We start from the raw sequence: 53,473 nt of genomic DNA, 5'->3' as shown, positions 1-53,473 counted from the left end.
TGGATCTGCCGGGCGTGGACCCCGAGACGATCGACCTGGACGTCGAGCGGAACGTGCTGACCGTGAAGGCCGAGCGCCGCTCCCGCGCGGGAGAGGACGCGGAGGTCCTGATCGCGGAACGGCCGACGGGTTCCTTCAGCCGCCAGCTCTTCCTCGGCGAGACGCTGGACACCGAGCGGATCGACGCGTCGTACGACGCCGGAGTGCTGCGCCTGACCATTCCCGTCGCGGAACAGGCCAAGCCGCGCAAGATCTCGATCTCCGGGGGCAGCGGCCCCAAGCAGATCAACGGCTGACTCCGCCGGGGGCGGGACCCGCGGACCCGGTCCCGCCCCCACAGCCCGTTGTGGGCGGGCGTTGCACCGCGATCACGAGCACGTACGAGGAGGGCCGACGGCATGGTGATGATGTGGGACGCGTTCCTGTCCGCCGTGCAGGAACGGGGCCAGTACCCCTCACGGCAGGAAGCCGAACGGGCGACACGCGTGGTGATCGCCCTCCTCGGCGCGCATGTGGTGGGCTCCGAGCGGTCCGAACTGGCCGCCCGGCTTCCGGAAGGCTGTGCGCTCCTGTTGCTCAATCCGCTGCCGGCCGCCGAGCCGCTCGGGCCGCAGAGGTTCGTACGGGCGACGGCCGCGTGGATCGAGGGTGCCACGGAGGAGACGGCGAAGTGGGACGTCAGCGCCGTCCTCAGCGTCGTCGCCGACGCGGCCGACGACGAGCTGATGCGTCGGGTCCTGCTCCAGCTGCCCCCCGGCTACGACGTCCTCTTCGGCCGCCCCCAGACGACGTGAGCTGTGGGGCGTTCGGCGGAGTCGGCACGGCGACCGCGCGGGCCCGCGCATAAGGTGCTGCCTCCCCGAAGAGGGGGCATGCTGATTCTGGACATCACGCAAAACCCCGCACAAGTAACACATGCAGTACAAGCGTCATCAAGAAACACACCGGACATGTCCGGACAACAGGAAAACAGCAGAGAGGCAGGTAGCCACAGTGATGCGGTGGAACGAACTCGTACAGCAGGTCCGCGCCTCAGGGCAGTACGCCACCGACGCCGAGGCGGAGCGCGTCCTGCGCACCGTACTGACTGTGCTGGGCACACATACCAGTGGTGAAGAGCGCCGCGAACTGGTGCGCCTGCTGCCTGTGGAGGCGGCCGTCATCCTCGCCCGTCAGACCCCCGCCGCCCGGGCCCTGACCGCACCGGAGTTCGTCGAAGCCGTCGCCGCCAGACTCGGCGGGCTCACGCACCCGGCCGCGCGCTGGGGAGTGAGTTCCGTGCTCGGCGTGGTGGCCGACTGCGTGGGCGACGACCTCACCCGCCGCATCACCGCCGGCCTGCCCAGGGGCTACGCCCTCCTCTTCGGCCGGGCGGAGCTGTCCCCGGCAGCCGCCTGAGCCGGTCCGCCGCCTGCCGCACAGGGGGAACGCCCACTGGGCGTTCCCCCTTCCGCATGCCTCTTCGCCGCGTCCGCTGCGCTTCGGTGCATACGGTCGTACGCTAGCCGTATGGCGGACAAGGAGCGCGTGACGATCACGATCCCGGCGGAGAGCGCGGCCGCGCTGCGCAGGCTCGCCAAGGAGAAGCGCATCGAGTCCGTGTCGGCGTACGTGACCGAGGCGGTCGAGGAGCGCCTCGGCCGCGAGGAGCGCGCCCAGCGCATCATCGAGGGCTGGGCCGCGGAGGTCGAACGGGCCGGCGTCGAGGAGTGGGCCGCGGCGGTGGAATGGGCGCGCGCCTCCGACCGGCGGGGAGACGACGCAGGGGGCGCTGCCGCGTGATCGGCGGGTACATCCTCGACGCCGGCGCGATAAGGCAACTCGTTCTCGGCCGCCCCTTCATGGTGGCCCGGGTGGTCGTCTCGGTCGAGCAGATCCAGGTCCTGTACGTACCCACCACGGCTCTGGCCGCCGGCCTGATCGGCCACGACATCTCACCCCGCCGGCGGGAACAGGTCGACACCGCCCTCGCCGCGCCGGTCTTCGAGTTCCACAGTCTCGACCGCCCGGCCGCCCTGGCGGTCGCCGAACTCGCCACGATGGCCCAGGTCGACCTGGCCACCGCCCACACCGGCCACCTGGCCCTGCGGCGACCGGGCTGGCCGGTCATCACCGACCGTCCGGCCGAGCTGCACAAGATGAACCCGGGCATCGAGACGGTCGACCTGCCGTAGCGGGCCGATCGCCCCGGCCGTCAGGCATCCTCCGCGCGCGCCGCCGCCTCCTCGGCGCGGCGGCGGGCCGCGCGGGCCTCGGCGGCGGCCTCCCGGGCACGGCCGCGCGCCTCCCCGACCTCCTCACGGGCGGCGCGGTGCCGCTCCTTCGCCGCCCGCAGCCGCTCGGCCAGCTCGGCCTCCTCGTCCGCCGCCTCCCGCAGCCGGCCCTCCGCCCGGGCGAGTTCGTCCTCCCGCTGCCCGGCCCGCTCCCGCGCGGCGTTCGCGTCCTTCTCGGCCCGGACGCTCCGCGCCCGAGCCTCCTCCCGCGCCTTCCTCGCCCGCTCAGCCTCCTTCTTCTCCCGTTCCGCCTCCTTCTTCCGCCCGCCGTCGGCGGCAGCGGGCCGGGAAGCGGGACGGGAAGCCCTGCGCGCCACCGTTTCCGCGGTTTCCGCGGTCGTGACGGCGGCGAAGCCGACCGGCGGGCTGAGGGGCCTGGTCAGGCAGCCCGCGGCCCACTCCCGCGCGGCCTCGGGGTCGGCGAGGACGGCGTGCAGTGTGGTCTCGACCTCGTGCCGTACGTCGTCCCCGACCGGCTGCCCGGCCTCGGCGGCCAGCGCCGTCGCCTGCCGGGCCAGTGCGCCGACCAGGTCGTGCTGCCGGCGCCCCAGCTCCCGCAACTGCTCGCCGTCGAGGTCCCGGTGGGCCTGGCGCATGCCTTCGCCGAGGCTGATCAGGGGCTGCACCTGCTCGGGCAGACGGCGTACGAGCAGGTTGCTCGCCCACGCGGACAGCGTCGGGCGGCGCAGCGCCTGGATGTCCCGCGCCAGCTCACGGTCGCCCGCCGTACGGGCCGCCGCCACACGCTGGTTCCTGGTGGCGGTGAAGTCGGACGGGGGCAGCCCGTACAGCTCGGCGGTGACGCTCTCCAGGTCCACGGCTCTTCTCCCTCGTCCCTCGTCCCGCCGGCGCCCGGCACCGGTCGGCGCCCGGCGGGAAGGCCGGGCGGCCTCCGGGCTGCGGCCGGCGTGCCCGCGGGGCCGGAGCGGGCGCGCGGGACGCCTGCCGCGGGCCGGGTCGGGCGGGCGGGACGACTACTTCGGGCCGGGCTCCTGTGCGCCCTGCTCGTCGTTGTCGTCCCGCTCTCCCTCCGCCTGGGACGGCGTCGTCTGCCGTGAGTCCTCGTGCGTCTCGCCCTCGCGCTCGCCCTCTGCCTGGGAAGGGGACTGCTCGCTCATCGTGTGTCCTCACTGCTGGAAGCCGTGGACGGCCGGCCGCCGTGAACGGGGCACGGCCCTGCCTACGCCATTTTCGGCGGTGAGCGCCTTTCCTGCGATCCGGCGGGCCCGCCCCGGGCCTTGCGCGTGCTGATCGTGGCGGCGGACGGCTTCACACGGTGGGCTTGCGCAGTTCCTCGTTGAGACGCAGGGCTTCTTCGAGCTGGTCTTCCAGGATGACGATGCGGCAGGCCGCCTCGATCGGCGTACCGCTGTCGACGAGTTCGCGTGCGCGGGCCGCGATGCGCAACTGGTAGCGGGAGTAGCGGCGGTGGCCGCCGTCGGACCGCAGCGGCGTGATGAGCCGTGCCTCGCCGATGGCCCGCAGGAAACCGGGCGTGGCGCCGATCATCTCGGCGGCGCGGCCCATGGTGTACGCGGGGTAGTCGTCGTCGTCGAGCCGGTCGGTGGTGGGTCTTCTGGTGGCGTGCGGATGGGTTTCTTGCGTCATTTGCACCTCTTCTGGGACGCGTCGAGGGGCCCCGGCGCCGTATGGCACCGGGGCCCCGAGGGGGTACAACACGATCCGCCGGCTCCAACTGCACCGGCTGCTGCTTCCGATTCGCTGAACTTCTCGCTGACTTCGTTGGCTACGCCAGGAACCTTAGCCGCGCGGTGCGTGGATGTCTACCGCAGCCGCAACAGATTTTCGGGCGTGCCGCGCGCGGGATCAGCCGGCGCCCCCGCCGTCGACGCGCAGCCGCACCTGTCGTTCCAGTCGCTCCAGGCTGTCGTCGAGCGCGGCGTGCACGGCCTCCTCGCCCGGGTCGTGGTCCTGGTCGAAGAAGGACAGGTGCACGGTCACCTCGGTGGCGCCGCTGCCGAGACCGGCCACCTGGAGCCATCCGGTGTAGCTGCCCTGGTCCCTGGTGCCCCACTCCAGCCGCATCTGGTCCTTCTGGGCCCGCAGCAGCGCCGAGGTGTCCTTGTCCGTGCGGTCCTCGTGGACGGTGACGGCCGGCAGCTCCCCGGCCCGCACATGGAGTGCCGTCGGCATCCACTGGTCCAACTGGTCGACGTTGGCCGCCTGGTCGAAGACATGCTCCGGCAGTGCGGGCATTGTGCGAGAACGCTCGTATTCGGTCATCACCACACCATTCCTCGGCCCGGAACCGTACGACGCACGCTTGCCCGGCGAGCCGGACACGAAGCCGTACGCCGGCCGAACAACCACCCGTTCGCAGGAGACCGCCACGGCCCGGAGATCACCGGCCGGTCGCCGCGCCGATCAGCCGGTGCATCACGGCCTCGGGAATCGCCGGGTTGGCCGCGGCGTCCCCGGCGGTCCCGCAGTCGTGCAGCAGGCGTGTGATCACCCGGGCGGGGAGCCGGGGGTCGCGTGCCGCGAAGGACCGGACGGCGCTACTGGAGTCGTCGAGCAGCCTGATCACCGAGGCGGGCGAAAGCCGGGGATCCCGAAGGGCGCGCAGCCTGACCTCGGGGTGCGGGTCCCTGCTGTGCCGTTCCACCAGCTCCGACGTCGCCTCCGGGTCCCGCAGGGCCGCCTGACGCATCCTCGGGTGCGGGTCGTCCGCGAAGCGCAGCAGGTCCCGGCGCGGGAAGTTGGGGTGGTCGAAGGGGCTGCGCCCGCTGAGGCTGCCGGCCCACTCCCGGAAGAGCTCCAGGAGCATGGGGCCCGGCGCGTCGTCCGCGTTCTCGTTCAGGAAGATCCGTACGACCCGGTGCTCGTCGCGGGCGAGCAGTTCGACCACGTCCGGGGGAAGCCCGGGGACACAGGCCACGCTGCCGCGCACCAGCAGATGCGCGGAGGACGCGCAGCGGCGCAGCAGTTCCGGGTCGTCCCCCGCGGCGAGGACCCAGTCCAGGGGGTGCAGCATCGCGCCGGGGTCGATGTCCACGGGGATCGAGGCGCGCTGCCGCTCGGAGAGGACCGGGTGCGTGGAGAGCGTCAGGCGCAGGCGCTCGTCGGCGTCCTCGGCCAGGGCGAGGACCAGGTCCGGCGGGAGGTGCGGGTTCTCGGCGAGCGCGGCGCGGCGGTCCGCCGTGTCACGCCCGCTGGAAGGGTCGCCCGTGGCCCGGGCCGTCCCGCCCGGGTCGCGCCCGGCGAGGTGCTCGGCCAGTTCGCGGGTGGGGACGCACTGCCGGGTGGCCCGGTCGCGGTCCGCCTCCGACGGCAGGGCGGCGAAGACGGAGCGCGGCATGGGCACGCTCCGGTGGTGGGCGAGCAGCGCCTCCGTACGCACCGACGTGTCCGGGTCGTCCAGGAGCCGGGCGCGTGTCCCGGGGGTGAGGCGCTGCCAGAGCGGGCCGCAGACCGCGCTCCGTACGGTGGGGGCGGGGTCCCGTGCCAGTACGGCCGCGACGTCGGCCTCCGGGTCGTGGCGGGCGGCCACCGCCCGGCGCACCGAGGCGGCCGGGTCCGCGGCGAGTTCGCGCAGGGTCGCGGCGGGCAGGGGCCGCCGGTGCTCGACGAGGAGTGCGCGCAGCGCCGACGGGAACCCGGTGATGAGCCGGGCGCGCTGCTCGGGGGTGAGATCGCGGTGCTGTGCCAGGTCCCGCCTGACCTCGCGGTCGGGGTGGGAGATCCAGTGCTCGATCAGCTCCGGCGGGAGGGAGCGGTGGCGGAACAGGCCGGACTCGACCGCCAGGAGCCGGGAGAAGACCGGCAGGGTGAGGGCGGCCGGATTGCGGGCGAGCCCTTCGATCCAGGCCCCGCCGATCCGGCTCATGGTCCGCCCGGCCACCGGTCGTAGCAGGCCGCCCGGCCCTGTGAAGGGCACCGAGTCCCAGACCGCGTCGCGCTCCTCGGGCGTCGTCTCCCGCGCCAGGGCGCGCGCCGCCGCCTCGCGCCGCTCCCGCACCCCGGTCTCGACGACCAGCCAGACCGTGTACTCCTCGCCCGTCACGCCGATCAGGGTGTCTCCGTCCAGGGAGAGCGTCACGAATTCGTGGCCGGTGGTGCCCGCGAGGTCCCAGCGGTCGATGAGGCGCACCTTCGACCAGTAGTCGTGGCTGAAGATCTGGACGAGGAAGGCGCCGTCCGGGCCGATGAGCCCGTGCTCGGTCGCCAGCCGGTACCACTGGGCGTCGACCTCGGCCGCCAGGGACGGATGGTCGAGGCGGACCTCGGTGGTGGGCTCGACCTCCTGCCCGATCATGGCACGCCAGGCGGCCCGAGGCGCGAGGACGTCGCCCTCCGCGCCCGCCCCGAAGTCCACCAGCTCCAGCCCGGCGCGGTCGACCACGTCGTGCAGCGTCTCTCTGCCCCCACCCGTCATGCACCCATCATGGCTGGCGCCGAACGGGGCCACCACCACCGCCCTTTGACGCTGTGGGTCCGTACGGCTCGCACGCTGTGCCGACGCCGGCGAGTACGGCGGTCCGTACCGGCGGCGGGCGAGCGGCAGGCGGGCGAGCGGAAAGACGCCGTCGCCCATCCGCATGCCGAGACGCCCAGACAACCGCCCGCGCGATCCCTTGACGCGTTCCACTGGTCCTCACATACTGGCGGCCAAATCGATTTGGCCGAGTCGATGTGGCCCCCGTCCCGGGCCGGATCACGGTCGAAACCGGAGCGAGCCGAACGGAGCTCGAACGTGCCCAGTCCCCGCCCCGCTTCCCTTCACCCCGAGCCGCCCCAGCCCGGACCGATCCACCCCGTGGACGAATCCCGCCCGATCGGCAGAATCCTGCTCTTCGGCATCCAGCACGTACTCGTCATGGCCGCGACCCCCATCTCGGCCATCTTCCTGATGAGCGCGACCCTGCAACTGGACCCCGGCCTGACCGTCGACCTGCTCTCGGCGGCCTTCCTGCTGTCCGGGGCCGGCAGCCTCATCCAGTCGCTCGGGCCGTGGAAGTTCGGACCCAGACTGCCCTTCGTCATGCTGCCCGGAGGCGCCCCCCTCATCCTCTTCCTCGCCATCGCCGAACAGCACGGACTGCCGACCGCGACCGGCGCGGTGATCATCACCGCCGCCTTCTACTTCGTCGTACTGCCCGTCTTCTCCCGGCTCCTCGCCTTCTTCCCCGCCCTCGTCATCGGCACGATGATCGTCATCGTCGGCGTGAACCTGGTGAAGGTCGGCGCGCTGCTCGTCACGGGCCGTCCCGGCCAACCGGGCTTCGCCGACACCACCAACCTCCTCCTGGGCCTGGCGACCATCGGCTTCACCGTCGCCTTCTACTGGCTGTTCACCGGCGTACTGCGGCAACTGGCCGTCATGCTCGGCCTGGTGGCCGGTACGGCCCTCGCCTTCGCCCTCGGGTCCGTCGACGCCGGACGGGCGGCCGAGGGCGGCCTGCTGAGCGTCCCGCAGCTCCTGCCGTTCGGGTCGCCCGAGTTCAACCTGCTGGCCGCCCTGCCGCTGATGCTCTACAGCCTCGCCTCCATGGCCGAGGCGACCGGGCAGACCGTCATCAACGCGGAGGCCGTCGGCAAGGAGATCGACAAGCGTTCGGACGTGCCCAAGACCATCCGCGGCGACGCGCTCACGTCCCTGTTCGGCGGCTTCTTCGGCCTGCCGCTCATGGTGACCAGCGGCGAGAACATCGGCATCGTCCGCGTCACGGGCGTCCGCAGCCGGTACGTCACGGCCGCCGCCGGCGTCGTGCTCATCGCCATCGGGTTCCTCGCACCGGTCACCCGCGCGATCAGCGTCGTCCCGTCGGCCGTCGTCGGCGGCACCGCCATGGTCGTCTTCGCCGTCATCACGGTGCTCGGCGTGCAGATGCTGGGCCGCGCCGACCTCGACCGGCACACCAACACCTTCGTCTGCGCCGTCGCCATCGCGCTGGGCCTGCTGCCGATCCTCGTCCCCGGCGTGTACGGGGGCTTCCCGTCCGGCGTCCGCATCCTGCTCGAAAGCGGCGTGGCCGTCGGGGCGTTCGTCGCCGCCGTCCTCAACATCCTCTTCCACCACGTACGGCCGCGGCTCACGCGCGGCGCGCCGCTCCCGGCCCCCGCTCCGGCGCAGACCGGTGAGCCCGCCCCGGCCCAGAAGTCCTGACCACCCCACCGGAATGAGCACGATGACCTTCCTGCCCGACCCGCCCGACCAGCCCGGCCTCCACGGCCCGGCCCCCGACCGGCTGCGCGCCGACGGCGAACCCCTGCTCCTCGCCCCCGACGCGGTGCTGACGCCCGACGGGCCGATGGACCACTACGCGGTCGTCGTCGACGGCGGCACCTTCCTCGCCGTCGGACCCGCCGAGCGACTGGAGCGGACGTACGCGCACCTGACGCCCGTACGGCTGCGGGGACACGTCCTGATGCCCGGCTTCGTCGACGCGCACCACCACCTCACACAGACCTTCGGCGCCGCCCTGGCCTTCGGAGAACCCTCAGAGATCTTCCGCCGGCTCTGGGTGCCCCTGGAGGGCGCTCTGGACGAGGAGGCGGTGTACGTCGCCGCCAAACTCGCCGCGCTGGAGTCGCTGCGCGGTGGGTTCACCACCGTCGCCGAGGCGGGCACCCGCGCCGCCGTGGACGTGGAGCTGATCGCGGCGGCCGCCCGGGACGCGGGGATCCGGTGCGTCCTCGGCCTCGTGTGCAACGACGCCGACGGCGGCGCCGACACCTCGACGACCCTCGCCAAGGCCGAGAAGCACCTCGTCAGGTACTGCACCGAGGAGCTGATCCACCCCTCCCTCGCCGTTTCCGTGCCGGAGGCCGCCACGGAACACACCCTGCGCGACACCGCGCGGCTTGCCGCCGCCGCGGGCGCCGTGGTCCAGATCCACGTCAACGAACACCTCGCGGCCGTGGAGCGCTCCCTCGTCCAGCACGGGCTGCGCCCACTGGAGTACCTGCACGAAGTGGGCGCGCTCGGCCCGCAGTTGCTCGCCGCGCACGCCACCCTGCTCACCCCGCGGGAACTGACACTGCTCGCCGACTCGGGCGCCGCGGTGAGTTACAACCCCGTCGCCAGCGCCTGGAAGGGCAACGCGGTGGCCCCGGCCACCACCATGGCCGAACGCGGGATCCGGTTCGGCCTCGGCACCGACGGCACCCGGGGCGACGCCTTCCGGCTGACCGAGGCCGCCGAGTTCGCCCAGCGGCTCGCGTACGGCCTGTCCACCGGCGACTCCTCATGCGGCGCCGGCTGGACCTGGCTGGACCACGCGGGCCGGGGAGGCGCGGACGCCGTCGGGCTCGGCACGCGTACCGGCCGCACGGAGGTGGGAGCCGCCGCCGACTTCCTGCTCGTCGATGTGAGCGGCCCCGAGATGCGGCTGTCGTGGGACCTCCCGTGGGAGCTCGTACGGCGGGGCAACCGCGACCAGATCACCGCCGTCTTCGTCGCCGGCCGCCTGCGTCTGTGGCGCGGCATGCCGCTGGACTGGGACGGTCCGGCGCTGGTGCGGCGGGCCGCCGAACTGAGCCGGGACGTCGTGCTGCGGGCCCCCGTGACCCGGGTCCACCCCACGTCGACGGCCGCGCGGCGCGCCGGGGCGGAGCGGAGCACAGCACGGTGAGCGCGCAGACGCTGGCGGTCCTCGCGGCGACGGTCGCCGTCGCCGCGTTCGTCCAGGGCAGCAGCGGCCTGGGCTTCGCGCTGATCGTCGCGCCGGTGGCGGGGCTCCTCGATCCGGCGCTGGTCCCGGTCTTCGTGCTCGCGTCGATGATCCCGCTCAACCTGTACGTCGCGTGGCGCGAACGGGACTCCCTCGATCTGCGCGGCGCGGGCTGGATCACCGCAGCGCGGCTGGCGGCCACACCCGGCGGGCTGGTGCTGCTGTGGGTCGTCCCGGACCACCGCCTCGGCCTGTTCGTCGGGGCGGCGACCGTCCTGGCGGCGGTGGTGAGCCTGGCGGCCCCGGCGTTCACGCCCGGGCGCGGGGCCTACGTCGCCGCCGGGGCCGTCACCGGCCTCACGGAGACGGCGACAGGAGTCGGCGGGCCGCCTCTCGCCCTGGTCTACCAGCACCGGCCGCCCGCCGAGCTGCGCTCGACGGTGGCGGTGTGCTTCCTGGTGGGCGAAGTCGCCTCGCTAACCCTGCTGTTCGCGACCGGGCAGGGGAGTCCCGTGCAACTGGGCTGGGCGGCCCTGTTGCTGCCCGCGCTGGCGGCGGGGGCCTGGTTGAGCCGTCTGGTGCACCACCGCTTCGACGCCCGGCGGATGCGCCTGTTCGTGCTGGTCTTCGCCCTCGTCTCCGGGGCGGTGCTCATGCTGGCGCCGTGACGCGCAGGGACGAGGCACGGGGGACGACGCGGGGCTCGGGCGCCGTCGCGACCGCCGGGGCGGCCGCGTCCGCCGGTTGCGGCGCGCCGCCCAGCCGGGCGAGCAGCAGCTCCACCGCGTCCGCGGCGGCCCGGTCGAGGTGCAGCTCGACGGCGGTCAGCGGCGGTTCGCAGGTCCGGGCCCGCAGACCGTCGTACCGCGTCACGACCATGACGTCCTCGGGGATCCGCCGGCCGCTGTCCCGGATCGCCCGTACCGCGCCCACCGCGAAGGCGTCCACCAGCGCGCAGACCGCGTCGGTCTCGGGGTGCTCGGCCAGCAGGGCGGCGCAGCGGTCGTAACCCGCCTGCTCGCCGCCCTCCTCCGGGGCCGTCGCGACGAGCGGGGTCCACCCCTGCCCGGCGGCGGCGCGCTCGTACGCGGCGCGGGCGTCGACCGCGGAATGGCGGGAGCCGGCGCCGATGATCAGGGCCGGCCGGCGCGCCCCCTGCTCCCGCAGGTGCGCCAGGAGCAGATCGACGACGAGGCCGCCGCGCAGATCGACGTACGGGGCGTCGTCGCCGGGCGCCACGGGGCGGCCGAGCGCCACGTACGGCAGGTGCCGCTCCCGCAACTGGGCCACGGCCATGTCGTCCGCGTCGGGTTCCACGACGATGGCGCCGTCGATGTCCAGGGAGTACAGCGCCGAACCCGACTGCACGGGCGGCACGAGGACGAGGGCGTAGTCGTGTACGAGCGCCCGCTCGGCGGCGGCCGCGGCGACCTCCATGTAGAAGCCGAGCCGGGACGGCCCGCCGGCCACCGCGAAGGGCATCGACGAGGCGAGCGCGATGGCCTTCGCCTGCCCCCGGCGCAGCCGCTGGGCCCGGAGGTTCGGCCGGTAACCCAGCTCGCCCGCGACCTGCTTGATGCGTTCGCGGGTGCGGGGGTCGACCTTGCCGAGCCCGTTGAGGGCGTGCGAGACGGTCGTCCGCGACACCGCGGCGGCCTTGGCGACGTCGGCGATCGTCGGCGGCCGTGCACCGGGACCGGAAGTGGGCATCTGCGCTGACGCTCCTCGCTGGCTCTGACGAACGGGTGACAGCCACATCTTCGCCGACCGGAGCCGCCTCGCACACGCGTACGCCGTATCGCGGGTTGCTCCATTGGGCGCAAACGGGCCGCCCGGCGGCGTGGGCTTCCGCCCGGACGAGACGCCGCCGGTGACGATGCCGAGCGGTGGACAAGGTTCCGCTACGGAGTCGGAACCGGCGGTGAAGAGGAGACCTTGTGACGGCTGCACCGGGCGTTGCCCTCCCGCGCGAACCGGTACCGGGCGGCGGCGGCCCGGGGCGGGGGAGCGGAAAGCACCGTCTGCTCCGCTCGCGGACCGGCGTCTGGACGACGGCCCTGTGCCTGCTGCCGCTCGGACTGCTCGTGGCCGGAGCGTGGCTCGGCCGCCATGTGCGCCCCAGCGCGGACGAGTGGTGCTTCCTGCCCAAGGTGCGCGACCTCGGTGTCTGGGGAATGGTCGAGAAGTTCTACGTCATGGACAACGGCCGCGTGGGCAACGGCCTGCTCGTCGGGATGTACGCGCAGTTCCCCGTCGCAGGACACCAGTGGTTCGCCCTGGTCAGCGGCGCGGTCGTGCTCGGCGTGCTGTGGGCGCTGACGCTTTGCGTGCTGCGCAGGTCCGGACGGACGGCGCCCCGGGGCGTCCCGCTGCTCGTGGCCGCCATGACCACGGCGGTCTTCCTCTTCGCCACACCCAACACGTACAAGACGTTCTACTGGCCCGCCGCCTCCGTCTCGCACACGCTCGCTCCCGTGCTGGCGTGCGCCGCCGCCCTCCCGCTCCTGGCGGCCCGCGGCCGCCGGGGCAGGATCGCCGCCCTGGCCGTCGTCTTCGTCTCCGGCGTCTTCATGGGCACGCTGTCGGAAGAGGCGTCGGTGGTCTGCCTGGTCGTGCTGGCGGCCGTGGTACTGCTCGGGCGCTGGATCTTCACCGAGCGGGCCCGCGCCGCCGCCCGCTGGTGGTCGCTGGCCGGCATGGCCGGAATCGGCATCGGCACGCTCGTCCTGATGACCTCGCCCGGCGGTCGCAGGCGGCGCGAAAGGTTCGGTCTCGAAAGCACCTCGATGCTCGCCCCCGAGTCGCTGATCGCGTCGGCGCGCGGCTACGCGCACATCCTGGAGACCGTCCTCACCACCTGGCAGTACGCCGGCGCCCTCGCGGCCGGAGTGCTGCTCGGGCTGCTCGCGCGCGGCCGGGCGGCAGGCCCCCCCGTCCTGCTCCCCGTCCGGCCGCTGCTGTGGACGTCGTTCGGCGCCCTCGCCTTCCTCGTCTCGGGCTACCTCTGCACCGTCATCACCTACCCCGTCTTCGGCGCCCGCGTGATGACCGCCCAGCGGACCTGGAACGACTACCTGCTCCTCTACGTCCTGCTCCTGGTGGGCGCCGGCGCCTTCCTCGGCCGTGCGCTGCGACGGCGCGAACGGCGTACGGGCATGGCGACGGCGGCGGCCGGCGTGGTCTGCGCCGTGGCCGTCTGCGGGCTCGCCGTCCCGCTGCACGACCTGGGCCAGGACATGCGCGTACGGGCGCAGAAGTGGGACCGCCAGGACCGGTTCCTGCGCGCAGAGGCGGCGAAGGGCGCGGCGTCGGCCCCGTACACACCGCTGTCGGTCGCCGGGACGCTGGAGCCGTTCGGCGGCAAGGGGCGCCACACCTGGCCGGCGGGCTGCGTCGCGGACTACTACGGCCTGGACCGGGTCACTTACTCGACTCGGCTTCCGTGACCCGCGCGTCCGCCCCCGGCGGCGGCGCGCCCGCCGCCCGGTTGCGGGTGGCGGCCGCGCCGGACGTGATGGCCCACCGCGCCAGCAGGAAGGACAGCGGGGTGACGAGGACGCCGGCGGCGAGCGCGGAGAGGTTCTCGGGCAGGCCGAACCCGCTCACGGCGACGTAGAGCAGGATGCCGCTGCCGACGACGTTGACCGCGCCCGACAGGGGATAGCGCAGGAAAGCCCGCCAGGTCGGCTTCGTGCGGAGGGTGACGTACGAGTTGAGCAGGAACGAGCCGACGACGCTCACCGCGTAGCCCACACCGTGGGCCGCCAGGTAGGGCAGCCAGATGTTCAGCGAGGCGTACACGGCGTAGTAGACGGCCGTGTTGACGACGCCGATCGCGGCGAAGGCGGCGAACTGGCGCAGGCCCCGGGCGTTCACGCCTCCGGCCGGGTCTGTACGGCGGGCTCCAGCGAGAGGCCGGACCCCAGCACCGTGGCCGTCTCGTCGGTCTCGCGGACCACGTAGTGCGGACGGCGCTTCGACTCGTCGTAGATGCGGCCCACGTACTCGCCGATGACACCGAGCGTGGCGAGCTGGATCCCGCTGAGCGCCACGACGGCGGTGATCAGCGTGGCGTAACCGGGGGTCTCCACACCGTCCAGCACGACGTTCGCGATGATCCACAGCGCGTACACCAGGGCGGACAGGAAGAGCCAGAGACCGGTGTGAATGGCGAGGCGCAGGGGACGGCTGTTGAAGGAGATGAGCCCGTCGATGCCGTAGTTCAGCAGGTGGCGCCCGCTCCACTTGGACTGCCCGGCGGCCCGCCGGACGTTCTCGTACGTGAAGCTGACCGTGTCGAAGCCGATCCAGGAGAACAGTCCCTTGGAGAAGCGGTTGTTCTCCGGAAGGGCCAGCAGCGCGTCCACGGCCCGGCGCGACAGGAGCCGGAAATCGCCCGCCCCGTTCACGATCTCGACGTTCATGCAGCGGCGTACGAGCCGGTAGTACGCGCGGCACAGCGCCGTCCGCAGAACCCCCTCGTGCGCGCGGTCGCGCTGGGCGACGACCTGGTCGTACCCGTGCTGGTGCAGCTCCAGCATGCGGGGGACGAACTCGGGCGGGTGCTGGAGGTCGGCGTCCATGAGGACGACCGCGGAGCCCCGGGACATGCGCATGCCCGCCAGCATCGCGGATTCCTTGCCGAAGTTCCGGCTGAATGACGTGTAGCGCACGCGGGAATCGGCGGCGGCGAGGTCCTTGACCACGGCTATGGTCTCGTCGCCGCTGCCGTCGTCGACGTAGCAGACCTCGAAGGTCGAGCCGGTCGGTTCGAGAGCGGCGATCAGGGCCCGGTGGAAGGCCGCGAGCACCTCGCTCTCGTTGTAGCACGGCACGACGATCGAAATCTGGACCATGGTCACACCACTCCATGCACGGTTCCGGTACATGCGCTGCCGCCTCCAGTGGAACGCGGGGGCGCGCCGGGGGCCGTCCCAGGCACTCCACACGGGTGACGGGTCCCGGGACGGCGGTGTGTCCGGAGCAGGGGTGGGGAGGACCGGGCGGCTCAGCCGCCGAGTTCCGCGACCGACGTGTTCAGTCCGCTCGCCACCGCCGAGATGTCCTGGTCGGACGGGTCCGTGCTGTCGAGGCGCCGGGCGAGGTCCTCGGCGGACACCACCTCGATCGCGCCCCGGTAGGCGTCCGACTCCAGATCGGCCGCCGGAACGACCCGGGCGCGGCCCTCGACGACGACCAGCGTCGGCTCGGCCACGCGCGAGCGCAGCAGTTCGCGGACATGGTCCTCAGTGATCACGCCTTCGTCCTCTCCCTCGTCAGCTGTGCCGCTTGCGACGGGCGGGTGTGTCCGTGACACCGCCCTCGCCGGACCGCCGCGCGCCGGATTCCTCGCCGGACGACTTGACACCGGCGAGGCTTTCGCCGTCCGCCGTGCCGCCCTTGGCCGGATAGCCCTCCTGGGCGCTCGCCGTGCCCGGCACCACCCGCTCCTGCGCCTGGTGCTCGGCTCCGGAGTGGGCGCCAGGGCCCTTCTCCGTGCGCGGCCGGGGCTCGCGGTCCGGATGCCGTGATTCCTTCTCACTCATTGCGCACACCTCGTTCCTCGGTGTCTGCGGCCCTCGACGACCCGCGGGCCGTCACGGCTGAGGGGTACCCGCGGGACGGGAGGGATAACTGACCGGAGCCGCAGTCCGCCGGGGCGGAACGCACTCACGCCGGGACGAGACCCGGCCGGCCGGCCTCGGTGACGAACGAGGCGGCCGTGGTGAGGGCCCCGCCCGGCCGGGTGACCTCCGAGACCGTCCGGAAGTCCGCACGGGCCCGCTCCGCTTCCAGGGTGATGACGGTGTATCCGCGTCGGCCGTTGTAGAACTTCAGGTGCGGATTGGCCCGGACGAGGCTGTCGAAGTTGTCCGGCCGGTCGGATCCGTCCTTGCCGCTGGAGAGCGACGTGGTCGAGATCTCGGTGCCGACCGTGCGCGAGGCCGGGTCGTCGAAGTCCTTCTTCAGGTCGAAGCCGTACCCGACATGGGCGTCCCCGGCCAGCACCAGCAGGTTCTCGACACCGGCCGCCTCGGCGCCGTCGAGGAACCGCTTCCGCGCGGCGGGGTAGCCGTCCCAGGCGTCCATGGAGATCTTGTAGTCGGCGGTAGGAACATCGCGCCGCCGCGCGAACGTCACCTGCTGCGGTACGACGTTCCAGGTCGCTCCAGCGCCCTCCCAGCCGTCGAGCAGCCACCGCTCCTGCGCCGCGCCGGTCATGGTGCGCGAGGCGACCTCGGCCTCCGGGCCCGGCTTGTGCCAGCCGCCCCCGTAGGCCCGCGGCGAGCGGTACTGCCGGGTGTCGAGCACGTCGAACTGCGCGAGCCGCCCGAAGCGCAGCCGCCGGTAGAGCCGCATGTCGGCCCTGTCCGGCCGCTGCGGGGAGCGCAGCGGCTGGTTCTCCCAGTACGCGCGGTAGGCGGCGGCGCGCCGGAGCAGGAACTCCTCGGGCGGCACGTTGTTCTCCGACGTGTCGTCCGCGTAGTTGTTCTCCGTCTCGTGGTCGTCCCACGTGACGACGAACGGATGAGCGGCGTGCGCGGCGATGAGGTCCGGGTCGGACTTGTAGAGGGCGTACCGCAGCCGGTAGTCCGCGAGTGTCCTTGCCTCGCGGTCGAAGTGGGCGGGCAGTTGCCGGTCGGCGTAGGCGCGTGCACCGCCGGCGCCGTCGACGGCGTACTCGTAGAGGTAGTCGCCGAGATGGACCACCAGGTCCACGTCCTCACCGGCCAGGTGCCGGTGAGCCGTGTAGTAGCCGTGGTGGTACGCCTGGCAGGCCACGGCGGCCACCTTCAGCCGCGACTTCGCGGCGCCCCGGGCGGGCGCGGTCCGCGTGCGGCCGGTGGGGCTGGCCCAGGTGCCGGTGCGGAAGCGGTAGTAGTACGGACGGTCGGGGGCCAGGCCGTCGACCTCCACATGCAGGGTGTGGTCGAACTCGGGATGCGCGGTGACGGTGCCGCTCCGCACCTTGCGCAGGAACGCCTCGTCGTGGGCGACTTCCCAGGTGACCACCACCCGCTGCTCGGGCAGGCCGCTGTCGGCTTCGAGGGGGCGCGGGGCCAGCCGGGTCCACAGCAGCACGCTGTCGGGCAGCGGGTCCCCGGAGGCGACACCGAGGGTGAACGGGTTCTCGGTGATCTTCCGGGGGTCGAGTTCCGCGACGCTCGCCGCACCGGCCGCCGGCAGGTCGGTGGCGAGGGCGAGCGCGGCGGCGGCCGCGGTGAGGGTGAGGAAATGACGGCGTCCCAGACGCCGGACGGCGGCGCGGAGCTCAGGCTGGTGACTGTTCATATGCCGCCTGATATGCCCGCTTCACGTCTTTCCTGATCACCGCATTCGAGTGGTGCGGGACCGGCGCGGGAGGTTACGGACGGCCTGCGGGGTGAGCGGTCCACGCCCAGCGCCTTCGGTCCGTCCGGCCACCCGCAGGCCGACGCGTGCGCGCCGGCCGGCGGGGGTGAACACCGCGGAGGGCGGCCGGGACAGGGCCGCCCTCCGGGGTGGTGCGGTGCGGGGGCAGCGGGCCCCGGCCGCCGTACTGGTGGCGCGTCAGACGCCGTTCGTCGCGTCCGGTTCCTTCTGGCGGCGCAGCAGGGCCGAACCGGCGAGGAGCGCGCCGACCGCCGCACAGGACACCGCCGCCGCCTCCGCCCACGCGAAGGACTCGCCCAGGCTGCTGTCCAGCAGGTCCACGGTGCCCACGCTCGCCAGTGCGTGCAGGGCCACGATGCCGATCGCGGTCCCGGCGCTCGCCGCCCAGACGCGTGTGGTGTCCCGTACGGCCAGCCACACACCGAACACCAGGCAGAGCGCGGTGACGGCGAGGGCGAGGGCCTCCCCGTAACCGCCGGACCGCAGGTGCGCGAAGTCCGTCGGCAGGTGGATGACGCCGCAGGCGAACAGGAGGACCGCCGCGGGCCATCGCAGCACGGAACGCAGGGCCGTCGAGGGCGCGCCGTCGGCGAGCGCGTCGCCGACGGAAGGGACGACGCCGCGCGGGGCGGCGGCGGTCGGCCACGCCGTGCGGCCGCCCGGCCGCTCGTCGCCGAGGGCAGGCCTGCGGCCCGCCTCCCCGGTGCCGGACGGCGGCGTCACGGCCGCGGCGCCGGCCTGGTCCTTGCGGGCGGCGGCCGGCTCCCCGGCCGGCGGGCGGTGGTGGTCGCCTTCCTCGTGGCCGAGGATGCTCACCAGCTGCGCCACCTCCTCGATGGGCCTTCCCACGGCAGCGGCGCGCAGCGTGGTGTCGGCCTCGGCCACCTCGTGCCCCGACTCGTGGAGCATGGCGACCAGTTGGCGTACCTCGTCCAAGGGCCGCGCCACGGCCGCGGCGCGCAGGGCCTCGTCGACGGGCCTGTTCAGCTCCCCGGTGTGCCGCAGGAGGCTCACCAGCGCGGCGACCTCCTCGAGCGGCCGGCAGGTCGCAGCGGTCCACAGCAGAGTCCGTATGGGCTCCTCGGCGGAGTCCGGGTCCTGCGCCACGGCGTCCGAGGCGGCCATCTCGGCGGCCGTCGCCTTCGCGGCGGACACCCGCGCGGCGTCCTCCAGGAGGGCGTTCGCCCGCGCGGCGGGGTCGCTCGCCGGCGTCGTGCGCGGGGCGTCCTCGCCCGCGGGAACCGGGCGCGCGCCGCTCTCGCTCGCCGGGGTCGTGCGCGGGCCGCTCCCGCTCGCCGCAGTGGTGCGCGCGGCGTTGTCGGCTGCGGGAACCATGGGTGCGGCGGCGTTGCCCGCCGGGGTCGTGCGAGCGGGCTCGGCAGGGGGAGTCCTGGGCGCGGCGGCGTCGCTCGCCGGGGTCACGCGGCCGGTCTCGCTCGCCGGGATCGTGCGCGCGGCGGGAGCGGCTGCGGGAGGCGGGGGCGCGGCGGGGGCGGCTGCGGGAGCCACGGGCGCGGCGCCGCTCGCCGGGGCCACGCGCGGGCCGGTCTCGTTCGGCCGGGGCGCGCGTGCGGCGGCGTCGTTCGCGGCGGCCGCCCGTGCGGCGGCCTCTTCCTTGGCGGCCGCGTAGGCGGCGGCCGCGTACGCCGCCGCGTCGTCGGGCGGCTGGGAGCGGTCGTCGTTGCCGGGCGTGGAGGACGTTGTCGGGTCGGTTGTCATGGCGCGGCTCCGTTCGCCGTACTTCCGGTGGCACACACCGTCGGTTGCCGTGCGCCGCCTGGACGCACGCTTTGATCCATCAAAGGGGCATACATGCCAATTGCGCCATCCGGGCCGGGCAGAAGGGGGGTTCCGGCCGTCAGGCGGCGGGCACGTCCTCGTCGTCTTCCTCCGTCCGCACCCTGGGCAGCAACACCACGCCCCAGGTGACCAGCACCGCACCGATGCCCTCCGGCACCAGCCACCACCCCGTGCGCACCTCGTCGCCGTACACCAGCATCCCGAGAGCCACGCTGACCAGTGCCTCTCCCAGCGTGAGCGCCGGCTGGGAGGCCACAAGGGGCCCGGACTCCATGGCGTTGGCCAGCAGGAACAGTGCGCAGGCGCCCGACGCCACGAAGCCGTACGTCTGCCAGCAGGCCACGAAGGCGCCGAACCCGTGCTGTTCGAACGTAGTGGTGGAGAACTTCATCAGCGTGGCCGTCAGGGCGTATCCGACGGCGGACGCCGAGCTGAACAGGGCCGCCCGTGCCATGCCGCGCGGCCGCGCCAGGGCGGCCAGTACGCACAGGGTCATGACGCCGCCCGTCGTCAGCAGCGTCACCACCCACACGACCGGCGCGACCTCGGACTGGCGTTCGTACGGCGACGCCGCGGCCAGTGCCAGGCCGAGACCGAAGGCGATCATCCCTGCCGCCGCCCAGCCGGCCGCGGGTAGTCGTCGCCGGGAGACCATGCAGGCGATCAGGAGGGTGAAGGGCAGTTCGCTCACCAGGATGGGCTGGACGAGCGACATCGAACCCACCGTCAGGGCCAGCGCCTGGCAGGCGGCTGCCACGACGATGACGGCGATCCCGCCGAGCCACGCCGCGCTGTGCACCAGGTGCGGGATGAGCCGGAAGCTGAAGGCGTCCCCCGGGGGAACCCGTCGCGCGGCGATCCGCTGGAGCACCGTGCCGGTGGCGTTGCCCACCGCCGCGAGCACGGCGAACAGCACGGCGAGTACGGATGCCACGCGGCGCTTCCCCTTCCTCCGGTGGGCGGCGGCTCAGGGGGTGCGGTCGGCGGGCCGGTTCTCGGGAAGAGGGGGCGGCGCCATTCCCGGCAGCGGTCCCGCGGCCCGGCGAGGCTCGAGCCCGGTGCCGCCGGTCGCGAGGAGTTCACGGGCCAGCAGGGTGAACCACAGCCCGACCAGGAGGACGTGCGCGCGTTGCGGCAGGCCGTGCCAGCCGGGGTGGCCGATCAGCGGGCCGACGGTGACGACGGCCGACACGAGCGCTCCGGCGAGCAGACGCGGGCCCCAGCGGCGGACCAGGGGCGCGCGCGACGGATCGGCGGCCGCCGCCGCGCAGAACAGCGCCATGGAGGCGAAGAGGAAGAAGTGCACCAGCCCGCTCGTGACGGTGTGCCACGGGTGCACGGCCTCGCACGCCGGTTCCAGGGAGGGGGCGCAGCCCATCGGCAGCATGACGTCGGCCAGCGACGACGCCCCGAACCCGCACAGGGCCCACCAGCCGGACCGGGCGGCGGCCCCCGGCAGCAGGTCGCGTGCCAGGAGAGCCCCCGCCATCACGAGCGCGGCGCACGCGATCTCCATACCGCCGAACAGCGCCCTGAAGGGCTGGTCCGCCGCGAACAGCTCGCTCACGTACGCGTGCCGGTAGTCCAGACCCGTCGGCAGCCACAGCTCCAGCAGCCAGCCGTTGTACAGCAGGGCCGCGCCGACGAGGGCGGCCGCCGCGGGTCTGCGCGACCGTCCCGCGACGGGCTGTGCGGGCCGTCCGATCCGTGGGGACCGTGCGCGCTGTGTGGGCGTACTGCGGGTCGAGTGCATCGTGACGCTCCGAACCGGGCGGTCGCGGCGGCACGCGCCGGCGGGACGCTCGGATCGGTGAACGTGGCCGCTGCGCCGCCACGCGGAAGAGGCATGGTCATCCGCTGGTCTAGCGGGCCCGGCCCGCCCAGTCCAGGACCTGACGCCTCGTCTCACCCGGGTGGCCCTGCGCGGCGGTCACCCCGCCGTTGTGCCGGATCAACGACTCCACCAGCCCCGGGCGCGTGTTGGGGAAGTCCATCGGGACCACCCCGAGACCCGTCCACCCGCGCGCCTCGGCCCCGTCGAGGAAGCCGTGCACCCGCGGATTGAGCCGGTCGGAGTTCCACCGGGGCGGCAGCAGGGCCGACGTGCTCACGTAGTTCAGGAACAGCTTGCCGGGCTGCTGCGCGGCCTTGCGGAAGTGGGCCTCGATCTTCGGGTACTTGGCGCCCGGCTCGGCCATGTAGTCGTCCTGTACGTCGAAGAGCGCCGGGTCCCCGTACCGGACGCCGGGCAGTCCGCCGTTGTCGGCCAGCAGGACGACGCGGCCGCGGGCCTGCCCCAGCGTCGGCAGTCCCGCGTCGATCCGAAAGAGTGGCCGCCAGCCCTTGGCGTCCAGATAGATGTCGAAGATCCGGCGGAACTCGGCGTCCGCCGCCTCCGAGTACTCCTGCTTGACGCGCATCAGGACCGTCTCGGAGGGGCGGGCCCGCAGGAAGTCCCGGCAGGCGATGAGGATGTCGCCGAACATGAGGTTCTGGTAGTAAGCGCCGTGATGGACGGCGAAGGAGTCGCCGGTGACCCGGCAGCGCACGTCGAGGAAGCGGACGCCGCTGAGCAGCTGTTCGGCCACCGAGGTGTTCTGGCACGCCACCCACGGGCCGCCGACGCGCGCGCCGGAGTCGTGGGTGCCGGGGATCGTCAGCCGCTGCAATGGCGTGGAGTCGCCCAGGCCCGCCATCCAGTCCTGCACGGACAGGGTCCGCGTCGCCGCGGCGGCTCGTGGTGTCGCGAGCAGGGCGGTCGCGGAGACCGCCGCCGCTCCCGCGAGAAAGGTGCGCCGGTCCACGCTCATGTGCCTGGTCCCCCTCGGTCGGCCGTCGCCGACCGCCCGGCCGGCCCGGGAAGTATGACGTGCACAGGTCATAACTGCCAGGGTCCGGACACGTGTGCGGCCGCGCGGGATCATGGACACTCGGAAGGACGACCGAACGCCAACTCCCTTGCAAAGAGGTGCACATGACCGTCAGGAACCCGCGCTCACGCCCCGCGCTCGCGCTCGCCGCCACCGGGCTCGTCGCCACGGTCGCGCTCTACATGGCGCTCGTGGCCTTCGGTAACATCACCGACTTCGGCACGAACCAGGAGTTCGTGCGGCACGTCCTGGCCATGGACACCACGTTCAAGGACGAGGACCTCATGTGGCGGGCCGTCGAATCGCGCACGCTCCAGGACGCCGCGTACGTCGCCATCATCGTCTGGGAGACCGTCGCCGCCCTCGTGCTGATCGCGGCGACCGTCCAGTGGGCCGCCGCCCTGCGCGGTGGCGGGTTCGGCCGGGCGCGGCGAACGAGCGGCCTGGGCCTGCTCATGGTGCTGCTGCTCTTCGGCGCGGGGTTCATCGCGATCGGGGGCGAGTGGTTCGCCATGTGGCAGTCCGAGAGCTGGAACGGGCTGGAGGCCGCCACCAGGAACTTCGTCCTCGCGGGGGTGGCCCTGGTGGTCGTCCACCTGCCCGCCGGGGGCGAAGGCGACACGCCGTGAGGGCGGGACAGAGATCTGTCCCGCCCTCATCGGACCGCTGATCGGTCAGGGCTGCGGCGGCCGGTCCTGCGGGCCCGTGCCCCGGTCCCCGCCGAGCTCGTCCCTCAGCTTCTCCTGGCCCGTGTCGACGTGGCGGCTGTACTTGCCCTGGGTCCGGTCGTCGACGGCGTCGCCCGCCTTGTCGATGCCCTTCCCGGCCTGCGACTCGTGGCCCTTCATCATCTGCTTGAGCTTGTCCATCATGGACATCGGCTAGCCTCCTAGCTGGTCGCCCCCACCCCTACAGGGTCCCCGCACCTCACGCTGTCCGCATCTGCGGGCCCTGGCAACCCGGCGAGGACTGCGATGAGGAAGATCATTCTGATGGCGGGGATGTCCCTCGACGGCTACATCGAGGGGCCCGAACGCCAGATCGACTGGCACCGGGTCGACGAGGAACTGCACCAGCACTTCAACGACGAGCTCCGCGGGATGAGCGCCTTCCTGAGCGGGCGGGTCACGCACGAACTCATGGCGGACTTCTGGCCGACCGCCGACGAGGACCCCCAGAACGCCGGGACGATGGCCGAGTTCGCCCGTATCTGGCGGGACATGCCGAAGTACGCGTTCTCCCGGACGATGCAGCGGGCCGACTGGAACACCACCATCGTGCGGGAGGTCGACCCCGACGCGATCAGGGCCCTCAAGGAGCAACCCGGCGGGGACATGACGCTCAGCGGCGCCGGTCTCGCCGCGGCGTTCATGCGCCAGGGGCTGGTCGACGAGTACCGCGTCTACATCCATCCGGTCCTCATCGGGAGGGGCAAGCCCCTGTTCTCCCCGTCGGACGCCATGGTGGGCCTGCGACTCCTGGAGACCCGCGTGTTCGACAACGGCGTACTCCTCACCCGCTACGCCGAAGAGTGAGCGGGGCCGCTCCCCCCGCGTCCAGCCAGCCCCGCGCCCGCAACTGCGCGACGAAGCGCCCGTACGACTCCTCCAGCGCCGCCCGCTCGCGTTCCACCGGCTCGACCGCGCGGCCGGCCGCCGTCATCGCCGCCGCGCCGGCGGTCAGGTCCGGGTGGAGCGTTCCGGCGGCGGCGAGCAGGGCCGCGCCGAAGGCCGTCTCCGCCCGCTCGGCGACGCGCAGCGGCTTGCCCAGGACGGTGGCGCGGATGCGGTTCCACAGGTCGCTGCGGCTGCCGCCGCCCGCCGCGTGCAACGGTCCCCGCACCTCGACGCCCAGCGCCTGGACGCGTTCGACCGCGAGGCGCTCCAGGAAGGCGACGCCCTCCAGCGCGGCCCGGTGCCCGTCGGCCTCGTCCTGCGGCGTACCGGTCAGGAAACCCCGCGCGTCACCGGAGACGAACGGGAACCGCTCGCCCTCCCTGCGCAGCGGATAGTTCAGGCACGACGCCGGACCGCGGGCGTCCGCCGCCGCGTCCAGGGCGGGCAGCCGGCCCGGGTCCACGGCGGCCAGAGCCTCGCCGCCGGTGTTCGAGGCGCCGCCGGGCAGCCACCAGCCGTCGGGATGGCGATGGCTGTAGAGGGCGCCCGACGGGTCGGTGACCAGCTCGCGGGTGACCCCCTTGAGTACGTACGTCGTCCCCAGCACGCCGACGAACCGGCCCGGCTCCACGGCGCCGGTGGCGATCTGGCCCGCGCACCCGTCCGTCATCCCGAGCCGGACCCGGCAGCCGGCGGGCAGGCCGGTCTCCGCCGCCGCCCGCGCGCAGACCGTGCCCACCTCGGTGCCGGGCGGCCGTACGGCGGGCAGCAGGCCGGGGGAGACGCCGAAGGCGTCGAAGACCTCGCCGGCCCACTCGCCCGCCCGGGGGTCGTAGCCGGTCTTCAGCGCGTGGCTCCAGTCCGCGGCGACCGGGTGCCCGGTCAGCTTGCGGCCGAGCAGGTCCGGCGTGTGCAGCACGACCTGTCCCGGGAGCGCCCGGTTCGCGTACCAGACGAACCTGCCCAGCGCCGCCGTCGGGCCGACGGCCAGGCCCAGTGCCCGCCAGCGGCGCGCGCCCAGTTCCTGCGCCTTGGCGTTGAGGTCGGCTGCCCGCCGGTCGTCGTACATCAGCGCAGGCCCCACCGGGTCCCCGTCGGGGCTCGCGAGGACCAGGGTGCCCGAGGTGGCGCAGACCGCGACGGCCACCACCTCGTGCCCGCCGCCCGGCAGCGCGCCGGTGGCCTCCCGCAGGGCGGCGGCGGCCGCCGGCCACCACGCGCGGGCGTCCTGCTCGCTGTGGCCGCCCGCGCCGCGCACCGGCCGCGGGAGCGGCGCCCGTCCTTCGGAGAGAACCCGCCCGGTGGCGTCGGCGCACACCACTCTGACCGCGGCGGTGGCCACGTCGACGCCGGCCACGACGGGGACGGGGGAGCGGGCGGCGCCGGCGGTGGGGTTCATGAGGGGGACGGGTCCTTCCGTGCGCGGGGTACGGGGAGCGGGGCTCAGGTGGTGGCGCGGGCCGCGACCGGTACGGCGGCCTCCTGGAGCGACTTGCCCTGCTCGATGGCCACCTCCGAAGCCCTCGGGAGGCGCAGGAAGAGCGTGAGGAGCGCGGCGACGACGTACAGGCCGGCGAAGATCAGGACGACGCCGTCCCGGCCCAGCGGCCCGAGGAACAGCGAGACGATCGCCGGCCCCACGAAGGCCGCGCCGCCCGCGCCGAGGTTCAGCAGCGCCATCGCGCCGCCCTTGTTCTCCGGGGCCAACGACGGCATCAGGGCGGAGATCGGGACGAACCCGGCGAGCGTGGCGCCGTAGACCATGCCGACGCCGACCGCGACCCAGTAGTCGTCCGTCAGCAGCTTCGGTACGAAGTACAGGGCCAGCACGCTCACCGCGCAGCCCACCGCGCCGAACCAGCCGATGGTGGTGCGCCAGCCGATCCGGTCGCTGACCAGGCCGAAGAGCAGGTTGAAGAAGATGTTGGTGGCGAACATCATCGACAGCAACCGGAGCCAGTCGCCGTCGCTGAAGCCCATCTCGTCGGTGAAGAAGGCCGGCAGGATCACCCAGAGCCCGAACTGCGGGGCCGTGTTGATGACCCGCACCACACAGCCGACGGCGACCTTGGGGTTGGTCCAGGCGATGGACAGGCTGCGCGTCAGCGACTGGACCGGCTTGACCCCGGGCGGCGCGAGCCGGGAGTACCCGGTGCGTTCGCGTACGCCGAGCAGGCAGAAGGCGCCGCCGATCGCGATCAGGGCGAGCGCGACCCACAGCGTGCCGGTCTTCCCGAAGAGGGGGTTGGTCACGGACGCGGTCAGCGAGCCCAGGGTGGGCAGGCCGCCGGTGAAGGCGAAGTAGAACCAGCCGACGGCCGCGCCGAGCCGGGCGACCGGCGCGGTGGCCGTGACCCACACGAGGAACGAGAAGGCGAAGAGCGGGTAGCCGAAGCCGCGCAGGCCGTAGAAGACCAGCATCAGGGTGTAGTCGCCCCGCGCCGCGCCCAGCGTGAGGAAGAGGATGTCGAAGACGATCCAGATGGCGAGCCCCGCCTGCATCACCCGTCGCGGGCCCCACAGTTCCGACAGGGCGCCCGAAAGCCAGGACGCGAGCATGACGGTGACGCCGTACGCCGTGATCACGTAACTCGCGCGGACCTCGCTGCCGGCGCCGTTGCCCTCGATGAACGGTGCGATGAAGCCGGACTCGACCCCGTCGCCGATCATGAAGATCAGGACGCCGACGAACCCGAAGAGCAGGGGCCGGGGAATGCCGACGCGGTCCCAGACGGTCCCCCCGGCGCGCCCGGCGGATGTGGCGGTGCTGCTCATTGCTCGTGCCTCCACAGTGAGGTGCCATGGCCCGCGGACGTCAGCCGCGACGGGGATGCATCATGACCTCTGTGAAATTAGCACGCAAGAGTTTAAGAGGCTTGTCGTCGCGCGGCCGGCATCCGGTCAGGCGGCGGACGCGACCCGGACGTCCGTGCGCTCCCCGAGAGCCGCCAACAGGTCCTGTTCCACCCCGTCGTCCACCACCAGGTGGTCGAAGTCCCCGACCGGGGCGAGCCGGTGCAGCGCGGTCCTGGCCAGCTTCGTACGGTCCATCAGGAGCACCTTGCGGGTGCCGGAGGCCAGCATCGCCCGCTTGACCAGCACCACGTCCTGCTCCTGGTGGTACGTCATCCGGGCGTCCATCGCGGAGGTCGACACCAGCACCATGTCCACCGAGAGCGCCTCTATGGCCTCCAGGCAGGGCACGCCGAGGAAGGAGTCGTGGGTGCGCGAGTACTCGCCGCCGAGCGAGATGAGGCGTATCTCCTCGTGGCCGGCGAACAGGCCGATCACCCGCCGGGCGTTGGTCACCACCGTCAGCGGGGCGTGGTCCACCAGCAGTGAGGCCAGGGCGAGCGCGGTCGTGGAGTCGTCCAGCATCACCGACATGCCGGGCTCGACCAGCTCCGCGGCGGTCCTGGCGATGGCCTCCTTCTCGGCCGTGTTGACGCCGAGGCGGTAGTCGAGATTCGACTCGAAGACGGTCGACGGCAGCGCGGAGACCCCGCCCCGGAAGCGGCGCAGCACCCCGCGCCTGGCCAGCTCGTCCAGGTCCCGGTGGACCGTCATCAGGCTGACGCGCGTCAGCTCCGCCAGCTCGGCGCCGCTCGCTGTGCCGTGCTTCAGGACGTGCTCGGTGATGATCTGCCTGCGGGCTTCCGCGCCGGTCGTCGTCATGTGCCCAAGTTTCGCGTACCGCCGTGGGGCGTCGCCGAGGTGGGGACGTTGAGGGAGCGCAGGGCGGTGCCGGCGTCCGTCACCTCGATCTCGCTCACGGCCGCGTTGTCGAGCCGCGGGAACACCAGGCGGTAGCGGCCGACCGGGATGGAGAGCATCGCGCACAGCGCCATGCGCAGCAGCGTGTTGTGCGCCACCACCAGGACGGTGCCGCCCGCGTGCTCGCGCGCCAGTCCGCGCAGCGCGGTCGAGGCGCGGGCCGCGGCCTCGGACGGCGGCTCGGATCCGGGGAAGGCGCCCAGCTCGGCGTCCTCCATGAAGCGCCGTACGGCCTCGGGGTCCTCGGCGGCCATCTCCGCGATGGTGCGGCCCTCGCCCCAGCCGAAGTCGACCTCGCGCAGTCCCTCGACGACCTCGGGCTCCACGCCCAGCACTTCGGCGGCGGGCCGGGCGGTCAGCCGGGCGCGGCTGACCGGCGAACACGCCACGGCGTCGACCCTCCGGCGCCCGGCCCACTGCCCCAGCTCCTCCGCCTGCCGCAGCCCCTTCGCGGTCAGCGCGACGTCGGAGACGCCGGCGTACCGGTTCTCCGCGTGCCACTCGGTCTCTCCGTGCCGTACGAGCAACAGGCGTGCTGACATGGACGGTCTCTCCCCTTGAAGCGCGACGGGCGCGCGGGCCCGGCGCCGCGCCGGTCCGTTGCTTCTTCAAAACAATGATGTTAAATCTATCAGCGCCAGTGTTAGTGGCGCTGCGGCAACGCCCGACGCGCATCGCCACCGCGATTCGAGAAGGGCCCCGCCCATGCGCATCCTCGCCGCCGGCGACCACTTCGTACGCCCCGACCTCCTGCGCGCCGCCCTGCGCGAGGAACTCGGGGCCGCCCCCGCGATCACCGAACTCACCCTGCCCTGGCCCCACGAGCCCTTCGGCCCCGTCGGAGACGTCCACGAGGCGAGCGGCACGGAGGAGGAACTCGTCGAGGCGCTGGACGGCGCCGAGATCTGCGTGACCCAGATGGCGCCCTTCACCGAGAAGGTCTTCACCGCCTGCCCGGACCTGCGCATGGTCGCCGTCTCCCGGGGCGGCCCCGTCAACGTCGACCTCGACGCCGCCACCCGGCACGGCGTCGCCGTCGCCTTCGCGCCCGGCCGCAACGCCCCCGCCGCCGCCGAGTTCGCCGTCGGCCTCATGCTCGCCGCCATGCGGCGCATCACCACCGCCGACGCCGAGCTCAAGCGCGGCACGTGGCGCGGCGACTTCTACGCCTACGACGAGGGCGGCATCGAACTCGACGGCGCCACCGTCGGGCTCGTCGGCTACGGCGCCATCGGCCGCATCGTCGCCCGCGTCCTGCGCGCCTTCGGCTCCCACGTCCTGGTCGCCGACCCCTACGCCGACCCCGACGCCGCCCGCGCCGACGGCGTGGAACCGGTCGCACTCGACGAACTCCTGCGCCGCAGCAGCGTGGTGAGCCTGCACGCCCGCCTCACCCCCGAGACCCACCACCTCATCGACGCCGCCGCACTGGAGCTCCTGCCCGAGGGCGCGGTACTGGTCAACTCCGCGCGCGGCGGTCTCCTCGACTACGCCCCGCTGCCCGCCCTGCTCAGGAGCGGGCGCCTCGGCGCCCTCGCCCTCGACGTGTACGACGTCGAACCCCCGCCCGCCGACTGGCCGCTGCGCGACGCCCCGAACGTGGTCACCGCCCCCCACCTGGCCGGCGCCACCCGGCAGACCGCCCACCGGGCCGCTGCGATCACCGCCGCCGAGGCGGGCCGTTTTGTACGCGGCGAGCGGCTCGCCCACCCGGCCAACCCCGCGGTCCGCGGCCGTGAGGCCGCGCGCCCGTGAGCGTCGTCATCGGCGTCGACGTCGGCACCTCCGTGACCAAGGCCGTCGCCTTCGACGGCCAGGAGGCGCCTCTGACCTCCGCCACGCGCCGCAGCAGCCTCGTGCGGCTGTCCGGCGGGCGCGTCGAACAGGACCTCGACGACGTCGTCCGCACGGTCGCCGAGGTCGTACGGGAGACCGCCGCCGCCCTGCCGGAGCCGCCCGCAGCCGTGGCCCTCACCGGCCAGGGCGACGGCCTGTGGCTGCGCGACGCGGACGGCCGCGCGGTGCGCCCCGCCATCTCCTGGATGGACGGACGCGCCGCCGGCCGCGTCGCGGGCTGGCTGGCGGACGGCACGGTCCAGGAGGTCTTCAAGCACACCGGCTCCGGCATGTTCCCCGGCTGCCACGCCCCGCTCCTCGCGCACCTGCGGGAACACGAGCCGCAGACCCTGCGGCGCGCGGCCACCGCCGGCTACTGCGTCGACGCCGTCGCCCAGCGTCTCACCGGCCGGATCGGCGTGGACGCGTCGGACGCCACCCTGCCCTTCCTCGATCCGGTCACCCGTACGTACGCACCCGAGGCGCTCGCCGCCTGCGGCATCACGGACCAGGCGCACCTGCTGCCCGACCCGGCCCCGCCAGGAACCGTCCTCGCCCTCGACGCCCAGGGGGCGCGGCTGCTCGGACTCCCGGAGGGACTGCCGCTCACGGCGGGACCGTACGACCTGCCGGCCTGCGCCATCGGCAGCGGCGTGCGCGAGGTGGGCGACGGGCTGCTCATCGTCGGCACCACCCTCGCCTGCCAGGTCCTGACCGACGGCGCTCGTACGGACGGCTCCACCGAACCGGCCGGCATGTGGCTGTGCACCCCGGAGCCGGACCGCTGGCTGCGTGCGATGCCCGCCATGGCCGGCACGGCCGCCCTCGAATGGGTCCTCGCGCTCACCGGCGCGACCACGGGCGACCTCGACGCGCTGCTCGCCGGGAGCCCGCCGGGCGCGCACGGCGTCACCGCGCTGCCGTTCCTCTCCGGCGCGGGGGAGCGGGCCCCGTTCGTGGACCCGGCCGCCCGGGGGCGGCTCGACGGGCTCACGCTGGCCCACACGCGCGCCGACGCGGTACGGGCCGTGTGCGAGGCGATCGGCTACGCCGCCCGGCACTGCCTGGAGGCCGCCGGTCTCGGCGGCGATCTCGCCGCCTGCGGCGGAGGGGTCCGTTCCGGCCCGTGGGCGCAGCTCTTCGCCGACGTCCTGGGCCGGCCGGTCCGCATCCCGGTGGAGCGAGAGGTGGGCGCGCTCGGCGCGGTCCGGGTGGCGCGGCGCTCCCTGGGCGAGGCCCCGGAGACCCAGCCGCAGCCGTGTCGCACGGTGGAACCGCGCCCGGCCTCCCGCGCGGCGTACGAGGACGGGTACGCCGCCTACCGCGGCGCCCTGGACGCCGCCCGCGTCCAGTGGGCGCACCCGGCCCCGTGGCCGCCCGCCCCGTCCGGGTGTGCGCCGTCCTAGGCCCCGGCCGGGGCGGCGGACCCGCGGGACTCGCGGATCGGGGCGCCCGCCCGGTGGAGGCTGGCGAGCGCCTGGCGGTACGAGGTGATCAGGCCGGTCTCCAGGTAGCCGATGCCCAGCTCCCGGCAGTAGTCCCGGACGATCACCTGGGCACGCCGCAGGTGCGGGGTGGGCATGCTCGGGAACAGGTGGTGCTCGATCTGGTAGTTCAGCCCGCCGAGCATCAGGTCCGTGAACCAGCCGCCGCGCACGTTGCGCGAGGTCAGCACCTGGCGCCGCAGGAAGTCCGGGCGCTCGTCGCCGGTGAGGATCGGCATGCCCTTGTGGTTGGGGGCGAAGATCGATCCCAGGTAGACGCCGAACAGGCACTGGTGCACGGCCAGGAAGGCGATCGCCATGCCCGGCGGCAGCACGAGGAACAGTGCGGCCAGGTAGGCGGCGAAATGGGCGAACAGGAGGGTGCCCTCCAGGGTCCGGTTCTTGAGCGTCCGGTTGGCGAGCGCCCGTACGCCGGCCACGTGGAGGCTGAAGCCCTCCAGCGTGAGCAGCGGGAAGAACAGGAACGCCTGCGAGCGCCCGAGCAGCCGGGGGAGTCCCTTCGCCACCCGCGCCTGGTCCTGGGACCAGACGAGGACGTCGGGCAGCACGTCCGGGTCGAGTTCCGCGTGGTTGGGGTTGGCGTGGTGGCGGGTGTGCTTGTCCATCCACCACCCGTATCCCATGCCGATGCCGAGGTTCCCGGCTATGCGGCCGGAGCGCTCACTGGCCTTGCGGAGCCGGAAGACCTGGCGGTGCGCCGTGTCATGGGTGACCAGCGCGACCTGGCCGAAGACCAGGGCGAGGAAGGCGGCGACCGCCAGCGTCCACCAGCTGTCCCCGACGAGGACGAAGGCGGCCCAGCCCCCGGCGTACAGGGCCGCGACCGCCGCGATACGGGCCGTGTAGTACCCGGGGCGGCGACCCATCAGCCCGGCCGCGGCGATCTTCTTGTACAGCCGGGAGAAGTCGCTGCCCGGCTTCTGCGGCGCGGCGGACGGGGGCGGGCGTACGGATGTCTGCACTGGCATGGTGACGAGTCCTCCGGGTGGGGCAGACCGGCCGGGGGCCGGCCGGGCAATGCACGATGCGCGAGGGGGCGCGCCGCGGGCCGCACGGTCCGTCGGCGTTCGGCGGGGGCTCTGCGGCCCTTCCCACGCCGGTCGCGCGGACGGCGGGGCTGCTGGGGGCTGGAACGGCGTCTCGGCGGGCTTCGCCGGGGCCGGGTGAGCGGGACGCGGGCCGCGCGGCGGAGCGAGTCCGCGTCGGTCGTGGGACAGGAGGCGCCTCGGCCCGGGGACAGGCACGTCCCGGCTGTCTGCGGCGCGGATGCAGGTGCTTCTCCGCCCACGGTAGACCACCCGCCCCCGGCGACCCCCGCGCGCGACGGCCCGCCGGCCGTCCGCGCGGCCCGGGGCCCCGTACGCCCCGGGCCGTACGGCGTCCGGAGCCTGTGGCGCGAATCACGGCGGGCCACTCGGCGCGGACGGCGTCCGGCCCGCCGGCCGGTGCGGGCCCTCGACTACTCCTGTCGCTCCGCGAGGTGCCGGGCGAGCCGGTCGAGGAAGACGTGCTGGCCGGCGACGAGCCGCTCCTTCGCGCTCTCGGGCGTGCACCACGCCACCTCGTCGATCTCCGGGAAGTCCTGCCGTACGCCCGAGCCCCTCGGCCACTCCATGGTGAAGGTGCCGAACTCCGCCAGGGCGGGATCGAGGTCCGCCTCGATCGCCCAGATCGTGACGATCTTGCCGCTCGGCTGACGGGCCTCGCCGAGAGCGACGAGTTCTCCGTCGGGCACGGGCAGGCCGAGCTCCTCCGTGAACTCCCGGCGGGCCGCCGCCTCGGGGGTCTCGTCCGGCTCGTACTCGCCCTTGGGGATCGACCAGGCCGCCGAGTCGCGGCCGGCCCAGAAGGGACCGCCCATGTGGCCGATGAGCACCTCGGTGCCGTCGGATGAGTTCCGGAAGAGGAGGAGCCCCGCGCTTCGTTTGCCCGACATGCCGTCAAGTCTCCCCGTCACGACGGCCGGACGCCATCGCGCACGGCCGTGTCGCACCCGCCGGATGCCGCCGGAGGGGTGCGCGTGACGGACCGCTGGTGGGCGAACCGCCGCGTTCCGGCGGTTCCGCGTGCCGGACGGGGTACATGGGCGCCATGGATCAGGTGGTACAGGCAGGGATGTGGGGACTGGTGGCCGGCTCCGCGCTGCTCGTCGGGGCGGTGCTGGGGTACGGGGTGCGGATCCCGCAGTGGGTGGTGGCGTCCGTGATGGCCTTCGGCGCGGGGGTGCTCATCTCGGCGGTCTCCTTCGAGCTGGTCCAGGAGGCCTACGACCAGGCCGGGCTCGGACCGGCGGCGATCGGGACCGTGGGCGGCGCGGTGGCCTACACGGCGGGCAACATGTGGCTGGCGCGCCGCGGGGCCCGGCACCGCAAGCGCTCCGGGCTGCGGCGGTCGCAGCCCTCGGAGGCGCAGCAGGCGGGGTCGGGACTGGCGCTGGCCCTCGGCGCGCTGCTGGACGGCGTGCCGGAGTCGGCGGTCATCGGCGTCAGCCTCGTCGACGGCGGGGCCGTGAGCACGGTGACCGTGGTGGCGGTGTTCATCAGCAACGTTCCCGAGGGCCTTTCGAGCTCGGCCGGCATGCGCAGGGCCGGCCGCGGCAGGACGTACGTCTTCGGCATCTGGGGCGGCATCGCCGCCGCGAGCACGCTGTCCGCGGTGCTCGGCTACGCCGTCGTCGGCGGGCTGCCGACCGCCGTGGTCGCCGCGGTGACGGCGGTGGCGGCCGGAGCGATCCTTGCGATGATCGCCGACACGATGATCCCGGAGGCGTTCGAGGACGCCCACCTGGCGATCGGCCTGATCACCGTCAGCGGCTTCCTGGTCTCCTTCGCGCTGTCACACGCCTGAGCCGGGGGGCTCCGCCCAGCCGGTGGACGACAGCGCGTGCGGAGGCAGGAGGGTGAAACGGATGGTCTCGTGCGTGGCCCGCGGCCCCGTCTCGTACAGCAGTCCCACTCTGCCCGGGCCCGTCTGCACCAGGTCCGAGTAGCCGGCCAGGTCCGGCGACACGGACCAGGCCGTACGCCACGAACGCCCCGCGTCGTCGCTGGCGCCCACCCGCATCCGCCGGCGGCTGTCCGGGTGCGACGGGCCCGAGTACAGCAGCGGGGCACGCCACGGCGGCCCGGCGACCTGGAGCACGCTGCCCTGCACGGTGGGACCTGTCAGCGCGGGCTGGGCCCGGAACGGCACGGAGAGGGTCAGCCCGCCGTCGGCGCTGTAGGCGTCCGCGCGGGAGCCTTCGGCGGTCCGGTCGTGGTCGCGGGCGTTGATGTACACCGTTCCGCCGGGGAGTTCGGCGAGCGTGCTCTCGTTGAGCGCGAGAGGACCGTCGACGGACCCGCTCACGTACCCCACGCGCCAGGTCCGGCCGCCGTCGTCGCTGTAGAGGGAGTGCGCGCCGCTGCGCCCCGTCGTGCCCGAACTGTGGTTCGCCGGTACGAGCAGCCGGCCCCGGTGGCCCTTGTGCCGCAGGGCGACGGCGTGGCCGGGCCCGACGGCGTACCAGCTCCAGTGGGCCGGCTTGACCGAGTCGGTGATGTCCCGCTGCGGCGTCCAGCTCCGGCCGCCGTCGGCACTGCGCTGGACGTAGACCCGGCGGACCCAGGAGGCGACCTTCCCCGACCGCACCTGCCGCTCGGTGGCGCCGCCCAGCGTCCGGCACGTCACCAGCACCACGTCTCCGCTGCGGGGGTCGATCACCGGCACGGGGTTGCCCACCGTGTCGGCACCGGCGTCCGCGACCAGCTGGAGCGGCTGCCAGGTGCATCCTGCGTCGAAGGACCGCCGCAGGACCAGGTCGATGTCACCGTCGTCCGCCGAGGAGTTCCGCCGCCCCTCGGCGAAGGCGAGGAGCGCGCCGCCCGGCACCTTGAGCGCCGCCGGGATGCGGAAGGTGAAGTAGCCCGAATCGCCCGACCGGTACGGCACCGACGCCGGGCACGGGCGGGTGTGCCCGTACGCCGTCGCGCCCTGCGCCACGGGAGCGGGCTGAGTCCCTGTCAGCCCCAGAGCGGCCACCAGGGCCAGCAGGAGGGCGGGTCGTCGGCGGGCGGTGGCACGAGGTCTCATCGCGTCTCTCGTCCGGTGCGGCGTGTGCGGGGGCGCGGCAGCGGCGCGCAAGCCGAACGCGTCCGCCGCCCGCAGGGAACATAGCGGCACGAACCGTCTGTCGCGGTGCGCCACGCCCGCCTGCCGGGCCGGCCGCTCAGGTGCGGGACGCGCGGTGGCGGGGCGGCAGGCGGTGCAGCCGGACCTCGCTGAGCCGGCCGCCCTCCGCGACGGCGGTCATGTACGTGCAGTAGGGCTCCCGCCGCCGGTCGGTCGGCGATCCCGGGTTGAGCAGGCGCAGACCACCGGGGGCGGTGGTGTCCCACGGGATGTGGCTGTGGCCGAACACCAGCACGTCCAGGTCCGGGAAACGCTCCTCGCACCTGCGCTCCCGGCCCTGGGCGCCGCCCGTCTCGTGCACGACGCCGAACCGCAGCCCGCCGAATTCGGCCCGCGCCACCTCCGGCAGCCGCGCCCGCAACTCCGGGCCGTCGTTGTTGCCGTGGACGCCGACGAGGAGCCGTGAGCGCGCTTCGAGCAGGTCCAGCGTCGCCGTGTCCACCCAGTCCCCGGCATGGACGACCGCGTCGGCCCGCTCGACCCGCGCCAGCAGCTCGGCGGGCAGCTCGCGGGCCCGCTTGGGCAGATGGGTGTCGGACATCAGCAGCAGGCGCACACCCACCACCGTACGCACGCCGCCGCCCCGCACCCGCAGACTCGCATCCGTCACGGGGGTGATGCCTTGGCCTGGCCCGATAGCGGTGGGTGACCGTTCGGCATGCGCGGACGCGCCGACGCTGCTTCGCTGAGTGCGCCCCCTCTGTCCCGTCACCCGAGGAGTGATCATGAGCGCTGCAGGTGAGTCCGGCGGCCGTGCCCAGGAGTTGCGCCAGATGGCGCGCGAGATGGACCAGGCCGCGGAACGTGCCCTCGACCCCGAGCAGCGCAAGCGGCTGGAGGACAAGGCCCGCCGCCTCAGGGAACAGAGCGAGCAGGCGAGCAGCATGGGCGGCGGGGACATCTACCCCCCGCAGTAGCCCGTGCGTACGGCACCGGCCGGTGGCTGCCCCCGCGCCCCAGGGCGCGCGCGAGGCCACCGGCCGGTCATGTGCGTACGCGGCAGGTCGCACGCGCCCGACACCGACCGGCAGTGGCATCCGGGCACACGGCCCCCACCGCCGAGTCGACGGCACGCGGCCCGGTTCGGCCGGCGTGCGGCGGTGCACGAGGACAGAACCGCCGCACCGCGTGATGCTGGTGCCGTGAGCACTCAGGACCACGGACACCCCGACCCGGCGGACCGCGCCCCGGCGCCGTCGGTGGGCGTGGAGGAGGAGTACTTCCTCGTCCACCCCGCCACCCGGCGGATGGAGCCCGCGGGCCCGGCGGTCGTCGCGCGGGCCGCCGAGGCGCTGGGCGACCTCGTCTCCGGCGAATTCACCCGGTACCAGATCGAGGGGAAGACACCCCCCTGCGCGAGCCGCGACGACCTGCGCGGGCAACTGGCACGGGTGCGCGCCGCGGCCGTCGCGGCCGCACACGACGAGGGACTGCGGCTGTGCGCCTCCGGCACCCCTCCGGTGGGCGGCGGCGTACCGGACGACATCGGCGACCACCCGCGCTACCTCGCCGGCGCGGACCAGTACCGCGCGCTGCTCGACGACTTCGCCCTCAGCGCCCTGCACGTCCATGTGCACCTGCCCGACCGGGACGTGGCCGTACTGGTCGTCAACCACCTCAGGCCCTGGCTGCCCCTCCTCCTCGCGATGAGCGCCAACTCGCCCTTCCACCGGGGCCGCGACACCGGATACGCGAGCTGGCGGGCCGTCATGCGCGGCGGCTTCCCCTGCCTGGGGCCGCCCCCGTACGCCGCGTCGGCGGCCGAGTACCGGCGGATCTGCGAGGCGATGGCGGAGTCGGAGGCCATGCTGGAGCCGGACATGCCGTTCTGGGACGTCCGGCTCAACCCGCGGCTGCCGACGGTGGAGGTCCGCACCATGGACGTCCTGCCGGACATCGACGACACGGTCGCCCTCACCGCGCTCGTCAGGGCGCTGGTGGTGACGGCGCGGACCAAGGTCGTACGCGACGGCGACCCCGGCCCCCGCACCGGCGCAGAACTGCTGCGCGCCGCGTACTGGCGCGCGGCACGCGACGGCTGGTCCGGCGCGGGCGTCGACGCGTTGAACGGCCGGATCCTGCCCGCCTCTGCGCAGGCGGAGCGGCTGGTGGCGTACGTACGCGACGCTCTGGAGGAGTACGGCGACCTGGCCGAGGTGACGGCGTTCCTGCGGCGCCTGACCGAACGGGGCTGCGGCGCGCGGCTCCAGCGTGCCGCGGCCGCCATGGGGGCGGGCCCCGGGGCGGCCGTGGACGAACTGGTCGCGGCGACGGCCGCGGCGCGGTGGGCGCTGCCCCGGTGAGCGGGCGGGCCCGGCCGCGGGTCAGCGGGCCGTCAGAGTGGTCACCAGCACGTCGCGGTGTGCGATCCGGCCGGGGTCGACCGGCCGGATCGGTGAGACCTGGTGCAGCGTGCGGCGGTCGTCCCCGACCAGCAGGGTGCCCGGCTCGTCCAGCGTCGTCGCCACCACCTGCCTGCCGTCCGGGTCGAACACCGCGCTCTCGCCGCCGTCCGCGTTGCGCCGGGCGATCAGGAGCGAGGAGACGAGGGTGACGCCGTCGCGGTGCAGACCCTCCGGAGTGGGCTCCCCCCGGTCGTCGGCCGCGGCGACGACACGGAAGGGATGCACGTTCACACTCCATTCCGCCGCCCGGGCGAGGCCGTCCGCGAGCTCCCCCAGCAGCCGGATGAGCGCCCTGAGCACGGGATCGGCCGCGAAGGCGTCGGTGAGCGGGTCGAAGTGGCGGTCCACCTGGACGAACAGCGGGTTCGTGTCCCGCGGTTGCACGAACGGGATGTGCGGCAGGAGCGTCAGCTCCCCGGTCGCCGCCGCGAGGGAGAAGTGCCCGTAGCGGCGCAGCCGGCAGGTGCCGCTCTCGGCCGCGTAGCGGTCGGGCGACAGGTCCTCCCAGTGCGCGGCGAAACGGTCCCACGCCCGGCGGTCCGTTCCCGTGCACGCCGTCATGGAGTCGGGCCGCATCAGATGCACACCGGTCGAGTTCAGCGCCCGGCGGGCCGCCTCGACGGAGGCGGTGCGGACCGGGTCGGGGGCGGCACCGGTCGTGGTGCCGTGGTGGGGGCCAGTCATTGCCAACGTCCGTCCACTTCGGTGCGGGCGCCCTGAACGGCGCTCCGGCTTTCATGGTCGGGTTCGCGGCGTCCGCCCGCATCCCGGTCCGGGCCGCCCGGGGGGCGTGCGGCGGCCGGAGGCCGTATGGGACCATCCAGCCATGGATCTCGCCTCTCTTGACCTGGCTGTCAGCCGTCTGCGTGAAGCCGAAGCCGCCCTCGACGCTGCCCGGGCCGATGTCGAGACGGAAGCCGTCGGCGCGGTGCGCGAGGGCGCGCCGGTCGAGGCGGTCTGCGAGGCGTCCGGGCTCACACCGCACGACCTGCTGCGTCTGGAGAAGACGACGGGCACCCTCCCGCACTAGCGCACCCGCTCCGTTCGCCGCGCGTACCGTACCGTCCGGTCCGCGCACCCGGACACGGCCCGACTCGGGGAAACCTTCGCCCGGTTCAGCCGTCGGCCAGGCACAGAACGGGGATCCGCTGCACCTGGTTGTTGCCGAAGCCGCCGCGGTTCCACGGCTGCTCCAGCGGCTGCGTGCGGCCCGCCGCGTCGGTGGCGCGGACGCTCAGCACATGGCGGCCCGGTGCGGCGGTCCAGGACGTCCGCCACCGCCGCCAGGCCCACACGTGCCCGTCCAACGGGGCGAGTTCGGCCTCGCGCCAGGAGCGGCCCCCGTCCGTGCTCACCTCGACCTTGGTGACCTCGCCGTACCCCGACCAGGCCCGGCCCTCCAGCGGCACCGGGCCGGGACGCACGACGCGGGTCCGTGACATGAAGTCGGGGAAACCCGGCGGCGCCATCAGCGCCCGCGGGGCGATGCGCGTGACCGGCTCGCCCGGCTCGTCGGCCGCCTGCCGGTAGCGGTACGCGACGGCCTGCTGGAAGCCGGCGAACGGCGTGTCGGTGAGGGTGATCTCGCGCAGCCACTTCACGTGCGCCATGCCGTACCAGCCGGGGACCACCAGCCGCAGCGGGTGACCGTGCTGGGGCGGCAGGGGGCTGCCGTTCATGCCGTACGCGACCAGCACCCCGGGATCGTCCCCGGTGGCCACCTCCAGCGGCAGACTCCGCCGGTAGTCCTGCTCGACGCCGCGTTCGACACCGTGGTCGGCCCCGCTGAACACCGCCTCTACGGCGTCCGGCCCCACCCCCGCCTCGTCGAGCAGCAGACGCAGCGGCACCCCGGTCCAGTCGGCCGTACCGACCGCTTCCACCAGCCACGGCTGGCTCACGGGCCGCGGTGTCAGACGCGCCCGGCCGTTGCCGGCGCACTCCATGGTCACGCGCCGCGTGACGGCCGGGAAGGAACGCAGTGCCGCCAGGTCCAGCGTCAGCGGCCGGCGGACCCGGCCGCCGACCGTGAGCCGCCAGTCGCCCGAGGCGGCCAGGGGGATGTCGAAGTGGACCAGTACGTAGTGGAGTCCGGGCGGGGTGACGTCGTACCGCAGCGCTTCCAGCGGCAGCCCGTGGTTGCGCGCCGCGAGCCCGAGTTCGTCCTGGCCGATGCCCTCGCCCGGACCGGCGACGCGCCCCGGCGTGCTGACGTCCTCCAGGCGTGCCCCGGCGCGTCCGCCGGGGCCCGCGACGGCGCGTCCCTCCGTACGTCCGTCCATGTCCTCATGGTGCGCTTCTCACGGGCTTGGGGCACCCCGCGACGAATTGCGCCGGTCCGGGGCGGGCGGGATGCTGGACGTATCGGCCCTCCGGCGCACTGTTCGCCCGTGGACGCGGCTGAACGGGGTGCCGGGCGCCGGCGCACGACCGCTCACCGGCGGGCCCGACGGGGGAGAGACCGGGTGGGAAGCGGTTCCGCGTCTCGGCGAGGAGAGGGTCATGGACTCGAAGACTCTGGAAGCGATGCGAACCGCCCTGCGCGGACCGGTCATCGGCCCGCAGGACCCGGAGTACGACACGACCCGCGCCATCTACAACGCCATGATCGACCGGCGCCCGGCCGCCATCGCGCGGTGCGTGGACGCCGCGGACGTCATGGCGGCCGTCGGATTCGTCCGCGACAACGGCCTCGAAGCCGCGGTCCGGGGCGGCGGGCACAGCGGTCCCGGCCTGGGTCTTGTCGAGGACGGCGTGACCATCGACCTGTCGCCCATGCGGTGGGCGCGCGTCGACCCGACCGCACGGGCCGCGCGGGTCGGCGGCGGCAGCCAGCTCGGCGACCTCGACCACGCCGCCCACGGCTTCGGACTCGCCACCCCCGCCGGCATCATGTCGACGACGGGCATCGGCGGCCTCGCCCTCGGCGGCGGACACGGGCATCTGACCCGCAAGTACGGGCTCACGGCGGACAACCTGCTGGCGGCGGACGTCGTCCTGGCCGACGGCAGCTTCGTCACGGCGAGCCCGACCGAGCACCCCGACCTGTTCTGGGCCCTGCGCGGCGGCGGCGGGAACTTCGGCGTCGTCACCGCGTTCAGCTTCCGGCTGCACCCGGTGGGCACCGTGGGCGCCGGCATCACCGTGTGGCCGGTCGACAGCACCCGTGAGGTGCTGCGCTGGTACCGCGAGTTCCTGCCGCAGGCACCCGAGGACCTGAACGGCTTCTTCGCGACGCTCACCGTGCCGCCCGGCCCGCCGTTCCCCGAGGAGCTCCACGGCCACAAGATGTGCGGGGTCGTGTGGTGCTGGACGGGCGACCTGGACCGTCTCGACGCGGCGCTCGCCGTCGTCGGCGAACCGGGCCCGCCGGCCTTCCACTTCGCGGCGCCGATGCCGTACCCGGCGCTCCAGACCATGTTCGACGAGCTGATCCCGGCCGGGTTGCAGTGGTACTGGCGCGGAGACTTCTTCGACCGGATCACGGACGACGCCGTCGACGTGCACGCCAAGTACGCCGAGAACCTGCCCACCGACCTGTCGACCATGCACCTCTACCCGGTGGACGGGGCGGCGAGCCGCGTCGGCCGGGACGACACCGCCTGGAGCTACCGGGACGCCGTGTGGTCCGGCATCATCGGCGGCGTCGACCCCGATCCGGCCAACGCCGAACTGCTGAGGCAGTGGTGCGTCGACTACTGGGAGGAACTGCACCCGCACTCCATGGGCGGCGGTTACGTGAACTTCATGGGCGCGGGCGAACGCCAGGACCGGGTCAGGGCCGCCTACGGCGACCACTACGAACGGCTGGCGGACATCAAGCGGACCTACGACCCGCACAACTTCTTCCACGTCAACCAGAACATCGAGCCGGCGCAGCAGTACTGACCCGCCGCCGGCACCACGGACAGGACGTGAACGCGGGCGCGTACGCGGAGGTCCGGCGGGCGGCCGTCGTCGAGGCGCCGTCCGTACTCGGGCTGCGGCCGTCGGGCGTGCAGGACGCGCCGGCGGCGCTGCTCGGCGCCGGGCTCCGGGCGCGTATCGCGGCGGTGTGGGAGGGCCGGGTCGACCCGCCGGCGTACGACCCCGTGCGCGACCCCCGCACCGGAGTGCTCAACGCGGCGGGCATCGCGCGGTACTCGGTCGAACTGGCGGACAGGGTAGGAGCGGTCCTCGGCCGGGGCCGCTTCCCGGTGGTCCTCGGCGGCGACTGCAGCATTCTGCTGGGCGCCCTTCTCGCCCTGCGCCGCCGTGGACGGCACGGGCTGCTCTTCGTCGACGGCCACACCGACTTCTACCAGCCTTCGGCCGAACCGGCCGGTGAGGCCGCCTCGATGGAGCTGGCCCTGGCCACCGGGCGCGGCCCGCCGCCGCTCACCGGCCTGGAAGGCCGAAGGCCGCTCGTACGGGACGAGGACGTCGTCGCCCTCGGTTTCCGCGACGCCGCCGAATCCGCGGAGGCGGGCATGCAGCCTCTGCCGCCGGGGCTGCACGCGGTCGCCCTCGACGGCGTGCGGGCGGTGGGCGCCGCGGTGGCGGCGCGCCGGGCGGTCGGCCTGCTCACCGCCGGCGGGAGCGACGGGTACTGGGTGCACCTCGACGTGGACGTCCTGGACGACGCCGTGATGCCCGCCGTCGACTACCGGATGCCCGGCGGGCTGACCTGGGCGGAGCTGGAGACCGTGCTGCGGAAGGCGCTCGCCGGCCCGCGGGCCCGGGGACTGGACGTCACCGTCTTCAACCCGCGCCTCGATCCGGACGGGAGCATCGCCGCCCGCCTCACGGAGTGCCTGGGACGGGGGCTGTCGGTGCGCGAGCGCTGACGCGGAGGGCGGCAGCGCAGGCGTCGGCCGGCGCGGCGGCTCGGAGCGGGCGAGTCCGCCCGACGGCTCAGGCGCGCCGCCACAGGGGCCGGACGCGGGCGCGCATGCCCAGCGGCTGGCCGGGGGAGGGGGCGGACGCCGCGGGCGGCCCGTAGAGGACGGTCGCCAGGCAGGCGCCCAGCACCCCGCCGAGCAGCTGGGCGGTGACGAAACCGGGGAGCGACACCGGGGCGATGCCCGTGAGGGAGTCGGTGAGCGCCCGGCCGGCCGTCGCCGCCGGATTCGCGAAGGAGCCCGACGAGGTGAACCAGATCGCGGCGGCGATGTACGAGGCCACGGCGAGCGGGGTCAGCCGGGCGCGCCCGATGCGTTCCAGCCCGTACACCACCACTACGAGTCCGGCCGTGGCGACCGCCTCGCCGAGCAGCAGATGCCCGGCCGACCGCACCTGCGTGGACCAGACGCCCGGCGCCCGGCCGAACATCGACTCCGCCAGCAGGCCCCCGGCCGCCGCGCCCGTGAGCTGCGCGGCGAGGTAGAGGGCGACCTCGCGGCCGCCGAAGCGGTCCGCCGACCGGCGCCGGGACCACCAGGTGAACAGGGTGATCACCGGGTTGAGATGGGCGCCCGAGACCGGGCTGAGCAGCACGATGAGCAGGCCGAGCCCGAGGGCGGAGGCGAGGGTGTTGGCGAGCAGCTGCACCCCGGTGTCCCGGCTGAGGCCGGCGGCCTGGAGCCCGGAGCCGACGATGACGGTCACCAGGGCCGCCGTGCCCACCAGTTCGGCGGCCGCTCGGCGTGGCAGAGCCGTGTCGATGCCCATGCTGTGGTTCCTCCCCCGTGCCCCAAACGCTGTTAATGGAAAATGTATTCCGTATCTTGGAAATGAAGTAGAGCGCCGTCCGAAGGGTGGACACCCGAGCTGCCCGGCGGGACCCACTCCGGGGCGCCGCGAGGCCGCCCACGGCCCCATGGGGCACCTGCCATGAGCCGCGCGGCGGCCACGCCGTAGGCTGCGGGCGCCGAGCCGGGAGCCGGGGCGGCCTGCCCGCCGCTTTACGGACCACCTACACTCGTCCTCCGTTCCGGCTGCCGCCGGGATCCGCACGTACCGATTGAAGGGCCCTCTCCGACGTGAGTTCCGCGAACCGTGCCGACGCACCGATCTATGCAGACCTCGTGGAGGAGCGGGGCGACGTACCCGCAGAGGTGCGCCAGGTCGCCGAGAAGACGCTGCGCGAGGTCGAGCAGGCGATGGACTTCAGCGCCGTACGGGCCACGGCCGCGCGCTGGTAGGCGGGGCGCCCGGAAGTCGCCGGGCCGCCCTCAGCCGGCCAGGCGCCTCAGCACGGCGGGAAGCGCCGTCCCGATCGGCTCGCGCACGACCTCGGCGGCCAGCTCGTCGTAGGGCGTCGGCTCGGCGTTGACGACGACCAGCCGGGCGCCGTGCTCCGCCGCGATCCCGGCGAGCGAGGCGGCGGGCTGCACCTTCAGGCTCGTGCCCACGGCCACGAACACGTCGCTCGCCTTGGCGATCGCCAGAGCCTGCGCCATCACCACCGGGTCGAGACGCTGTCCGAACATCACCGTGGCCGACTTCAGGATGCCCCCGCACTCACGGCACGGCGGATCCTCCTCGCCCGCCCGCACGCGCGCCAGCGCGTCCTCCATCGGGGAACGGGCGTGGCAACCGGTGCAGACCGTTGACCGCGCGGACCCGTGCAGTTCCAGGACCTTGCGGGCGGGCATCCCGGCCATCTGGTGCAGCCCGTCGACGTTCTGCGTGAGCACCCGCACCGGCACCCCCGAGCGCTCCAGCCCGGCGACGGCCCGGTGCGCGTCGTTCGGCAGGGCGCGCAGCGCGGGGCTTTCGAGCCGCATGCGCCAGGCGCGGCGCCGGATGTCCGGGTCGGCCATGTAGAAGCCGTACGTGACGAGCTTCTCCGCCTCCGGATCGCGCCGCCACAGGCCGTTCGGCCCGCGGTAGTCGGGGATGCCGGAGTCCGTGGAGATCCCGGCTCCGCTGAGGACGGCCACCAGCGGCCGCCGTGCAGTGCCGTTGTCGCTCATGTCCGTGAGCCTAGGCCGCGCCCGGCGCGCCGTCGACGCGATTGACGCGAGCTTCCCGGTTCCCCGGCGCGGGTCCCCCGGAACCGCGCGGGGCGGTCCCCGCGTCCCTCCGCTCGACGCGCTGCACGCGCGGGACCGGCGACTTCCAGGGGGTTCTGACATGACCGGCACGGCCACGCGGTACCTCTACCTCGCCCGCCACGGCGAGGCGTCAGCGGACGAGACGGCCCTGACCGGAGCCGGACGCCGGCAGGCCGTGCGGCTCGGTGAACGGCTGCGCGGGACGCCGCTGGCCGCCGTGCACCACGGTCCGCTGCCCCGCGCGGCCGAGACGGCACGGCTCGTCGCCGAACAGCTCGACGGCGTACCGCTGCACCGGTCGGAGCCGGCCGGCGACTACATCCCGTACGTTCCGCGCCGGGAGGAACTTCCGCCGGACTCGGCCGACGGCCTGCTGGACTTCCTCGCGAAGTTCCCGGCCGAGGAGCGCGAGCGCGGGCCCGCGCTCGCCCGGGAGGCCCTCGCGCGGTTCACGGGGCCGGTGGAGGGCGGGCTGCCGCGGCACGAACTGGTGGTCACCCACAACTTCCTCATCGGCTGGCTGGTCCGGGCAGCCCTCGACGCGCCCGCGTGGCGCTGGGTCGGCCTCAACCACGGCAACGCCGCCCTGACGGTGATCCGGTACGCGCCGGGCAGGCCGTCCTCCGTGCTCTGCCACAACGACGTGCGGCACCTGCCGGCGGACCTGCGCTGGACCGGTTTCCCGCCCGACCTGCACATCTGAGACCCACGGGACGGCGGGGCGGGGATCCACCCCGCACCGGCCCCACCGCCCGTAATGCGGGACTATGGGAGTACGTACGTCTGAGGGCGGGGCAACGTTTTCTCAGCGAGGAGGCGACGACATGGGCAGGTCCGATCGCTACGAACTGGTCTTCGTGCGTCCGGGCGCACCGGCAGCCGTCCCGGACACGGCGGACGTCGTGGAAGTGCACCGCACGGAACGGAGCGGGCCCGGCGGCCACCCCGTGTACGCGGACGACACCGGCATCGTCCTGGCCGAGATAAGCGACCGGGACGAGGTGCGCATGATCGCCAGCGGCGGGCACCAGGACCCGGCCGTGGCGGTCCAGGTCCGCCCGGCCTAGCGCGCGCCCCACCGGTTGCCGCAGTCGCCGCCCGCGCTTCTGATGGGGGGAGGGCCCGGCCCGGACGTCCCTGTCCGAAAGGGTCACGCAGGAAGCGGTAAACAGCGCGGAAGGCGGATCGATTCATGGCACTCGTACTGCGTCCCGGCCGGCCGGACGATGCCGCCGAGTGCGGCAGGATCTGCTACGCCGCGTTCTCCGGCATCGCCCTGGAACACGGCTTCTCCTCCGACGTTCCGGGCGCGGAGACGGCCGAGGGCATGTTCAAGACGCTCCTGAACCACCCCGGCTTCTACACGGTCGTGGCCGAGGTGGACGGCCGGATCGTCGGCAGCAACTTCCTGGACGAGCGGTCGCCCGTCGTCGGCGTCGGGCCGATCACGGTGGATCCGGCCGTCCAGAACGGCGGCCTCGGACGCCGGCTCATGGAAGACGTCATGCGGCGGGCCGCCGAGCGGCGCGCACCCGGGATCCGGCTGCTGCAGAGCGGCTACCACTCGCGCTCGTTCGCCCTGTACGCCGGGCTCGGATTCGAGTTCCGCGACACGATGGCCTGTCTCCAGGGACCGCCGATCAAAGAGACGGTGGCGGGGTACGAGGTGCGGCCCGCGACGGACGCGGACGTCGCGGCCTGCAACGAGCTGTGCCGCAGGGTGCACGGCGCCGACCGCGGCGGCGAACTCGTCGACGGGGTCAAGGCGGGCACGGCCCGCGTGAGCGAGCACGGCGGCCGTATCACCGGCTACGCCACGGACCTGTCCTTCTTCGCCCACGCGGTCGGCGAGAGCACCGAGGACATCAGGGCGCTCGTCGCCGCCGCGCCGTCCTTCGGCGGCCCGGGCATCCTCGTCCCCGCCTCGAACGGGGTGCTGCTGCGCTGGTGTCTGGGCCACGGCCTCAAGGTGCAGCAGCTGATGAGCCTGATGACCGTCGGGCTCTACAACCAGCCCGCCGGTGCGTACCTGCCCTCCGTCCTCTACTGACGGGCCCCCGGTCCGGGGTCCGCCCGACCGGCTTCCCGGCCGATTTCCCGGTGGTGTGAAGAGATGCCGTAGGGGGCGTTCGGGTGGTTGCCGGCCCGGGGCGCAACCGAGCGGGGCCTCAGGGGGTTGCTGTGGGTCAGTGACGATCCCTGGAGGTTCCGATGAACAGCACCCCGATTCCCGGGCTACCGCCGAGGACGCCGCGATGGGCGTTCGACCCGTACCGCTTCCACGGCCTGGACGACCTGGACCAGCCGCCCGTGGCGGCGGCCCTCGACGATGCCGACGACTACTCCCTGCTGGCCCCGCAGCCCTCGCAGGGGCCGTCCTTCTCCCTGGGGACCACGGACAGGCGCCGCCTGGACCTCCACGCGGCCCTGACCACCAACGGTGTCGCACCCCTGCCCGGCGACCTCGAAGCCATCGACGTCCTGAGCCGGCTCGACGAGCCCACGGTCAGGGCCGTCCTGCGGTGGATCACCAGTCCCTGACCCGCGCCGCGCGCCCGTGCGCGGCCGGGCACGGCAGGGGCGCGATCGGGGCCCGGGGACGGGAACACCTCACCGGTCCACCGTGTTGTGGTGGGAAAGCCGGCCGCCGTACGCACGGCGAACCGTCCGCCCCTTCCGTGAGCCCGGGAAGTCATGTTCAGTCCCCGCATCGTTGTCTCCACCGCCGCCACGGGCGCCCTGGTCGCCGCACTGGTGGGCTGCGCGGGCGCCGGCACCGGCCGGGCGGACGCCAGGCCCCCGGCCGCCGCCTCGGTCCTCACGGACGCCTCGCCGCCCGCGCGGGCCCCCGCCACGGCGTCCGCCGAGCCCGCCGCCGCCGAGAGTCCCGCACGCCAACAGGCGGCGGTGATGGCCATACCGTCCATCGGCGTGACGGATCTGCGCGTCGTCCCGTACGAGGGAACGACCGACGACTGGGCCGGTACGAAGATCCAGGACCGCGGGGTGGCGGCCAGTCCGTACGGTGACGGGGGCGGCGTAGGGCCGGGCGAGGTCGGCAACTACCTCGTCACGGCGCACCGCCTCTCCGCCGGCGGACCCCTGCGCGACCTTCCCTCCGTGGACGAGGGCGACTCCGTCTTCGTCACGGCGGGCGGCAAGGAGTACGAGTACGAGATCACCGACACCCGCAAGACGTCGTTCCGCTCGGAGCGGTCGCTGGCCGAGCAGCGGGCCGCCGTTCCGGGGTCGCCCGGCAAGAAGCCGACCGAGGCGATGATCACGGTGTCCACCTGCGCCACGCCGGAGGACGACGCGGCCGGCAACTTCTGGCGCGACGCCAAGGGCAACCCCGAGCACCGCATCGACAAGATCGGCGTGCTGGTCTCGTCGCGGACGGCGACGGCCGGGTAGCCGGCCGGTCGCCGCGTACCCGGTCGAACACCGGCGCACGGGATGTGGCTTGCGGGTGACGGGCGGCGTGCGGCCGTGTCCGGGCGGACCGTTCGGCCGTTGCTCCAGTCATGATCAAAGCTAAGCGTGTCCTCGCCGTCGCGGCCCTCGCCGCGGGGGTCTCCGCCCTCGCCGCGCCGTCCGCGACGGCCGCCGAAACCTCCGGTGGCTACCTGCTGTCGGTTCCCGAAGAGCTCGACAAGCTCGGATCGAGCGCCATCCCCGTCGACCGCCGGGCCGAGGTGCCGACCGTGACCGACCAGCTCAAGGGGTTCGGCCAGCTGCACAAGCTCAACGAGCTCCAGCAGTTCACCGGCATGGTGGCGCCGCTCACGGGCGCGGTTCCCGAGCTGGGCTAGCCCCTCCGGCGACGCCGGCGGTTCCATCGGGACGCCGGGGGCGATTACGCCCCCGGCGTCCCGCCGTCGGTTCAGGCGAACGCCGCGAGCACGCGGCTGTGGCCGTACTGCCAGACCGGTCCCGCCTCGGCGAAGCCCGCCTTCCGCAGCAGTTCGGTATGACGCTCGGCGCTCAGGCCGTTGTCGTCGCCGTCCAGGCGCCGCCGGCCGCGCTCCGCCACGAGCGGCGCCAGCTCCGGGGCGGCGTACACGGCGGCCCACCACGACTGCCAGTCCTCGTGACCGCGCGCGTCCAGCCTCCCGGCCCGCCGGGAACCCACGTGGCGGGCGAGGCGTGCGACCAGCGGCTCCTCGGGAACGAAGTGGTCGGCGTTGACGACCACCCCGCCGGGGCGCAGCAGGGACCGCAGCCGTGCGTACACGTCGAGCAGGACCGGCTCGGGCAGGTAGTGCAGCGCGGTGGCGGACACCGCGGCGTCCAGCGGCCGGTCCAGGGCCAGCGCGTCGGTCCAGCCGGGGGAGCCGATCGGCACGTCCGCGAACCTGGCCGCCGTACCGCAGTGTCGGCGTCCCAGCTCCAGCAGCAGCGGATCCGCGTCCACGGCGACAATCTCCCACTCCGGGTGCCGGGCGACGAGCCGTGCGGTGAGCGACCCGGGGCCGCATCCCAGATCTGCCACAAGCGGCCGGCGCTGCCCCGCCGTGGTGTGCTCGACGACGTCCGCGATCACGGTGAAGCGTTCCTCGCGGTCGATCGCGTACCGTTCCTGCTGGATGTCCCAGCGCCGGATCCACTCCGCCGCCGCTTCCGGTGTCAACTGCTGTGTCACGTGGTGCCCTTGGTCGCTGTACTGGTTGAAGGCGCGGGCGAGCCGCAAGGTCGTGCGTACACGTCGGCCGTCGCGACCGGCGGCCCGGCGTTCAGCACGTCGCCGCACCCCGCGCCCGCCGGTCGATCCCGTCCAGCACGTCGAGCAGCCGGTCGATCTCGTCCGCGGTGTTGTACACGTGCAGGCTCACCCGCACGGAACTCTCCTCCTCGCCCGAGCGCGCCTGGCAGTGCCCGTCGGCCCGCACCATCAGATCGTGGCTGGACAGGACGAAGCCGAGGTCGTTGGAGCCGACGGCGCGGTGCCGGAACGTGACGATGCCCTGGCGCCGCTGCACGGACGAGTCCGCGGCCAGACTGAGGGGGCAGCCCAGCACCTCGTACGACGGCAGGCGCCGCAGCCCGTCCGTCAGCCGGGCGCCGAGCCCGACCGTCCACCGCTCGATCCGGTCGGTGCCGGCCTCGTCCAGCCAGTCGAGCGCCGCCGTCAGGCTCACGGCGCCCGTGGTGTTGGGGCTGCCGCTCCAGCCGCCGGGCCGGAACCCGGGCCCGCGCTCCTGACGCGCCCAGACGGCGCCCGAGCCGGGCAGCGCCATCGCCTTGTGCCCGGAGAAGACGACGAAGTCCACGTCGAGCGCTCCGACGTCGACGGGCAGGTGGCCGACGCTCTGGGCGGCGTCCAGGCAGATGGGCACGTCGGGGCCCACCGTGCGGCGGACGCGGTGCACGTTCATGTCCGCCCCGTACACGTGGTGCACGTGCGTGACCGCCACGAAACGGGTCCGCTCGTTGACGAGCGCGGCGAGCGCCGTCCGGTCGTAGTCCCGGGACCCGGCCTCGTACGGCATCTCCCTGATCACGATGCGGATCCCGCGCTCACCCAGCAGCCGCCGCGCCTCCAGCCACGGCTGGGCGTTGGCCTCGTGGTCGGCGAAGGGGACGACGATCTCGTCGCCGTCCCGGAGCCACGTGGTGAGCCAGTCCCGGGCGACCGTACGCAGCCCCTCCGTGGTGCCGCCGGTCAGGTGGACCGTGGAGCGCTCCGGGGCCGGATCGCGCAGAAATCGCTTCACGCGGTCGCGCGCCCGGTCCACCAGCGCGGTGGTCTCGTTGGCCCAGGTGTACGTGCCGCGCCCGGCGTTGGCGTTGGAGGTGGTGAGATACGTCCGCACCGCGTCCAGGACGGCCTGCGGCTTCTGCGCGGTGGCTGCGCTGTCGAGATAGACCGGCGCGGGCCGGCGGGCCAGGATGGGGAACTGGGCGCGCAGCCCGGCCTGCCAGTCGCTCAGGTCCCGCAGATCGCGCTCGTGGCCCGGACTCAGGGGCGGATCGGTGCCCAGCGCGGGGGAGGCCGGCATGTCAGTCCCTCACCATCGGCGCGCCGGCGTCCCGCCACGCGATGACGCCGCCCGCCAGGCTTCGTACGTCGGTGTGCCCCATGCGGGTGAGCAGCGCGGCGTACTTCACGGACTGCTCGCCGACCGGGCAGACGAGCAGCACGGGCTGCTTGCTGCCGAAGGGCAGGCCGCCGTGGAGGAGTTCGTCGAAGAGCTGGTCGACGATGTTGACCGATCCCTCGATGTGCAGGGCGTGGAAGGCGATGGAGCCGCGCAGGTCGATCACGAGCGGGCGGTCCCGCTCGATCCACGCCCGGGCCCCGGCGACGTCGACGACGGTGACGGTGGCCGGCTCGGAGTCGCGCAGGGCGGCCATGGAGTGCGGCCGGGCGGGCTGGTTCAGCAGCTCGGGACGCCTCTGCCGGACGTAGCTCATGTAGCTCTCGACCCGGTCGCAGACGATGAAGACCGCCGACCTGCGCTCGGTCAGCCCTTCGTCGACCTGCCGGAGACTGCGGACCGCGCCGGAGTACGCCGCCCCGCCCGTGGGGCCCGCCAGCATGCCGCAGCGCCGTACGAGGGTGAGCATGCCGTCGATGGCCTCGTCCGCGGTCACCGACTCGACGGTGTCGTACGTCGCCGGGTCGAAGAGCCCCACCTCGTGGACCTCGTCGATGTTGCGGATGCCGGGGATGAAGTCCGACTTGTGGGCGACCAGGCCGATGACCGAGGTGGAGCCGTTGTGGGCGCGCAGCGCGCGGGCCGTGCCGGTGGAGGAGCCGGCGGTGCCGACACAGGCCACGAAGTAGTCGGGGGCGCTGCCGCCGAGGTCCTTGATGATCTCGGGTCCTGTGCCGCAGGCGTGCGCCTCGACGTTCAGCGGGTTGTAGTACTGGTCGGTGTGGAGGACGGCGCTGTCGGTGTCGGACAGCATCTGGTGGATCCGGGTCAGCGGGTCGTCGGTATGGGTGGGGTCGAGGCATTCGGACCGGCCGGGGAGTTCCTCGATCTCGGCGCCGAGCAGCAGCAGGAGGTCCTTGATCTCCGGGACCTTCATCCGGTTGGTGACGCTCTTGAAGGGAAGGCCGTGCATTCCGGCGATGACGGCCAGCGCTTTCGCCGTATTGCCGCTCGACAGCTCCACGACGGAATGGCCGTTCGCCCGCGCGGCCTCCAGATGGGGCCGTGCCATGTTCCACGCGGCACGGTCCTTCACGGAGCCGAAGGGGTTGAGCATTTCGAGCTTCGCGTACAGGTCGATGTTCCGCAGCCCGTGCACGGAAGGATCGATACGGACCAGGGGAGTGTCGCCTATCACCTCGGTGATGCTGTCGTACCTCATGTGTGCTCCCCCGTGACGATGTTGGGCCAGTACTGGTCGTCGAGACACCAGCGCCAGGAGCCGGCGTCCTGGAAGGCCGCGACCTTGCGGGCTATCGGCTGGCGCAGTGCGTGGTCGGCGCTGAAGTCCATGAAGTAGCCCGCCGTGTTCGCGAACGCGAGCAGGTCCCCGGTGGCCGGCAGGCGGGGCAGGTGGACGGTGCGCCGGGTGATGAAGTCCGCCTCCAGGCACAGGTTCCCGATGAGGTGGACGCCGACCGGCCCGGGGCCGCCGCCCTCCGCGCCGGCGTTTCCGCCGGGCCGGGGGACGAGTACGGGGTCGACCAGGACGCCGTGCTCCTCCAGGCTGACGTCACGGGCGTTCATGTCCAGCCGTACGAAGCAGTCGCCGTCCGCCGTGTGCCGCACTTCGAGGACCCGGCCGAGGGTGAGCCCGCTCTGGTCGACGAGGGCGCGGCCGGGCTCGGTGTACAGGTCGAAGAGGTGCTCCAGGAGGAGTGTGGCCAGTGGCCGTCCGCCCAGCGACGGGGCGGGCAGGGACAGGAGCGCTTCCAGGTACTGCGGTCCCGCGACCGGCCGGTGGGCCGGATAGAGGCCGAGCGCGCCGCGTACGGTGCCCCCTTCGCCGCGCAGCCCGTAGCCGTGGCTCTGCCAGGTCAGCGGTGGGCGCCTGCCCAGCACGGCGTGGGTGAGCTCGGTGGTGTACCGCTCCCACTGCTCCCCGTCGTCCAGGTAGTTGACGCCGAAGCCGCCGCCGATGTCGACGACGCTGGGTCGCAGGCCGCGGCCGGCGCACGCGTTCATGACCGTGATGCAGTTCTCGAGCGCCACGGCCTTCTCGGGCAGGCCGATCGTGTCGAGGTGGTAGGCGACGCCGATGAGTTCCGTGGTGTCGCGGTGGCTCTCGACCGCGTCCAGCAGGGCGTCCAGCTCCCGCACGGACGTGCCGAACCGGCTTCTGCGGGTCAGCACCGTGGTGCCGGTCGCCTCGAAGGACGAGAGGCGCAGCAGAATGCGTACGCGGGGCAGTCCGAACTTCCCGACAAGAGCGGCGAGTTCGGCCAGTTCCGCCCGCGAGTCGATGTTGACGGTGATCCCGCTGCGGGCGGCCAGCCAGAGGAGTTCGGGGTTCTTGGGGCCCGTGGCCATGATCCGGTCGGGGGCGAAGCCCGCGCCGAGGGCGTGCTGGAGTTCGCCGAGCGAGGCGATGTCCACGGCGGCGGGTGTGGCCGCGAGCCGCCGCAGCAGCGCACTGGACCTGTTCGCCTTGTGGGCGAAGAAGACGTCACCACTGAGGCGGTGGCGCCGGTACACCGACCGGAACCGCTCCAGGTTCTCGGCGACCTGGTCGGGCAGGACCACGTTGAGCGGTGAGCCGAGCGCGCAGACCAGGTCGTGCAGGAACGCGGGGGAGTCCAGCAGCGAGCGGAGCCTGGATTCCAGGCGCGGAGCAAGAAAGAGCGGAGTCGCCATGTGGGACGCGGTCTCCATCTTCTCGTGGGTGGACCTCGTGAATGGACCTCTTGGGTGGACCTCGCGGGTGGGACCTCGTGGGGTGGATGCATCCGGGCCGGAGAAGCAGACGCGACGACACTAGAGCATGAAAATCGTTACCATCAAGTGGTTTCGGGACATGCCGGAAAAGCGGGCAAATCGGATTGTTGAATTCCGCCCGTGCTGTCGGCGTCATGACCCACGATGAGCTGCGCACGGACCGGGAGAAGGGGCCTCAACTGCGGTTCCGGACCCGGCGGGCCGTCTGGCCCCCCCCGGCGCGGGGGCCCGACACCCGCCCGCGGGGGGGGAACCCGCCCCCCCCCGCCCCCGGGGCCCGCCCGGCCCCCCCACCCCTGCCCCCCCCCCGGGCCCGCCGGGGCCCGCCCCACGACCGCCTTCGGTTTCGGGTACGCCGCCGGATTC

58 protein-coding genes (1 of these 58 cut by a window edge) are annotated in these 53,473 nt (G+C 73.7%); 26 read left to right on the top strand and 32 right to left on the bottom strand.

The features are described from left to right. The 5 genes from ACWGH0_RS22825 to ACWGH0_RS22805 form a co-directional block, all read left to right on the top strand. Window positions 1-296 carry the 3' portion of an Hsp20/alpha crystallin family protein gene (locus ACWGH0_RS22825; protein ID WP_453406041.1) on the top strand. 130 nt of this gene lie to the left of the window's left edge, so only the last 296 of its 426 coding nucleotides appear in the window; the start codon falls outside the window, past its left edge; the stop codon is at window positions 294-296. A gap of 102 nt (window positions 297-398) precedes the next feature. Continuing rightward, complete coding sequence (locus ACWGH0_RS22820) at window positions 399-794, top strand: DUF2267 domain-containing protein (RefSeq protein ID WP_453406040.1); 396 nt, start codon at window positions 399-401, stop codon at window positions 792-794. A 202-nt stretch (window positions 795-996) separates the two neighbouring features. Further along, complete coding sequence (locus ACWGH0_RS22815; RefSeq protein ID WP_453406039.1) at window positions 997-1,398, top strand: DUF2267 domain-containing protein; 402 nt, start codon at window positions 997-999, stop codon at window positions 1,396-1,398. A 111-nt stretch (window positions 1,399-1,509) separates the two neighbouring features. Next, the gene (locus ACWGH0_RS22810) at window positions 1,510-1,782 is read left to right on the top strand and encodes a ribbon-helix-helix protein, CopG family (protein ID WP_453406038.1); all 273 of its coding nucleotides are present in this window, start codon (window positions 1,510-1,512) and stop codon (window positions 1,780-1,782) included. Next, entirely contained in the window at window positions 1,779-2,174 is a 396-nt protein-coding gene (locus tag ACWGH0_RS22805) for a hypothetical protein (RefSeq protein WP_453406037.1), read from the top strand. Before ACWGH0_RS22810 ends, ACWGH0_RS22805 begins: the two co-directional genes overlap by 4 nt. 20 nt (window positions 2,175-2,194) lie before the next feature. Here the strand turns inward: ACWGH0_RS22805 and ACWGH0_RS22800 are convergent, their stop codons facing one another. From ACWGH0_RS22800 to ACWGH0_RS22780, 5 genes are all read right to left on the bottom strand, one after another. After that, window positions 2,195-3,091 (bottom strand): hypothetical protein, encoded by an 897-nt coding sequence (locus tag ACWGH0_RS22800; RefSeq protein ID WP_453406036.1) that lies wholly within the window; start codon window positions 3,089-3,091, stop codon window positions 2,195-2,197. A 156-nt stretch (window positions 3,092-3,247) separates the two neighbouring features. Further along, window positions 3,248-3,391: a hypothetical protein gene (locus ACWGH0_RS22795; RefSeq protein WP_453406035.1), complete on the bottom strand. Its 144-nt coding sequence runs from the start codon at window positions 3,389-3,391 to the stop codon at window positions 3,248-3,250. Between the two features lie 151 nt (window positions 3,392-3,542). Further along, on the bottom strand, window positions 3,543-3,881 hold the full coding sequence (locus ACWGH0_RS22790) for a MerR family transcriptional regulator (RefSeq protein ID WP_453406034.1): 339 nt from the start codon (window positions 3,879-3,881) through the stop codon (window positions 3,543-3,545). Between the two features lie 219 nt (window positions 3,882-4,100). Beyond that, window positions 4,101-4,517 carry an SRPBCC family protein gene (locus ACWGH0_RS22785; protein WP_453406033.1) on the bottom strand — a complete coding sequence of 139 codons (417 nt, stop codon included), beginning with the start codon at window positions 4,515-4,517 and terminating at the stop codon, window positions 4,101-4,103. Window positions 4,518-4,635: 118 nt separating this feature from the next. Then, window positions 4,636-6,669: a PE-PGRS family protein gene (locus ACWGH0_RS22780; protein WP_453406032.1), complete on the bottom strand. Its 2,034-nt coding sequence runs from the start codon at window positions 6,667-6,669 to the stop codon at window positions 4,636-4,638. 372 nt (window positions 6,670-7,041) lie between these two features. Between ACWGH0_RS22780 and ACWGH0_RS22775 the strand changes: the two genes are divergently transcribed. The 3 genes from ACWGH0_RS22775 to ACWGH0_RS22765 are packed head-to-tail and all read left to right on the top strand — an operon-like array spanning window position 7,042 to window position 10,575. After that, window positions 7,042-8,400, top strand: a complete 1,359-nt coding sequence (locus ACWGH0_RS22775; RefSeq protein ID WP_453406064.1) for a uracil-xanthine permease family protein — start codon at window positions 7,042-7,044, stop codon at window positions 8,398-8,400. A gap of 13 nt (window positions 8,401-8,413) precedes the next feature. Next, a complete protein-coding gene (locus ACWGH0_RS22770) occupies window positions 8,414-9,868 on the top strand; it encodes an amidohydrolase family protein (protein WP_453406031.1) in 1,455 nt (484 codons plus the stop codon). Then, window positions 9,865-10,575, top strand: coding sequence for a sulfite exporter TauE/SafE family protein (locus ACWGH0_RS22765; protein WP_453406030.1), 711 nt, complete (start codon window positions 9,865-9,867; stop codon window positions 10,573-10,575). The genes ACWGH0_RS22770 and ACWGH0_RS22765 overlap by 4 nt, the downstream gene beginning before the upstream one ends. Here ACWGH0_RS22765 and ACWGH0_RS22760 read toward each other — a convergent pair. Continuing rightward, a complete protein-coding gene (locus ACWGH0_RS22760; RefSeq protein ID WP_453406029.1) occupies window positions 10,559-11,617 on the bottom strand; it encodes a LacI family DNA-binding transcriptional regulator in 1,059 nt (352 codons plus the stop codon). The two genes, ACWGH0_RS22765 and ACWGH0_RS22760, sit on opposite strands and share 17 nt — an antisense overlap. 227 nt (window positions 11,618-11,844) lie before the next feature. Between ACWGH0_RS22760 and ACWGH0_RS22755 the strand changes: the two genes are divergently transcribed. Continuing rightward, the gene (locus tag ACWGH0_RS22755) at window positions 11,845-13,353 is read left to right on the top strand and encodes a DUF6056 family protein (RefSeq protein ID WP_453406028.1); all 1,509 of its coding nucleotides are present in this window, start codon (window positions 11,845-11,847) and stop codon (window positions 13,351-13,353) included. On the opposite strand, the gene ACWGH0_RS22750 is transcribed toward ACWGH0_RS22755, so the two are convergent. From ACWGH0_RS22750 to ACWGH0_RS22710, 9 genes are all read right to left on the bottom strand, one after another. Next, window positions 13,328-13,783 (bottom strand): GtrA family protein, encoded by a 456-nt coding sequence (locus tag ACWGH0_RS22750; RefSeq protein WP_453406027.1) that lies wholly within the window; start codon window positions 13,781-13,783, stop codon window positions 13,328-13,330. The two genes, ACWGH0_RS22755 and ACWGH0_RS22750, sit on opposite strands and share 26 nt — an antisense overlap. Beyond that, window positions 13,780-14,763 (bottom strand): glycosyltransferase family 2 protein, encoded by a 984-nt coding sequence (locus tag ACWGH0_RS22745; RefSeq protein WP_453406026.1) that lies wholly within the window; start codon window positions 14,761-14,763, stop codon window positions 13,780-13,782. Before ACWGH0_RS22745 ends, ACWGH0_RS22750 begins: the two co-directional genes overlap by 4 nt. Window positions 14,764-14,915: 152 nt before the next feature. Next, entirely contained in the window at window positions 14,916-15,164 is a 249-nt protein-coding gene (locus tag ACWGH0_RS22740; protein WP_453406025.1) for a hypothetical protein, read from the bottom strand. 19 nt (window positions 15,165-15,183) lie between these two features. After that, window positions 15,184-15,453, bottom strand: coding sequence for a hypothetical protein (locus tag ACWGH0_RS22735; RefSeq protein WP_453406024.1), 270 nt, complete (start codon window positions 15,451-15,453; stop codon window positions 15,184-15,186). Window positions 15,454-15,577: 124 nt separating this feature from the next. Beyond that, on the bottom strand, window positions 15,578-17,200 hold the full coding sequence (locus ACWGH0_RS22730) for an alkaline phosphatase D family protein (protein ID WP_453406023.1): 1,623 nt from the start codon (window positions 17,198-17,200) through the stop codon (window positions 15,578-15,580). Window positions 17,201-17,458: 258 nt separating this feature from the next. Beyond that, on the bottom strand, window positions 17,459-19,000 hold the full coding sequence (locus ACWGH0_RS22725; RefSeq protein ID WP_453406022.1) for a hypothetical protein: 1,542 nt from the start codon (window positions 18,998-19,000) through the stop codon (window positions 17,459-17,461). A 139-nt stretch (window positions 19,001-19,139) separates the two neighbouring features. Beyond that, the gene (locus ACWGH0_RS22720) at window positions 19,140-20,015 is read right to left on the bottom strand and encodes a DMT family transporter (protein WP_453406021.1); all 876 of its coding nucleotides are present in this window, start codon (window positions 20,013-20,015) and stop codon (window positions 19,140-19,142) included. 33 nt (window positions 20,016-20,048) lie between these two features. Further along, on the bottom strand, window positions 20,049-20,834 hold the full coding sequence (locus ACWGH0_RS22715; protein ID WP_453406020.1) for a DUF998 domain-containing protein: 786 nt from the start codon (window positions 20,832-20,834) through the stop codon (window positions 20,049-20,051). Between the two features lie 109 nt (window positions 20,835-20,943). Continuing rightward, on the bottom strand, window positions 20,944-21,891 hold the full coding sequence (locus ACWGH0_RS22710) for a phosphatidylinositol-specific phospholipase C (protein WP_453406019.1): 948 nt from the start codon (window positions 21,889-21,891) through the stop codon (window positions 20,944-20,946). Between the two features lie 164 nt (window positions 21,892-22,055). Between ACWGH0_RS22710 and ACWGH0_RS22705 the strand changes: the two genes are divergently transcribed. After that, a complete protein-coding gene (locus tag ACWGH0_RS22705) occupies window positions 22,056-22,580 on the top strand; it encodes a DUF2165 domain-containing protein (protein WP_453406018.1) in 525 nt (174 codons plus the stop codon). 45 nt (window positions 22,581-22,625) lie between these two features. Here the strand turns inward: ACWGH0_RS22705 and ACWGH0_RS22700 are convergent, their stop codons facing one another. Continuing rightward, the gene (locus tag ACWGH0_RS22700) at window positions 22,626-22,829 is read right to left on the bottom strand and encodes an antitoxin (protein WP_453406017.1); all 204 of its coding nucleotides are present in this window, start codon (window positions 22,827-22,829) and stop codon (window positions 22,626-22,628) included. A gap of 96 nt (window positions 22,830-22,925) precedes the next feature. Here ACWGH0_RS22700 and ACWGH0_RS22695 point away from each other — a divergent pair, with 96 nt between their 5' ends. After that, window positions 22,926-23,486, top strand: a complete 561-nt coding sequence (locus ACWGH0_RS22695) for a dihydrofolate reductase family protein (RefSeq protein ID WP_453406016.1) — start codon at window positions 22,926-22,928, stop codon at window positions 23,484-23,486. On the opposite strand, the gene ACWGH0_RS22690 is transcribed toward ACWGH0_RS22695, so the two are convergent. The 4 genes from ACWGH0_RS22690 to ACWGH0_RS22675 all read right to left on the bottom strand — a co-directional run bounded on the left by ACWGH0_RS22690 (window position 23,464) and on the right by ACWGH0_RS22675 (window position 27,883). Next, complete coding sequence (locus tag ACWGH0_RS22690) at window positions 23,464-24,966, bottom strand: FGGY-family carbohydrate kinase (protein WP_453406015.1); 1,503 nt, start codon at window positions 24,964-24,966, stop codon at window positions 23,464-23,466. The two genes, ACWGH0_RS22695 and ACWGH0_RS22690, sit on opposite strands and share 23 nt — an antisense overlap. Before the next feature lie 44 nt (window positions 24,967-25,010). Then, entirely contained in the window at window positions 25,011-26,342 is a 1,332-nt protein-coding gene (locus ACWGH0_RS22685) for an MFS transporter (RefSeq protein WP_453406014.1), read from the bottom strand. A 126-nt stretch (window positions 26,343-26,468) separates the two neighbouring features. Next, window positions 26,469-27,242 carry a DeoR/GlpR family DNA-binding transcription regulator gene (locus ACWGH0_RS22680; protein ID WP_453406013.1) on the bottom strand — a complete coding sequence of 258 codons (774 nt, stop codon included), beginning with the start codon at window positions 27,240-27,242 and terminating at the stop codon, window positions 26,469-26,471. Then, window positions 27,239-27,883 (bottom strand): histidine phosphatase family protein, encoded by a 645-nt coding sequence (locus ACWGH0_RS22675; RefSeq protein ID WP_453406012.1) that lies wholly within the window; start codon window positions 27,881-27,883, stop codon window positions 27,239-27,241. Before ACWGH0_RS22675 ends, ACWGH0_RS22680 begins: the two co-directional genes overlap by 4 nt. Window positions 27,884-28,046: 163 nt before the next feature. Here ACWGH0_RS22675 and ACWGH0_RS22670 point away from each other — a divergent pair, with 163 nt between their 5' ends. Then, a complete protein-coding gene (locus tag ACWGH0_RS22670) occupies window positions 28,047-29,096 on the top strand; it encodes a 2-hydroxyacid dehydrogenase (RefSeq protein WP_453406011.1) in 1,050 nt (349 codons plus the stop codon). Next, window positions 29,093-30,583, top strand: a complete 1,491-nt coding sequence (locus tag ACWGH0_RS22665) for an FGGY family carbohydrate kinase (RefSeq protein ID WP_453406010.1) — start codon at window positions 29,093-29,095, stop codon at window positions 30,581-30,583. The genes ACWGH0_RS22670 and ACWGH0_RS22665 overlap by 4 nt, the downstream gene beginning before the upstream one ends. Here ACWGH0_RS22665 and ACWGH0_RS22660 read toward each other — a convergent pair. After that, the gene (locus ACWGH0_RS22660; protein WP_453406009.1) at window positions 30,580-31,650 is read right to left on the bottom strand and encodes a fatty acid desaturase family protein; all 1,071 of its coding nucleotides are present in this window, start codon (window positions 31,648-31,650) and stop codon (window positions 30,580-30,582) included. The genes ACWGH0_RS22665 and ACWGH0_RS22660 overlap by 4 nt on opposite strands. A gap of 491 nt (window positions 31,651-32,141) precedes the next feature. Then, window positions 32,142-32,618 (bottom strand): NUDIX domain-containing protein, encoded by a 477-nt coding sequence (locus tag ACWGH0_RS22655; protein WP_453406008.1) that lies wholly within the window; start codon window positions 32,616-32,618, stop codon window positions 32,142-32,144. A gap of 155 nt (window positions 32,619-32,773) precedes the next feature. Here ACWGH0_RS22655 and ACWGH0_RS22650 point away from each other — a divergent pair, with 155 nt between their 5' ends. Beyond that, on the top strand, window positions 32,774-33,529 hold the full coding sequence (locus tag ACWGH0_RS22650) for a ZIP family metal transporter (protein WP_453406007.1): 756 nt from the start codon (window positions 32,774-32,776) through the stop codon (window positions 33,527-33,529). Here the strand turns inward: ACWGH0_RS22650 and ACWGH0_RS22645 are convergent. Both ACWGH0_RS22645 and ACWGH0_RS22640 read right to left on the bottom strand, forming a co-directional pair. Beyond that, complete coding sequence (locus ACWGH0_RS22645; protein WP_453406006.1) at window positions 33,518-34,753, bottom strand: sialidase family protein; 1,236 nt, start codon at window positions 34,751-34,753, stop codon at window positions 33,518-33,520. The two genes, ACWGH0_RS22650 and ACWGH0_RS22645, sit on opposite strands and share 12 nt — an antisense overlap. Window positions 34,754-34,889: 136 nt before the next feature. Continuing rightward, window positions 34,890-35,408 carry a metallophosphoesterase family protein gene (locus ACWGH0_RS22640; RefSeq protein ID WP_453406063.1) on the bottom strand — a complete coding sequence of 173 codons (519 nt, stop codon included), beginning with the start codon at window positions 35,406-35,408 and terminating at the stop codon, window positions 34,890-34,892. 169 nt (window positions 35,409-35,577) lie between these two features. On the opposite strand from ACWGH0_RS22640, the gene ACWGH0_RS22635 reads away from it, so the two are divergent. Continuing rightward, window positions 35,578-35,769 (top strand): DUF6381 family protein, encoded by a 192-nt coding sequence (locus ACWGH0_RS22635; protein ID WP_453406005.1) that lies wholly within the window; start codon window positions 35,578-35,580, stop codon window positions 35,767-35,769. A 225-nt stretch (window positions 35,770-35,994) separates the two neighbouring features. After that, the gene (locus ACWGH0_RS22630; RefSeq protein ID WP_453406004.1) at window positions 35,995-37,155 is read left to right on the top strand and encodes a carboxylate-amine ligase; all 1,161 of its coding nucleotides are present in this window, start codon (window positions 35,995-35,997) and stop codon (window positions 37,153-37,155) included. Window positions 37,156-37,176: 21 nt separating this feature from the next. Here the strand turns inward: ACWGH0_RS22630 and ACWGH0_RS22625 are convergent, their stop codons facing one another. Then, window positions 37,177-37,941, bottom strand: a complete 765-nt coding sequence (locus ACWGH0_RS22625; RefSeq protein WP_453406003.1) for a 2OG-Fe dioxygenase family protein — start codon at window positions 37,939-37,941, stop codon at window positions 37,177-37,179. 142 nt (window positions 37,942-38,083) lie between these two features. On the opposite strand from ACWGH0_RS22625, the gene ACWGH0_RS22620 reads away from it, so the two are divergent. After that, window positions 38,084-38,287 (top strand): hypothetical protein, encoded by a 204-nt coding sequence (locus ACWGH0_RS22620; RefSeq protein ID WP_453406002.1) that lies wholly within the window; start codon window positions 38,084-38,086, stop codon window positions 38,285-38,287. A gap of 85 nt (window positions 38,288-38,372) precedes the next feature. Here ACWGH0_RS22620 and ACWGH0_RS22615 read toward each other — a convergent pair whose 3' ends face one another. Then, window positions 38,373-39,539, bottom strand: a complete 1,167-nt coding sequence (locus tag ACWGH0_RS22615; RefSeq protein WP_453406001.1) for a sulfite oxidase — start codon at window positions 39,537-39,539, stop codon at window positions 38,373-38,375. A 220-nt stretch (window positions 39,540-39,759) separates the two neighbouring features. Between ACWGH0_RS22615 and ACWGH0_RS22610 the strand changes: the two genes are divergently transcribed. Together ACWGH0_RS22610 and ACWGH0_RS22605 are read left to right on the top strand one after the other, a co-directional pair. Next, window positions 39,760-41,145: an FAD-binding oxidoreductase gene (locus tag ACWGH0_RS22610; RefSeq protein ID WP_453406000.1), complete on the top strand. Its 1,386-nt coding sequence runs from the start codon at window positions 39,760-39,762 to the stop codon at window positions 41,143-41,145. 26 nt (window positions 41,146-41,171) lie between these two features. Further along, window positions 41,172-42,083 carry an arginase family protein gene (locus ACWGH0_RS22605; RefSeq protein WP_453405999.1) on the top strand — a complete coding sequence of 304 codons (912 nt, stop codon included), beginning with the start codon at window positions 41,172-41,174 and terminating at the stop codon, window positions 42,081-42,083. Between the two features lie 67 nt (window positions 42,084-42,150). On the opposite strand, the gene ACWGH0_RS22600 is transcribed toward ACWGH0_RS22605, so the two are convergent. After that, a complete protein-coding gene (locus ACWGH0_RS22600; RefSeq protein ID WP_453405998.1) occupies window positions 42,151-42,906 on the bottom strand; it encodes an aquaporin in 756 nt (251 codons plus the stop codon). A 311-nt stretch (window positions 42,907-43,217) separates the two neighbouring features. Between ACWGH0_RS22600 and ACWGH0_RS22595 the strand changes: the two genes are divergently transcribed. After that, on the top strand, window positions 43,218-43,379 hold the full coding sequence (locus tag ACWGH0_RS22595) for a hypothetical protein (RefSeq protein ID WP_453405997.1): 162 nt from the start codon (window positions 43,218-43,220) through the stop codon (window positions 43,377-43,379). Between the two features lie 30 nt (window positions 43,380-43,409). On the opposite strand, the gene ACWGH0_RS22590 is transcribed toward ACWGH0_RS22595, so the two are convergent. Further along, window positions 43,410-44,153 (bottom strand): SIR2 family NAD-dependent protein deacylase, encoded by a 744-nt coding sequence (locus ACWGH0_RS22590; RefSeq protein WP_453405996.1) that lies wholly within the window; start codon window positions 44,151-44,153, stop codon window positions 43,410-43,412. Window positions 44,154-44,313: 160 nt separating this feature from the next. On the opposite strand from ACWGH0_RS22590, the gene ACWGH0_RS22585 reads away from it, so the two are divergent. From ACWGH0_RS22585 to ACWGH0_RS22560, 6 genes are all read left to right on the top strand, one after another. Further along, window positions 44,314-44,937 carry a histidine phosphatase family protein gene (locus ACWGH0_RS22585; RefSeq protein ID WP_453405995.1) on the top strand — a complete coding sequence of 208 codons (624 nt, stop codon included), beginning with the start codon at window positions 44,314-44,316 and terminating at the stop codon, window positions 44,935-44,937. Between the two features lie 121 nt (window positions 44,938-45,058). Beyond that, window positions 45,059-45,301: a DUF6296 family protein gene (locus ACWGH0_RS22580; RefSeq protein WP_453405994.1), complete on the top strand. Its 243-nt coding sequence runs from the start codon at window positions 45,059-45,061 to the stop codon at window positions 45,299-45,301. Between the two features lie 125 nt (window positions 45,302-45,426). Then, entirely contained in the window at window positions 45,427-46,284 is an 858-nt protein-coding gene (locus ACWGH0_RS22575; RefSeq protein ID WP_453405993.1) for a GNAT family N-acetyltransferase, read from the top strand. Between the two features lie 161 nt (window positions 46,285-46,445). Beyond that, entirely contained in the window at window positions 46,446-46,775 is a 330-nt protein-coding gene (locus tag ACWGH0_RS22570) for a hypothetical protein (RefSeq protein WP_453405992.1), read from the top strand. Window positions 46,776-46,928: 153 nt separating this feature from the next. Then, window positions 46,929-47,648 carry a sortase domain-containing protein gene (locus ACWGH0_RS22565; protein ID WP_453405991.1) on the top strand — a complete coding sequence of 240 codons (720 nt, stop codon included), beginning with the start codon at window positions 46,929-46,931 and terminating at the stop codon, window positions 47,646-47,648. A 110-nt stretch (window positions 47,649-47,758) separates the two neighbouring features. Further along, window positions 47,759-48,046 carry a hypothetical protein gene (locus tag ACWGH0_RS22560; protein WP_453405990.1) on the top strand — a complete coding sequence of 96 codons (288 nt, stop codon included), beginning with the start codon at window positions 47,759-47,761 and terminating at the stop codon, window positions 48,044-48,046. A gap of 71 nt (window positions 48,047-48,117) precedes the next feature. On the opposite strand, the gene ACWGH0_RS22555 is transcribed toward ACWGH0_RS22560, so the two are convergent. The 4 genes from ACWGH0_RS22555 to ACWGH0_RS22540 all read right to left on the bottom strand — a co-directional run bounded on the left by ACWGH0_RS22555 (window position 48,118) and on the right by ACWGH0_RS22540 (window position 53,044). After that, on the bottom strand, window positions 48,118-48,876 hold the full coding sequence (locus tag ACWGH0_RS22555) for a class I SAM-dependent methyltransferase (protein WP_453405989.1): 759 nt from the start codon (window positions 48,874-48,876) through the stop codon (window positions 48,118-48,120). Between the two features lie 91 nt (window positions 48,877-48,967). Further along, window positions 48,968-50,233, bottom strand: a complete 1,266-nt coding sequence (locus ACWGH0_RS22550; protein ID WP_453405988.1) for an aminotransferase class V-fold PLP-dependent enzyme — start codon at window positions 50,231-50,233, stop codon at window positions 48,968-48,970. A 1-nt stretch (window position 50,234) separates the two neighbouring features. Next, a complete protein-coding gene (locus tag ACWGH0_RS22545; protein WP_453405987.1) occupies window positions 50,235-51,554 on the bottom strand; it encodes a pyridoxal-phosphate dependent enzyme in 1,320 nt (439 codons plus the stop codon). Continuing rightward, on the bottom strand, window positions 51,551-53,044 hold the full coding sequence (locus tag ACWGH0_RS22540; protein ID WP_453405986.1) for a Y4yA family PLP-dependent enzyme: 1,494 nt from the start codon (window positions 53,042-53,044) through the stop codon (window positions 51,551-51,553). The genes ACWGH0_RS22545 and ACWGH0_RS22540 overlap by 4 nt, the downstream gene beginning before the upstream one ends. Between the last annotated feature and the right edge of the window lie 429 nt (window positions 53,045-53,473).

The organism is Streptomyces sp. NPDC054887, from assembly GCF_053610585.1.
This window is presented reverse-complemented; position numbering and strand designations above follow the sequence as displayed.

Bases quoted from the DNA above. Each gene is read 5' to 3' on its own strand.
- ACWGH0_RS22715 (WP_453406020.1), bottom strand. From the start codon at position 20,834: ATGCACTCGACCCGCAGTACGCCCACACAGCGCGCACGGTCCCCACGG.
- ACWGH0_RS22790 (WP_453406034.1), bottom strand. From the start codon at position 3,881: ATGACGCAAGAAACCCATCCGCACGCCACCAGAAGACCCACCACCGAC.
- ACWGH0_RS22650 (WP_453406007.1), top strand. From the start codon at position 32,774: ATGGATCAGGTGGTACAGGCAGGGATGTGGGGACTGGTGGCCGGCTCC.
- ACWGH0_RS22545 (WP_453405987.1), bottom strand. From the start codon at position 51,554: ATGAGGTACGACAGCATCACCGAGGTGATAGGCGACACTCCCCTGGTC.
- ACWGH0_RS22570 (WP_453405992.1), top strand. From the start codon at position 46,446: ATGAACAGCACCCCGATTCCCGGGCTACCGCCGAGGACGCCGCGATGG.
- ACWGH0_RS22625 (WP_453406003.1), bottom strand. From the start codon at position 37,941: ATGACTGGCCCCCACCACGGCACCACGACCGGTGCCGCCCCCGACCCG.
- ACWGH0_RS22575 (WP_453405993.1), top strand. From the start codon at position 45,427: ATGGCACTCGTACTGCGTCCCGGCCGGCCGGACGATGCCGCCGAGTGC.
- ACWGH0_RS22585 (WP_453405995.1), top strand. From the start codon at position 44,314: ATGACCGGCACGGCCACGCGGTACCTCTACCTCGCCCGCCACGGCGAG.
- ACWGH0_RS22690 (WP_453406015.1), bottom strand. From the start codon at position 24,966: ATGAACCCCACCGCCGGCGCCGCCCGCTCCCCCGTCCCCGTCGTGGCC.
- ACWGH0_RS22725 (WP_453406022.1), bottom strand. From the start codon at position 19,000: ATGACAACCGACCCGACAACGTCCTCCACGCCCGGCAACGACGACCGC.
- ACWGH0_RS22590 (WP_453405996.1), bottom strand. From the start codon at position 44,153: ATGAGCGACAACGGCACTGCACGGCGGCCGCTGGTGGCCGTCCTCAGC.
- ACWGH0_RS22770 (WP_453406031.1), top strand. From the start codon at position 8,414: ATGAGCACGATGACCTTCCTGCCCGACCCGCCCGACCAGCCCGGCCTC.
- ACWGH0_RS22710 (WP_453406019.1), bottom strand. From the start codon at position 21,891: ATGAGCGTGGACCGGCGCACCTTTCTCGCGGGAGCGGCGGCGGTCTCC.
- ACWGH0_RS22540 (WP_453405986.1), bottom strand. From the start codon at position 53,044: ATGGAGACCGCGTCCCACATGGCGACTCCGCTCTTTCTTGCTCCGCGC.
- ACWGH0_RS22600 (WP_453405998.1), bottom strand. From the start codon at position 42,906: ATGGGCATCGACACGGCTCTGCCACGCCGAGCGGCCGCCGAACTGGTG.
- ACWGH0_RS22745 (WP_453406026.1), bottom strand. From the start codon at position 14,763: ATGGTCCAGATTTCGATCGTCGTGCCGTGCTACAACGAGAGCGAGGTG.
- ACWGH0_RS22580 (WP_453405994.1), top strand. From the start codon at position 45,059: ATGGGCAGGTCCGATCGCTACGAACTGGTCTTCGTGCGTCCGGGCGCA.
- ACWGH0_RS22705 (WP_453406018.1), top strand. From the start codon at position 22,056: ATGACCGTCAGGAACCCGCGCTCACGCCCCGCGCTCGCGCTCGCCGCC.
- ACWGH0_RS22785 (WP_453406033.1), bottom strand. From the start codon at position 4,517: ATGACCGAATACGAGCGTTCTCGCACAATGCCCGCACTGCCGGAGCAT.
- ACWGH0_RS22615 (WP_453406001.1), bottom strand. From the start codon at position 39,539: ATGGACGGACGTACGGAGGGACGCGCCGTCGCGGGCCCCGGCGGACGC.
- ACWGH0_RS22795 (WP_453406035.1), bottom strand. From the start codon at position 3,391: ATGAGCGAGCAGTCCCCTTCCCAGGCAGAGGGCGAGCGCGAGGGCGAG.
- ACWGH0_RS22635 (WP_453406005.1), top strand. From the start codon at position 35,578: ATGAGCGCTGCAGGTGAGTCCGGCGGCCGTGCCCAGGAGTTGCGCCAG.
- ACWGH0_RS22565 (WP_453405991.1), top strand. From the start codon at position 46,929: ATGTTCAGTCCCCGCATCGTTGTCTCCACCGCCGCCACGGGCGCCCTG.
- ACWGH0_RS22560 (WP_453405990.1), top strand. From the start codon at position 47,759: ATGATCAAAGCTAAGCGTGTCCTCGCCGTCGCGGCCCTCGCCGCGGGG.
- ACWGH0_RS22815 (WP_453406039.1), top strand. From the start codon at position 997: ATGCGGTGGAACGAACTCGTACAGCAGGTCCGCGCCTCAGGGCAGTAC.
- ACWGH0_RS22810 (WP_453406038.1), top strand. From the start codon at position 1,510: ATGGCGGACAAGGAGCGCGTGACGATCACGATCCCGGCGGAGAGCGCG.
- ACWGH0_RS22695 (WP_453406016.1), top strand. From the start codon at position 22,926: ATGAGGAAGATCATTCTGATGGCGGGGATGTCCCTCGACGGCTACATC.
- ACWGH0_RS22620 (WP_453406002.1), top strand. From the start codon at position 38,084: ATGGATCTCGCCTCTCTTGACCTGGCTGTCAGCCGTCTGCGTGAAGCC.
- ACWGH0_RS22675 (WP_453406012.1), bottom strand. From the start codon at position 27,883: ATGTCAGCACGCCTGTTGCTCGTACGGCACGGAGAGACCGAGTGGCAC.
- ACWGH0_RS22680 (WP_453406013.1), bottom strand. From the start codon at position 27,242: ATGACGACGACCGGCGCGGAAGCCCGCAGGCAGATCATCACCGAGCAC.
- ACWGH0_RS22820 (WP_453406040.1), top strand. From the start codon at position 399: ATGGTGATGATGTGGGACGCGTTCCTGTCCGCCGTGCAGGAACGGGGC.
- ACWGH0_RS22550 (WP_453405988.1), bottom strand. From the start codon at position 50,233: ATGCCGGCCTCCCCCGCGCTGGGCACCGATCCGCCCCTGAGTCCGGGC.
- ACWGH0_RS22760 (WP_453406029.1), bottom strand. From the start codon at position 11,617: ATGCCCACTTCCGGTCCCGGTGCACGGCCGCCGACGATCGCCGACGTC.
- ACWGH0_RS22780 (WP_453406032.1), bottom strand. From the start codon at position 6,669: ATGACGGGTGGGGGCAGAGAGACGCTGCACGACGTGGTCGACCGCGCC.
- ACWGH0_RS22610 (WP_453406000.1), top strand. From the start codon at position 39,760: ATGGACTCGAAGACTCTGGAAGCGATGCGAACCGCCCTGCGCGGACCG.
- ACWGH0_RS22730 (WP_453406023.1), bottom strand. From the start codon at position 17,200: ATGAACAGTCACCAGCCTGAGCTCCGCGCCGCCGTCCGGCGTCTGGGA.
- ACWGH0_RS22735 (WP_453406024.1), bottom strand. From the start codon at position 15,453: ATGAGTGAGAAGGAATCACGGCATCCGGACCGCGAGCCCCGGCCGCGC.
- ACWGH0_RS22645 (WP_453406006.1), bottom strand. From the start codon at position 34,753: ATGAGACCTCGTGCCACCGCCCGCCGACGACCCGCCCTCCTGCTGGCC.
- ACWGH0_RS22685 (WP_453406014.1), bottom strand. From the start codon at position 26,342: ATGAGCAGCACCGCCACATCCGCCGGGCGCGCCGGGGGGACCGTCTGG.
- ACWGH0_RS22700 (WP_453406017.1), bottom strand. From the start codon at position 22,829: ATGTCCATGATGGACAAGCTCAAGCAGATGATGAAGGGCCACGAGTCG.
- ACWGH0_RS22655 (WP_453406008.1), bottom strand. From the start codon at position 32,618: ATGTCGGGCAAACGAAGCGCGGGGCTCCTCCTCTTCCGGAACTCATCC.
- ACWGH0_RS22660 (WP_453406009.1), bottom strand. From the start codon at position 31,650: ATGCCAGTGCAGACATCCGTACGCCCGCCCCCGTCCGCCGCGCCGCAG.
- ACWGH0_RS22670 (WP_453406011.1), top strand. From the start codon at position 28,047: ATGCGCATCCTCGCCGCCGGCGACCACTTCGTACGCCCCGACCTCCTG.